Source organism: Rhizobium cerradonense (assembly GCF_030182455.1).
Taxonomy (GTDB): domain Bacteria; phylum Pseudomonadota; class Alphaproteobacteria; order Rhizobiales; family Rhizobiaceae; genus Rhizobium.
The window spans coordinates 398,424-454,696 of sequence record NZ_JAQJCK010000004.1 but is presented as its reverse complement, the minus strand read 5'-3'; the positions used below and the strand labels follow the sequence as shown (position 1 = coordinate 454,696).

General features: G+C 61.3%; 59 protein-coding genes (2 of these 59 cut by a window edge). 15 read left to right on the top strand and 44 right to left on the bottom strand.

Annotated features, from left to right (window positions below):
* On the top strand, positions 1-859 hold the 3' portion of the coding sequence (gene glpD / locus PH547_RS12845) for a glycerol-3-phosphate dehydrogenase (protein WP_104824579.1). It extends 653 nt beyond the left edge of the window; only the last 859 of its 1,512 coding nucleotides appear in the window; its start codon lies off the left edge, out of view; it ends in the stop codon at positions 857-859.
* A gap of 113 nt (positions 860-972) precedes the next feature.
* Here glpD and soxR read toward each other — a convergent pair whose 3' ends face one another.
* The gene (soxR, locus tag PH547_RS12840; RefSeq protein ID WP_104825240.1) at positions 973-1,431 is read right to left on the bottom strand and encodes a redox-sensitive transcriptional activator SoxR; all 459 of its coding nucleotides are present in this window, start codon (positions 1,429-1,431) and stop codon (positions 973-975) included.
* Positions 1,432-1,505: 74 nt separating this feature from the next.
* Here soxR and PH547_RS12835 point away from each other — a divergent pair, with 74 nt between their 5' ends.
* Together PH547_RS12835 and PH547_RS12830 are read left to right on the top strand one after the other, a co-directional pair.
* On the top strand, positions 1,506-2,081 hold the full coding sequence (locus PH547_RS12835) for an NADPH-dependent FMN reductase (RefSeq protein WP_104824580.1): 576 nt from the start codon (positions 1,506-1,508) through the stop codon (positions 2,079-2,081).
* Between the two features lie 192 nt (positions 2,082-2,273).
* Positions 2,274-3,524: an acyltransferase family protein gene (locus PH547_RS12830; protein WP_285168375.1), complete on the top strand. Its 1,251-nt coding sequence runs from the start codon at positions 2,274-2,276 to the stop codon at positions 3,522-3,524.
* Positions 3,525-3,564: 40 nt separating this feature from the next.
* On the opposite strand, the gene PH547_RS12825 is transcribed toward PH547_RS12830, so the two are convergent.
* From PH547_RS12825 to PH547_RS12815, 3 genes are read right to left on the bottom strand one after another with little or no spacing between them, the layout of a single operon-like run.
* Positions 3,565-4,686 (bottom strand): mandelate racemase/muconate lactonizing enzyme family protein, encoded by a 1,122-nt coding sequence (locus PH547_RS12825; RefSeq protein ID WP_283047766.1) that lies wholly within the window; start codon positions 4,684-4,686, stop codon positions 3,565-3,567.
* Between the two features lie 20 nt (positions 4,687-4,706).
* Positions 4,707-6,206, bottom strand: coding sequence for an aldehyde dehydrogenase (locus PH547_RS12820; RefSeq protein WP_285168374.1), 1,500 nt, complete (start codon positions 6,204-6,206; stop codon positions 4,707-4,709).
* A gap of 1 nt (position 6,207) precedes the next feature.
* On the bottom strand, positions 6,208-7,401 hold the full coding sequence (locus PH547_RS12815; protein ID WP_285168455.1) for an iron-containing alcohol dehydrogenase: 1,194 nt from the start codon (positions 7,399-7,401) through the stop codon (positions 6,208-6,210).
* 68 nt (positions 7,402-7,469) lie between these two features.
* On the opposite strand from PH547_RS12815, the gene PH547_RS12810 reads away from it, so the two are divergent.
* Entirely contained in the window at positions 7,470-8,375 is a 906-nt protein-coding gene (locus PH547_RS12810) for a LysR substrate-binding domain-containing protein (RefSeq protein ID WP_285168372.1), read from the top strand.
* Between the two features lie 75 nt (positions 8,376-8,450).
* Here the strand turns inward: PH547_RS12810 and PH547_RS12805 are convergent, their stop codons facing one another.
* The 8 genes from PH547_RS12805 to PH547_RS12770 form a co-directional block, all read right to left on the bottom strand.
* Complete coding sequence (locus PH547_RS12805; protein ID WP_104824584.1) at positions 8,451-8,858, bottom strand: F0F1 ATP synthase subunit epsilon; 408 nt, start codon at positions 8,856-8,858, stop codon at positions 8,451-8,453.
* A gap of 75 nt (positions 8,859-8,933) precedes the next feature.
* On the bottom strand, positions 8,934-10,364 hold the full coding sequence (gene atpD / locus PH547_RS12800; protein WP_283047771.1) for a F0F1 ATP synthase subunit beta: 1,431 nt from the start codon (positions 10,362-10,364) through the stop codon (positions 8,934-8,936).
* A 23-nt stretch (positions 10,365-10,387) separates the two neighbouring features.
* Positions 10,388-11,272: a F0F1 ATP synthase subunit gamma gene (locus PH547_RS12795; RefSeq protein WP_285168370.1), complete on the bottom strand. Its 885-nt coding sequence runs from the start codon at positions 11,270-11,272 to the stop codon at positions 10,388-10,390.
* 29 nt (positions 11,273-11,301) lie between these two features.
* Positions 11,302-12,831 carry a F0F1 ATP synthase subunit alpha gene (gene atpA, locus PH547_RS12790; RefSeq protein ID WP_104824587.1) on the bottom strand — a complete coding sequence of 510 codons (1,530 nt, stop codon included), beginning with the start codon at positions 12,829-12,831 and terminating at the stop codon, positions 11,302-11,304.
* On the bottom strand, positions 12,831-13,397 hold the full coding sequence (locus tag PH547_RS12785) for a F0F1 ATP synthase subunit delta (protein ID WP_104825243.1): 567 nt from the start codon (positions 13,395-13,397) through the stop codon (positions 12,831-12,833). The genes atpA and PH547_RS12785 overlap by 1 nt, the downstream gene beginning before the upstream one ends.
* 262 nt (positions 13,398-13,659) lie before the next feature.
* A complete protein-coding gene (locus PH547_RS12780) occupies positions 13,660-14,043 on the bottom strand; it encodes an AGROH133_08824 family phage infection protein (RefSeq protein WP_104824588.1) in 384 nt (127 codons plus the stop codon).
* Positions 14,044-14,151: 108 nt separating this feature from the next.
* Positions 14,152-16,383 (bottom strand): primosomal protein N', encoded by a 2,232-nt coding sequence (locus tag PH547_RS12775; protein WP_285168369.1) that lies wholly within the window; start codon positions 16,381-16,383, stop codon positions 14,152-14,154.
* Between the two features lie 137 nt (positions 16,384-16,520).
* On the bottom strand, positions 16,521-17,477 hold the full coding sequence (locus tag PH547_RS12770) for a GNAT family N-acetyltransferase (RefSeq protein WP_104824590.1): 957 nt from the start codon (positions 17,475-17,477) through the stop codon (positions 16,521-16,523).
* Positions 17,478-17,722: 245 nt separating this feature from the next.
* Between PH547_RS12770 and PH547_RS12765 the strand changes: the two genes are divergently transcribed.
* Together PH547_RS12765 and PH547_RS12760 are read left to right on the top strand one after the other, a co-directional pair.
* Positions 17,723-18,658 carry a tyrosine recombinase XerC gene (locus tag PH547_RS12765; RefSeq protein ID WP_104824591.1) on the top strand — a complete coding sequence of 312 codons (936 nt, stop codon included), beginning with the start codon at positions 17,723-17,725 and terminating at the stop codon, positions 18,656-18,658.
* Positions 18,659-18,775: 117 nt separating this feature from the next.
* Positions 18,776-19,867, top strand: a complete 1,092-nt coding sequence (locus PH547_RS12760; RefSeq protein WP_104825244.1) for a TraB/GumN family protein — start codon at positions 18,776-18,778, stop codon at positions 19,865-19,867.
* On the opposite strand, the gene PH547_RS12755 is transcribed toward PH547_RS12760, so the two are convergent.
* The 19 genes from PH547_RS12755 to sdhC form a co-directional block, all read right to left on the bottom strand.
* Positions 19,845-20,492 (bottom strand): DUF2867 domain-containing protein, encoded by a 648-nt coding sequence (locus PH547_RS12755; RefSeq protein WP_311319434.1) that lies wholly within the window; start codon positions 20,490-20,492, stop codon positions 19,845-19,847. The genes PH547_RS12760 and PH547_RS12755 overlap by 23 nt on opposite strands.
* Before the next feature lie 23 nt (positions 20,493-20,515).
* The gene (lpdA, locus tag PH547_RS12750; RefSeq protein WP_104824593.1) at positions 20,516-21,922 is read right to left on the bottom strand and encodes a dihydrolipoyl dehydrogenase; all 1,407 of its coding nucleotides are present in this window, start codon (positions 21,920-21,922) and stop codon (positions 20,516-20,518) included.
* A gap of 29 nt (positions 21,923-21,951) precedes the next feature.
* Positions 21,952-22,590, bottom strand: a complete 639-nt coding sequence (locus PH547_RS12745; RefSeq protein ID WP_104824594.1) for a LysE family translocator — start codon at positions 22,588-22,590, stop codon at positions 21,952-21,954.
* A gap of 18 nt (positions 22,591-22,608) precedes the next feature.
* Positions 22,609-23,364, bottom strand: coding sequence for an SDR family oxidoreductase (locus tag PH547_RS12740; RefSeq protein ID WP_104824595.1), 756 nt, complete (start codon positions 23,362-23,364; stop codon positions 22,609-22,611).
* Complete coding sequence (locus PH547_RS12735; protein WP_104825245.1) at positions 23,361-23,867, bottom strand: hypothetical protein; 507 nt, start codon at positions 23,865-23,867, stop codon at positions 23,361-23,363. Before PH547_RS12735 ends, PH547_RS12740 begins: the two co-directional genes overlap by 4 nt.
* Positions 23,868-23,887: 20 nt before the next feature.
* On the bottom strand, positions 23,888-24,637 hold the full coding sequence (locus tag PH547_RS12730; protein ID WP_104824596.1) for a DUF4241 domain-containing protein: 750 nt from the start codon (positions 24,635-24,637) through the stop codon (positions 23,888-23,890).
* A 14-nt stretch (positions 24,638-24,651) separates the two neighbouring features.
* Positions 24,652-25,881 (bottom strand): 2-oxoglutarate dehydrogenase complex dihydrolipoyllysine-residue succinyltransferase, encoded by a 1,230-nt coding sequence (gene odhB, locus PH547_RS12725; protein WP_104824597.1) that lies wholly within the window; start codon positions 25,879-25,881, stop codon positions 24,652-24,654.
* Positions 25,882-25,912: 31 nt separating this feature from the next.
* A complete protein-coding gene (locus PH547_RS12720; protein ID WP_104824598.1) occupies positions 25,913-26,233 on the bottom strand; it encodes a YciI family protein in 321 nt (106 codons plus the stop codon).
* Between the two features lie 26 nt (positions 26,234-26,259).
* Entirely contained in the window at positions 26,260-29,244 is a 2,985-nt protein-coding gene (locus tag PH547_RS12715) for a 2-oxoglutarate dehydrogenase E1 component (RefSeq protein WP_104824599.1), read from the bottom strand.
* 176 nt (positions 29,245-29,420) lie between these two features.
* Positions 29,421-30,323 (bottom strand): succinate--CoA ligase subunit alpha, encoded by a 903-nt coding sequence (sucD, locus tag PH547_RS12710; RefSeq protein WP_104824600.1) that lies wholly within the window; start codon positions 30,321-30,323, stop codon positions 29,421-29,423.
* A 12-nt stretch (positions 30,324-30,335) separates the two neighbouring features.
* Complete coding sequence (locus PH547_RS12705; RefSeq protein ID WP_104824601.1) at positions 30,336-30,827, bottom strand: DUF1579 family protein; 492 nt, start codon at positions 30,825-30,827, stop codon at positions 30,336-30,338.
* A gap of 5 nt (positions 30,828-30,832) precedes the next feature.
* Positions 30,833-32,026 carry an ADP-forming succinate--CoA ligase subunit beta gene (gene sucC, locus PH547_RS12700; protein ID WP_104824602.1) on the bottom strand — a complete coding sequence of 398 codons (1,194 nt, stop codon included), beginning with the start codon at positions 32,024-32,026 and terminating at the stop codon, positions 30,833-30,835.
* A 27-nt stretch (positions 32,027-32,053) separates the two neighbouring features.
* Entirely contained in the window at positions 32,054-33,016 is a 963-nt protein-coding gene (gene mdh / locus PH547_RS12695) for a malate dehydrogenase (RefSeq protein ID WP_104824603.1), read from the bottom strand.
* Between the two features lie 180 nt (positions 33,017-33,196).
* Entirely contained in the window at positions 33,197-34,360 is a 1,164-nt protein-coding gene (gene zapE, locus PH547_RS12690) for a cell division protein ZapE (protein WP_104824604.1), read from the bottom strand.
* A 61-nt stretch (positions 34,361-34,421) separates the two neighbouring features.
* Positions 34,422-34,940 carry a protease inhibitor Inh/omp19 family protein gene (locus PH547_RS12685; RefSeq protein WP_104824605.1) on the bottom strand — a complete coding sequence of 173 codons (519 nt, stop codon included), beginning with the start codon at positions 34,938-34,940 and terminating at the stop codon, positions 34,422-34,424.
* Positions 34,941-35,328: 388 nt separating this feature from the next.
* A complete protein-coding gene (locus PH547_RS12680) occupies positions 35,329-36,108 on the bottom strand; it encodes a succinate dehydrogenase iron-sulfur subunit (protein WP_107109594.1) in 780 nt (259 codons plus the stop codon).
* Positions 36,109-36,125: 17 nt separating this feature from the next.
* Entirely contained in the window at positions 36,126-37,982 is a 1,857-nt protein-coding gene (gene sdhA / locus PH547_RS12675) for a succinate dehydrogenase flavoprotein subunit (RefSeq protein ID WP_285168365.1), read from the bottom strand.
* Positions 37,983-37,988: 6 nt separating this feature from the next.
* On the bottom strand, positions 37,989-38,369 hold the full coding sequence (sdhD, locus tag PH547_RS12670; RefSeq protein ID WP_283047794.1) for a succinate dehydrogenase, hydrophobic membrane anchor protein: 381 nt from the start codon (positions 38,367-38,369) through the stop codon (positions 37,989-37,991).
* A 65-nt stretch (positions 38,370-38,434) separates the two neighbouring features.
* Positions 38,435-38,833, bottom strand: a complete 399-nt coding sequence (gene sdhC / locus PH547_RS12665) for a succinate dehydrogenase, cytochrome b556 subunit (protein WP_104824610.1) — start codon at positions 38,831-38,833, stop codon at positions 38,435-38,437.
* A 312-nt stretch (positions 38,834-39,145) separates the two neighbouring features.
* On the opposite strand from sdhC, the gene PH547_RS12660 reads away from it, so the two are divergent.
* Positions 39,146-39,649, top strand: coding sequence for a hypothetical protein (locus tag PH547_RS12660; protein WP_285168364.1), 504 nt, complete (start codon positions 39,146-39,148; stop codon positions 39,647-39,649).
* Between the two features lie 6 nt (positions 39,650-39,655).
* Here the strand turns inward: PH547_RS12660 and PH547_RS12655 are convergent, their stop codons facing one another.
* The 7 genes from PH547_RS12655 to tsaD all read right to left on the bottom strand — a co-directional run bounded on the left by PH547_RS12655 (position 39,656) and on the right by tsaD (position 43,991).
* A complete protein-coding gene (locus tag PH547_RS12655; RefSeq protein ID WP_285168363.1) occupies positions 39,656-40,306 on the bottom strand; it encodes a class I SAM-dependent methyltransferase in 651 nt (216 codons plus the stop codon).
* A 15-nt stretch (positions 40,307-40,321) separates the two neighbouring features.
* Positions 40,322-40,753: an EVE domain-containing protein gene (locus PH547_RS12650; RefSeq protein ID WP_104824612.1), complete on the bottom strand. Its 432-nt coding sequence runs from the start codon at positions 40,751-40,753 to the stop codon at positions 40,322-40,324.
* Positions 40,754-40,755: 2 nt separating this feature from the next.
* Positions 40,756-41,049 carry a YciI-like protein gene (locus PH547_RS12645; protein WP_283047798.1) on the bottom strand — a complete coding sequence of 98 codons (294 nt, stop codon included), beginning with the start codon at positions 41,047-41,049 and terminating at the stop codon, positions 40,756-40,758.
* Between the two features lie 67 nt (positions 41,050-41,116).
* Positions 41,117-41,551, bottom strand: a complete 435-nt coding sequence (locus tag PH547_RS12640; protein ID WP_285168362.1) for a PIN domain-containing protein — start codon at positions 41,549-41,551, stop codon at positions 41,117-41,119.
* Positions 41,548-41,847, bottom strand: coding sequence for a hypothetical protein (locus PH547_RS12635; protein ID WP_104824615.1), 300 nt, complete (start codon positions 41,845-41,847; stop codon positions 41,548-41,550). The genes PH547_RS12640 and PH547_RS12635 overlap by 4 nt, the downstream gene beginning before the upstream one ends.
* 60 nt (positions 41,848-41,907) lie before the next feature.
* Positions 41,908-42,897, bottom strand: a complete 990-nt coding sequence (locus PH547_RS12630) for an NAD(P)H-dependent glycerol-3-phosphate dehydrogenase (RefSeq protein ID WP_285168361.1) — start codon at positions 42,895-42,897, stop codon at positions 41,908-41,910.
* Positions 42,894-43,991, bottom strand: a complete 1,098-nt coding sequence (gene tsaD / locus PH547_RS12625) for a tRNA (adenosine(37)-N6)-threonylcarbamoyltransferase complex transferase subunit TsaD (protein ID WP_285168360.1) — start codon at positions 43,989-43,991, stop codon at positions 42,894-42,896. The genes PH547_RS12630 and tsaD overlap by 4 nt, the downstream gene beginning before the upstream one ends.
* Before the next feature lie 84 nt (positions 43,992-44,075).
* Here tsaD and hemC point away from each other — a divergent pair, with 84 nt between their 5' ends.
* The 6 genes from hemC to PH547_RS12595 all read left to right on the top strand — a co-directional run bounded on the left by hemC (position 44,076) and on the right by PH547_RS12595 (position 49,934).
* Positions 44,076-45,005, top strand: coding sequence for a hydroxymethylbilane synthase (gene hemC / locus PH547_RS12620; protein WP_285168359.1), 930 nt, complete (start codon positions 44,076-44,078; stop codon positions 45,003-45,005).
* A gap of 6 nt (positions 45,006-45,011) precedes the next feature.
* Positions 45,012-45,743: a uroporphyrinogen-III synthase gene (locus tag PH547_RS12615; protein ID WP_104824619.1), complete on the top strand. Its 732-nt coding sequence runs from the start codon at positions 45,012-45,014 to the stop codon at positions 45,741-45,743.
* A 79-nt stretch (positions 45,744-45,822) separates the two neighbouring features.
* Positions 45,823-47,094: a COG4223 family protein gene (locus PH547_RS12610; protein ID WP_104824620.1), complete on the top strand. Its 1,272-nt coding sequence runs from the start codon at positions 45,823-45,825 to the stop codon at positions 47,092-47,094.
* A 13-nt stretch (positions 47,095-47,107) separates the two neighbouring features.
* Entirely contained in the window at positions 47,108-48,712 is a 1,605-nt protein-coding gene (locus PH547_RS12605; protein WP_260303187.1) for a heme biosynthesis protein HemY, read from the top strand.
* 12 nt (positions 48,713-48,724) lie between these two features.
* Positions 48,725-49,210, top strand: a complete 486-nt coding sequence (locus tag PH547_RS12600; RefSeq protein WP_104824622.1) for a tellurite resistance TerB family protein — start codon at positions 48,725-48,727, stop codon at positions 49,208-49,210.
* Entirely contained in the window at positions 49,203-49,934 is a 732-nt protein-coding gene (locus PH547_RS12595) for a glutamine amidotransferase (RefSeq protein ID WP_104825246.1), read from the top strand. Before PH547_RS12600 ends, PH547_RS12595 begins: the two co-directional genes overlap by 8 nt.
* A gap of 27 nt (positions 49,935-49,961) precedes the next feature.
* Here PH547_RS12595 and PH547_RS12590 read toward each other — a convergent pair whose 3' ends face one another.
* The 3 genes from PH547_RS12590 to PH547_RS12580 are packed head-to-tail and all read right to left on the bottom strand — an operon-like array spanning position 49,962 to position 53,374.
* Positions 49,962-51,062, bottom strand: coding sequence for an FUSC family protein (locus tag PH547_RS12590; RefSeq protein ID WP_285168357.1), 1,101 nt, complete (start codon positions 51,060-51,062; stop codon positions 49,962-49,964).
* A complete protein-coding gene (locus PH547_RS12585; protein ID WP_104824624.1) occupies positions 51,059-52,069 on the bottom strand; it encodes an HlyD family secretion protein in 1,011 nt (336 codons plus the stop codon). Before PH547_RS12585 ends, PH547_RS12590 begins: the two co-directional genes overlap by 4 nt.
* Before the next feature lie 48 nt (positions 52,070-52,117).
* Positions 52,118-53,374, bottom strand: a complete 1,257-nt coding sequence (locus tag PH547_RS12580; protein WP_104824625.1) for an MFS transporter — start codon at positions 53,372-53,374, stop codon at positions 52,118-52,120.
* A 136-nt stretch (positions 53,375-53,510) separates the two neighbouring features.
* Here PH547_RS12580 and PH547_RS12575 point away from each other — a divergent pair, with 136 nt between their 5' ends.
* Positions 53,511-53,804 carry a YggT family protein gene (locus PH547_RS12575; protein ID WP_028751312.1) on the top strand — a complete coding sequence of 98 codons (294 nt, stop codon included), beginning with the start codon at positions 53,511-53,513 and terminating at the stop codon, positions 53,802-53,804.
* Positions 53,801-54,115: a DUF167 domain-containing protein gene (locus PH547_RS12570; protein ID WP_104824626.1), complete on the top strand. Its 315-nt coding sequence runs from the start codon at positions 53,801-53,803 to the stop codon at positions 54,113-54,115. Before PH547_RS12575 ends, PH547_RS12570 begins: the two co-directional genes overlap by 4 nt.
* Here the strand turns inward: PH547_RS12570 and ppa are convergent, their stop codons facing one another.
* The 3 genes from ppa to typA form a co-directional block, all read right to left on the bottom strand.
* Entirely contained in the window at positions 54,116-54,649 is a 534-nt protein-coding gene (gene ppa / locus PH547_RS12565) for an inorganic diphosphatase (RefSeq protein ID WP_028751314.1), read from the bottom strand.
* A 111-nt stretch (positions 54,650-54,760) separates the two neighbouring features.
* Positions 54,761-55,267, bottom strand: coding sequence for a GNAT family N-acetyltransferase (locus PH547_RS12560; RefSeq protein WP_104824627.1), 507 nt, complete (start codon positions 55,265-55,267; stop codon positions 54,761-54,763).
* A 207-nt stretch (positions 55,268-55,474) separates the two neighbouring features.
* Positions 55,475-56,273 carry the final stretch of a translational GTPase TypA gene (gene typA / locus PH547_RS12555; protein WP_285168354.1) on the bottom strand. It continues 1,019 nt past the right edge of the window, so the window shows 799 of its 1,818 coding nt (coding positions 1,020-1,818); its start codon lies off the right edge, out of view; the stop codon is at positions 55,475-55,477.

The following is a 56,273-nucleotide window of genomic DNA, read 5'->3' as shown; positions in this document are numbered from 1 at the left end:
TGTCCTGTCCGACGCCTTCGGCAAGAACCAGGTGCACAATGTCCGCCTGGTGCAGGGCAGCCATATCATCGTCCGCAAAAAGTTCGACGATCCTCGCGCCTATTTCTTCCAAAATCCAGATAACCGCATCATCTTCGCCATCCCCTATGAACAGGATTTCACCCTGATCGGCACGACGGATCGCGACTACAAGGATGATCCGAAGGATGTGAAGATTTCCGACGAGGAAACCACCTATCTCTGCAGCGCCGCCAGCGAATATTTCAAGGAGCCGGTCCGGCGCGAGGACATCGTCTGGTCCTATTCCGCCGTACGTCCGCTCTATGACGACGGCGCTTCCAAGGCGCAGGAAGCGACGCGCGATTATGTGCTGAAGGTCGAAGGCGCCGAGGGACAGGCGCCGTTGCTCAACGTTTTCGGGGGCAAGCTCACCACCTATCGCCGCCTTAGCGAACATGCGCTGGAAAAGATCGGAGAGGTCATCGGCCTCAAGGGAACGCCATGGACGGCCAAGAGCTCCCTTCCGGGCGGCGATTTTCCGGTTCGCGGCTACGAGGCCGAGGTCGCCAAGCTGAAGGCACGTTATCCCTTCCTCGCCGACCCGCATGCCCGCCGGCTGGTGCGCCGATATGGCACCCGCGCCGCTATGCTCCTTGGAGAGGCGAAGACCGCGGCCGATCTCGGCCGCAGCTTCGGCAGCGATCTCTATGAAGCGGAAGTCCGCTATCTCATGGCGCATGAATGGGCCTATACCGCCGCCGACGTCCTTTGGCGTCGCTCGAAGAAAGGCCTCTATCTCTCGAAGGATGAAGCCGCCGCGCTGGATGATTATATGGCCGGCACGCGCGTTCATGCTTAGGCAGGCACGGCGCTCCAGAGCAATTCCAGCAAAAGTGCGAAACGGTGTTGCATCCGGAATTGCTTGAAAACAAGAGATAGAGTACTTCCGTGGTTCGAAGAAACACGGATACTCTAGGGATCCAGCAGACGCGGCCCAGGCCCCTCTTCTGACAGCACATCCCAGGGATTGCGCAAGGGGCAGGTCTGCATCGAGAGACAGCCGCAGCCGATGCAGCCGTCGAGTTGATCCCGCAGGCCCTGCAGCCGCTTGATCCTTTTGTCGAGATCATCCTTCCAGTGTGCCGAGAGCGCCCGCCAATCGGCGCCTGTCGGCGTCCGGCTTTGCGGCAGCGTGTCGAGTGCCGCTTGAATCTCGGCAAGCGGAATGCCGACACGCTGCGCCACCTTGATGACCGCCACCCGGCGCAGGACCTCGCGGGCGTAACGCCGCTGATTGCCGCGGCTGCGATGGCTCTCGATCAGCCCTTTTGCCTCGTAGAAATGCAGCGTCGAGACCGCGACGCCGCTGCGCGCCGCCACCTCGCCGACCGTCAGCAATTTGGAAAATTGATCGGATTCGATTTTTTCCATCATACGTCCTTGACCTCAACTTTACTTGAGGTTCTATAGCTCCTGCTCCGAAGCGCGTAAAGCAGGAGCAACACATGACTGGACCTACCAAGCTGGCAATTCTCTACGGCAGCACCCGCAAGGGCCGACTATGTGACCGCGTGGTCAATTGGGTCGTCCGTGAGCTGGAAAACTATCCGCTGATCGACATCGACATTATCGATCCCCTTGAATTCGACCTGCCGGCGCAGCACGACCGCGAGCATCCGGCCGTCGCGGCCCTCGCCGAGCGGCTCTCCAAGGCCGATGCCTTCATCGTCGTCACGCCGGAATACAATCACAGCTTCACCGCCTCGCTGAAATTCGTGCTCGATCTCGTTTATGAGCCATGGCAGGGCAAGCCGGTCGCCTTCGTTTCCTATGGCGGCATTTCCGGCGGGCTTCGTGCCGTCGAACAATTGCGGCTGGTCTTTGCCGAGCTGCATGCCGTAACCGTGCGCGACACCGTCAGCTTCGCCAATCCCTGGGGCCGGTTCGCCGAAGATGGCTCCCTTGAAAACCCGATCGAGGCACGTCAATCGCTGGTGCGGATGATGGCGAAGCTGCATTGGTGGAGCGCGGCCTTGAAACCGGCTCACGCAACGCGCCCCTATCGCTCCGTCGCCGCCTGAGCGCCTTCTGCAATATCCGAACACGGTCTTTCGTTTCTGGCAGGTGCGAAAGACCGGTTTGACGTCCGGACCTGGTACCCCAGGTCCGGACGTCTGTTATACACCCAGAAGTTTACCTTGCCGCAAAGCTGCGCTTGCCGAAGTCGCCTCGATGACCTAACCCAATAGGAAGACAGTTTCGGCGGTATTGCGATGGAGAACGAGAAACGTCTTGGAGGAGCGGATTTCATGCGCGCCGTCGCATGTCTGATGGTGCTCGCCCACCATCTCGCGCTCCGGATGGATTTCAACAAGATCCCCCCGACCTTGGACTTGACCTTCATGTTGGCGCGCTTCGGCAATCACGGCGTCTCGGTCTTCTTCGTTCTCAGCGGCTTTCTTCTTTCGCGTCCCTTCTGGCTGGCGCTGGATAGAGCCCAGCCGCTACCGTCATTGAAGATCTACACCATGCGCCGCGCTGCACGCATCCTGCCGGGCTTCTGGGTCGCGCTCACGGTCGGCTTCGTGCTAAGTTTCACCATCTATGGATTTCCACTCGATGGAGAGTTGATCGGCCGCTATGTCGCCGGCTTCTTCCTGATGAGCCAATGGCATTGGCGCACCTTTTTTCCGGTGCAGGGTGACGGCCCCCTATGGTCGATCCCCTTCGAGACAACCTGCTATGTCCTTTTGCCGATCGGCTTCCTGCTGCTGTTCCATGCAACGCCGAGATCACGCTCCGTTCTCGTCAGCCGGTTGCTCTGGATCGGCATTATCGCGGCCGCGCTGGTCGGCCATTGGCTGGTGGTGAGCTATCTCCCGACAGACAGCGTCGGAAAGGGATGGCAATATGGCTTCGAGGGCGGCGCCAAGGAATGGATGCCGCGCTACAACCCCGTCGGCTTCTTCGCGATATTCGCGATCGGCGCGCTGGCTGCCGGAATACAGACCATCCTTCCTGCCCGCCGCTCGGCAATCTACGACATCATCGGAGCGCTCGCGATCGTCATGGGCGCATGGCAGTTGCCGCAGTCCATCGGCGGCCCGGCGGAAGGCTATGCGTGGCTTGGCATTCCCTATCAATTCCCGCTGCTTCCCCTGGCGGCGGCTACCGCGCTCTGCGTTCTGCCGCAGTCGGTCTTTCTGGGAAGAGTTGTCGACTTCAGTCTCATCCGCTATGTCGCCACCGTCTCCTTCGGCGTCTACATCTGGCAGGATATCGTGCTGACGCTGATGAAGACGCTCTTCCCCTGGACCTTCGGCACCGGCTCCGACAATGTGCTTGGCGGATGGATCACATCGAGCCTCGTCGCAATCCTCATCATTTTCGCGATCGGCACCTTCAGCTATTTCTGCCTGGAACGCCCAATCATCCGCTGGGCGCGCACCCGCGAGCAGGCGACACGGACGATGCCCACATCCGACAAAAAAGCCGCCCAAGGGAACCCATTGGGCGGCAGATAAGGTGGGAAACGAAACTCGACCGGCAAGGCCGAGCATCATGTCAGATGCGGGTGGCTTTCAGTCGCTCCTCATCGAGAACAACACCGAGGCCGGGAGATAGCCCCAAATCCAGCCAGCCCTCATCGTGCTTGAGCGGCATCGCCATCGGATAGTCACGACGGGCCTCGCTCCATTCCGGATTGTCATACGGATATTCGAGCCAAGGCGCATCCCCGACACCCGCGGTCAAATGCGCGTTCGCCAGCACACCAATACCATTCGTCCATGAGTGCGGCGTAAATTGGACACCCGCCTCGCGCGCCTGGTAGACCAGCCGCCGGCAGCCGGTGATGCCGCCGACCAGCGCCACATCCGGCTGAATGACATCGAAGGCGCGTTCCTCGATGATGTCACGGAACTCATACAGCTCCCGCGTCATCTCGCCGCCGGCAATGCGCACGGAGGTCGCCTGCTTCAGCTCCTGCATGCCCTTGCGGTCAGAACGATGCAACGGCTCCTCCATCCAATAGATGCCGAGCCGCTCCAGCTCTTTTGCAACCGCCAGCGCATCCTTGAAAGTCCATGGTAATGTCGTATCCCACGGCATGCGCCAACCCTGGTTGCAGTCGACCATCAACTCCAGCCTGGTGCCCACACGCGCACGGATCGCCTCCAGGGCCTTCACATCGTCCCGCCAACTGCCGCGCCCGCCCGCAGACGAAGAGAAACGCACCTTCATCGCCGGAAAGCCTTCTTCGAGATAACGTTCCGCCTGCTCCGCCATTGCAGCCGGCTCTCGCAACACGCCGGAGGAAGCGTAGAGGCGCACACGGCTGGCCCGGCCGCCAAGCATCCGCCAAACCGGCTCGCCAGTGATCTTGCCGGAGAGATCCCAGAGCGCCAGATCCATCGGCCAGCAGCGGCCGTAGTGAAAATTAATATGCGACAGGACCTCGTAATGGCGCTCCAGATGCCGCGGGTCCTGACCGATGAACAGATCCTCGTGCCCCTCGAACCCTTTCATTAGGTCACCGGAGCCGATGCCCTCGCGGCCCTCGTCATCCCGAACGCGGACGATCGTCGCATCGAAATGCCAGCGCGGCCGCCCATCCCAGCTCGCCTTGAACGGCGGATCGAGCGGCAGCCGGTGATGGGTGATTTCGATGGAAACAATCTTGCTCATGGTCATGCCCCCCCCAAACCTTAGCCGAACTGCTGCCAGATGGTCTTGTAGTCGCAATATTTATCGATCGCATGCACCGAGCGATCACGCCCGAAGCCGGACTGCTTGAACCCGCCGAAGGGCGTGGCGAAATTCGACATGTCATAGGTGTTGATCCATACGGTGCCCGCATGGATCGCCTCGGAAAAGCGCTGAGCACGATCCATGTCCTTGGTGAAGACGGCACCGGCGAGGCCGTAGATGGTGTCATTTGCGATCTTTAGGGCCTCCTCCTCGGTATCGAAGGGAATAGCGGCGAGCACAGGCCCGAAAATCTCCTGCCGCGCCAGGCTCATGTCGTTGCTCATGTCGACGAAGACGCCGGGCGAGACGTAGTAACCGCCGGTTTCGCTGAGCACGCGCTCGGCGCCGAAGGCGCGGCGCGCGCCTTCCTTCTCGCCGGCGGCAATCATCGACAGCACCTTGTTCATATGCTCCTCCTCGATCAGCGCGCCGATCTGCGCCGTGGGGTCCAGCGGATGCTTGAGCGCGATATCGGAGCGAGTCACCGCCTCGATCTTCGCAATCAGCTTCTCTTGCACCGAGCGCTGCACGATCAGCCGCGTCGAGGCATGGCAGGTCTCGCCGGAATTGTAGAAGCAGCCCCAGGCGGCCGCACTCGCCGCTGCGTCGAGATTGGCGTCTTCGAAGACGACCAGCGGTGACTTGCCGCCGAGTTCCAGCGCCACGCGCTTGACGTTCGACTGCGCCGCATAGCCCATGATCAGCTTGCCGACCTCGGTCGAACCGGTGAAGGCGATCATGTCGACATCCATATGCAGCGCCAGCGGCTTGCCGGTCTCTTCGCCATAGCCGGTGACGACGTTGAAGACGCCGGCGGGCAGCCCTGCTTCGAACGCAAGTTCGGCCAGGCGGATAGCTGAGAGCGAGGATTGTTCCGCCGGCTTCAGCACCACGGAATTGCCGGCCGCGATGGCCGGGCCGAGTTTCCAGGCATCGATGATCATCGGATAGTTCCACGGCGTAATCGCCCCGACGACGCCGAGCGGCACCTTGCGCACCAAAGCGCGGGCATTCAGCCCGGTCGGCGCGATCTCGTCATACATCTTGTCGATCATCTCGCCGTAAAACTGGATGCAGTCGGCGCAGAGGCGCACATCGACGGTGAGCGAGGCCATGACCGGCTTGCCGACATCAAGCGTTTCCAGCATGGCGAGTTCTTCACCATGGACGCGAATGAGTTCGGCCCATTTCAGCATGATCCGCTTCTTTTCCAGCGGCTCCTTCCTGCGCCAGATGCCGCTTTCAAAGGCGGCGCGTGCGGCAGCCACGGCCGCATCGATATCGGCCGCGTTGCCGCGGGCCAGTTCCGCACCCGGTCTGCCATCCATCGGCCGGATGCGGGTGAAGGTCGCGCCGGAAGAAGAAGCGCGATAGGCGCCATCGATGAAATGCCGCCCTTCGAGCTTGAGGTCGGATAGAACGCCTTCCCAATAATCGCGCGTATAATTCTTGGTCATCTCAAATTCCTTTCGGCAGCGCCATGACGGCGGCGGCGAAGCGGTCGATGTCGGCATCCGTGACATCGCGGACAGTCGAACGCCGCATCGGCTGGTTTTCCGGAGCGCGCATCTCGCGTGCGAGGTCGGTCGTATCGAAGGGTATGAACGCCGCCGGCAAAGCGCGGACAATACCGCAACGGTCCATCCAATCGGAGAGGAAGGCGGGCAGCGCCGCCGCACCTTCGAGGCCGCAAGCCCTTGCGGCAGCGTTGAGATCAATCGTATCCGCCTCGACCAGCCAGGGCAGCGTCGCTTCAAAGCCGAGGACGGTTGCAAGCCCATGGTGGACCGGCGCAAGGCCGGCCAGCGCGTGGCTGATATTGTGGGCAATTGCCGTGCCGCAATTGTCGATGGCGATGCCGGCGAAGCAGCAGCCGAGCAGCACGTCGCCTCGGGCCTCGAGTTTGCCTGGCTCCTTCACCACGGTTTCCAGCGCGCCGGTGATCAACCGCAATGCCTGATGGGCGTAGAGCTGCGCACCGCGATGCGTGTTGCGGTTCGTCGCCGCCTCGAAGGCATGGATGAAGGCGTCGAGGCCGCACCAGGCGGTGAGACCCGCCGGCAGCGTGGTCGTCAGAGCCGGATCGAGGATGACGAGATCTGCCTTGGTTTCCGGTCCCCAGATCCAGAGCTTCTTACCCTCAGGGCCAGCGAAAATATTGGTGGCCGAAGTCTCAGAGCCGGTGCCGGCCGTCGTCGGCACCATGATCTTCTTCAGCGGGTTCTTCGGAAGGGGATTGGCGGCCAATGCATAAAACATCGGGTCTTCGCCCGATGCTGCGCAACAGGCGACGATCTTCGCGATATCCAGCGCCGAGCCGCCGCCGACGCCAATCACCAGATCCGCGCCCTTCGCCGCCTCCATCGTCGAGCGGATATGCGCGAGTTTCGGCTCGCCGGAGAAATCCGAGAAGACCTGCGTGGCGATGCCCGCTTCCGTGAGATCGCTTCTGATTTTATCCGCAAGACCCGATTGGGCCAGAAAGGCATCGATCACCAAGAGAGCGGCGGAAACGCCATCGAAGGATTTGACGGCGCTGGCAAGGCCGGACAGCGCGCCGCTGCCAAAGTGGATGTCTGGAATGGCGGAAATGGAAAAGGACACGAGGATCACCAGGAAAAGCGCAGCAGATTCGATGCCGCAATCCTGCATCACAATTTCAGCTCTTCAAATCTGGCCATTTATCGGGAATATTGATGACTTGAAGTTATGGAGAGACAATGCTGGAGAAGATACCGCTGGAATCCTTTCGCGTGTTCGATGCCGCGGCGCGCGCGATGAACTTTTCCCGCGCCGGCCGCGAATTGAACATCACGCAAGCGGCCGTCAGCCGACGTATCAAGGGGCTGGAGGATCATCTGGGCGCCGCGCTCTTTACCCGGCGCGGCCGGAACTTGGCGCTGACGCCGGAAGGCGAACGGCTGTTTCAGCGCGTCCGCGCCACGCTGGAATATCTCGAGGAGAGCCTGGAGCCTTTCCGCGCCGGCACAGGCGAGATCATTTCGATCGCTGCCAGCGGCTCGGTCTCGCATCTCTGGCTCGGGCAGCGGCTCAAGGATTTCGGCAAGGAGAGCCCCGGCATCTCCGTCCGCCTGCTGACGACGGACTCGCCTTCGGAACTTGCATCGGAAACCAACGACCTCGTCATTCTCTATTCCACCGGCGAACATCCGCGCTGGAACCTGACGCTATTGATGAAGGAAGTGCTGGTTCCGATCGCCTCGCCCAATTATCTCGCCAGCCGCGGCCTGGAGCCGCAGGCTTTGACATCGGCTGACATAGCCGGGCTGGATCTCATCGATTACGAGCGCTTCAACGCCCACTGGATCAGCTTCCGCCAATGGTTCGGCCGCATCGGCAACCCATTGAGGAGCAAACTGCCCCGACCGCGGCTATCCTTCTCCACCTACATCATGGCGGTCGAGGCGGCATTGCGCGGCGAGGGTATCGCGCTCGGCAGCCTCGGACTTATCGAGGAACATCTGCGCTCGGGCGCACTGATTACCATCGGCAACGACCGGGTCGAAAGCGGCTTCGGTTATTATCTGGGCGCCCCCCGCTTCCGTGCGCTCTCGCCGGAAGCAAGCCAGTTGCATCGGCATTTGCTCGGCGGCTATCAGGGCTGACGCAAACCGAACCACCCAACAAAAAAGCGGCCCCCAAAGGCCGCTCTCATTCAAAACCTGAGACTAGGTACCGGATCAATCTTGGCCGATTGCGCCGCGCAGCCGCGTCATTTCCATGATGTAGTGCTCAAGGCGCGACTTGTGCTCGTGATGCTCGGCATCTTCGAGTTCTGCCCTGGCGATATCGATACGACGCGTCAGCTCATCCTGGTTGAGATCTTCTACCGGAATTGCGGATTCGGCCAGCAGCGTGCAGCCGGTCGGCAGGATGTCGGCGAAGCCGCCGAACACGACGTAATCCTGCTTCTTGCCCGATGCGGCATGCACCTTGACGACGCCCGGCTTGATCATGGTCATCGTCGGCGCATGATGGGCCATGACGGTCATCTCGCCTTCGCTGGCGGGAATGACGACATCGATAACCTGCTCCGACAGAAGCAGACGCTCCGGAGATACCAGTTCGAAATTGAAATTGTCAGGCATGACCGGTCTCTTCTCGATTGTCTTTATTTCAAGGCAACGGCGCACGAAACCTCGCGCGCCGTTCGATTGGTCTTATCAGGCAGCCAGCTTCTTGGCTTTTTCCATCGCCTCTTCGATCGAGCCGACCATGTAGAAAGCGGCTTCCGGCAGGTGATCGTATTCGCCGTTGACTAGGCCCTTGAAGCCCTTGATCGTGTCTTCGAGAGCGACGAGCTTACCCGGCGAACCGGTGAAGACTTCTGCGACGAAGAACGGCTGCGACAGGAAGCGCTCGATCTTGCGGGCGCGGGCAACGGCCAGCTTGTCTTCTTCCGACAGTTCGTCCATGCCGAGGATGGCGATGATGTCCTGGAGAGCCTTGTAGCGCTGCAGGGTCGACTGAACCTTACGAGCGACTTCATAGTGCTCTTCGCCGACGACCATCGGGTCGAGCATACGCGAGGTGGAGTCGAGCGGGTCGACGGCCGGGTAGATACCCTTTTCAGCGATCGAGCGCGACAGAACCGTCGTTGCGTCCAAGTGGGCGAACGAGGTTGCCGGTGCCGGGTCGGTCAAGTCGTCGGCCGGAACGTAAATGGCCTGAACCGAGGTGATCGAGCCCGTCGTCGTCGTGGTGATGCGTTCCTGCATCTGGCCCATGTCGGTGGCGAGCGTCGGCTGATAGCCCACGGCCGAAGGAATACGGCCGAGCAGAGCCGACACTTCCGAACCAGCCTGGGTGAAGCGGAAGATGTTGTCGACGAAGAACAGAACGTCCTGGCCTTCATCGCGGAAGTTTTCAGCAACGGTCAGACCGGTCAGAGCGACGCGAGCACGAGCGCCCGGCGGTTCGTTCATCTGGCCGTAAACGAGCGCAGCCTTGGAGCCTTCGCCGCCGCCATGCTTATTGACGCCAGATTCGATCATTTCGTGGTAGAGGTCGTTGCCTTCGCGGGTACGTTCACCCACGCCTGCGAACACCGAGTAACCACCGTGCGCCTTGGCGACGTTGTTGATCAGTTCCATGATGAGAACGGTCTTGCCGACGCCTGCGCCGCCGAAGAGGCCGATCTTGCCGCCCTTAGCGTAGGGAGCGAGCAGGTCGACGACCTTGATGCCGGTGACGAGAATCTGCGCTTCCGTGGACTGCTCGACGTAGGACGGAGCATCCTGGTGGATGGCGCGCTTCTTCTGGGTATTCAGCGGACCTGCTTCGTCGACCGGCTCGCCGATAACGTTCATGATACGGCCAAGCGTTTCATGTCCGACCGGAACCGAGATCGGCGCGCCCGTGTCCTTGACGGACTGGCCGCGAACCAGACCTTCGGTCGAGTCCATGGCGATGGTGCGGACGGAATTTTCGCCGAGGTGCTGTGCGACTTCGAGAACCAGACGATTGCCATTGTTGTCGGTTTCAAGCGCGTTCAGGATCGCCGGGAGTTCGCCTTCGAAAGCAACGTCCACAACGGCGCCGATAACCTGCGTAACCTTACCGACAGAACCTGCGGGGGTAGCTGCGTCAGCCATATTCTTACCCTCTTTTCCTAACCTCAGAGCGCTTCCGCGCCCGAAATGATTTCAATCAATTCCTTGGTGATCTGTGCCTGGCGCTGACGGTTGTAATTGAGCGTCAGCTTGTTGATCATCTCACCAGCGTTGCGCGTCGCATTGTCCATCGCGCTCATCTTGGCGCCCATCTCGCCGGCGACGTTCTCGAGGAGCGCGCGGAAGATCTGGACGGAGATGTTGCGCGGGATCAGGTCCGCGAGGATCGAAGCCGCATCCGGCTCGTATTCGTAAACGGCACCCTTATGCTCGGCATCCTCTTCGACAACGGCCGGAGCCGAAGCCGGGACGAGCTGAAACGCGGTCGGCACCTGGCTGATCACCGACTTGAACTCGGAATAGAACAGCGTGCAGACGTCGAACTCGCCGCCTTCGAACATTTCGATGACGCGCTTGCCGATGGCATCGGCATTGTCGAAACCGATACGCTTGACGTCGCGCAGTTCCTTGCGCTCGACGATCAGCGATGCGTATTCACGGCGCAGGATGTCGTAGCCCTTCTTGCCGACCGTGAAGATCTTCACGGTCTTGCCGTCGGCCAACAGCTTGCGGACGTGATCGCGAGCAAAACGTGCGATCTGCGAGTTGAAACCGCCGCAAAGGCCGCGTTCAGCCGTGCAGACGATCAGCAGATGCACATCGCTCTTGCCGGTGCCGGTCATCAGCGGCGGCGCACCGTCCGCGTCGCTGACGGCAGCCGTGATATTGGCAAGAACGGCGCTCATGCGTTCCGAATAGGGCCGTGCGGCCTCGGCCGCCTCCTGGGCGCGCCGAAGCTTCGCCGCGGCGACCATTTTCATCGCCTTGGTGATCTTCTGCGTCGCCTTGACGGAGGCGATCCGGTTTTTCAGATCCTTAAGTGAAGGCATCCGGTATCCGTCCTAGAAGTGAGGTCCGATCAGGCGAAAGACTTGGCGTAGCTGTCGAGAGCAGCGATGAGCTTGCTCTTGGTCGCATCGCTGATGGCCTTTTCGGTGCGGATCGCGTCGAGGATGTCCTTGCCTTCCGACCGCAGGTAGGAAAGCAGACCCTGCTCAAACTTGCCGACCAGGGCAACGCCGATCTTATCGAGATAGCCGTTGACGCCGGAGAAGATCACCGCAACCTGCTCTTCCGTCTTCAGCGGCGAGAACTGCGGCTGCTTCAGGAGCTCGGTCAGGCGGGCGCCGCGGTTCAGCAGGCGCTGCGTTGCGGCATCGAGGTCCGAACCGAACTGAGCGAAGGCGGCCATTTCGCGATACTGGGCGAGTTCGCCCTTGATCGAGCCGGCAACCTGCTTCATCGCCTTGATCTGTGCGGACGAACCGACGCGCGAAACCGACAGACCGACGTTAACGGCCGGGCGGATACCCTGATAGAACAGGTCGGTTTCGAGGAAGATCTGGCCGTCGGTGATCGAGATCACGTTGGTCGGGATGAACGCCGAAACGTCGTTACCTTGCGTTTCGATGACCGGAAGAGCGGTCAGCGAACCGGCGCCCTGTTCGTCGTTCATCTTGGCGGCGCGCTCGAGAAGGCGCGAATGCAGGTAGAAAACGTCGCCCGGATAGGCTTCGCGGCCCGGCGGGCGGCGCAGCAGCAGCGACATCTGACGATAGGAAACAGCCTGCTTCGACAGGTCGTCGTAGCCGATCAGGGCGTGCATGCCGTTGTCACGGAAATATTCGCCCATGGCGCAACCGGCGAACGGCGCCAAGTACTGCATCGGGGCCGGGTCGGAAGCCGTTGCGGCGACGACGATCGAGTACTTCAGCGCACCGCGCTCTTCGAGCACCTTGACGAACTGAGCAACGGTCGAACGCTTCTGCCCGATAGCGACGTAGACGCAGTACAGCTTTTCGCTGTCCGGACCGGCATCGTGGATGGCCTTCTGGTTCAGGATCGTGTCGAGAATGATGGCGGTCTTGCCGGTCTGGCGGTCGCCGATGACAAGCTCGCGCTGGCCGCGGCCAACCGGGATCAGAGCGTCGATGGCCTTCAGGCCGGTCGACATCGGCTCATGAACCGACTTGCGCGGAATGATGCCCGGAGCCTTGACGTCGACGCGAGCGCGGCGGGTCGCATTGATCGGGCCCTTGCCGTCGATCGGGTTACCGAGCGCGTCGACAACGCGGCCGAGAAGCTCCGGACCAACCGGAACGTCAACGATCGCGCCGGTGCGCTTGACAGTGTCGCCTTCCTTGATGTCACGGTCGGAGCCGAAGATAACCACGCCGACGTTGTCGGATTCGAGGTTCAGCGCCATGCCACGGATGCCGCCGGGGAATTCGACCATTTCGCCGGCCTGAACATTGTCCAGACCGTAGACGCGGGCGATACCGTCACCGACGGAGAGAACCTGGCCGACTTCGGAGACTTCAGCTTCCTTGCCGAAGTTTTTGATCTGATCTTTCAGAATTGCGGAAATTTCCGCGGCGCGGATATCCATCAGCCGACCTCTTTCAATGCAAGCTTAAGGGTGGAGAGTTTGGTGCGAAGGGACGTATCGATCTGACGCGAACCGACCTTGACGATCAGGCCACCAAGAATCGACGGATCGACGGTGACGGCAATCGCCACGTCCTTGCCGGTGACGCCCTTCAGCGCCGCCTTCAATTCATCTTCCTGCGCCGGGGTCAGCGCATGCGCCGAGGTGACCTCGGCGGAAACTTCGCCGCGATGCTTCGCGGCGATGATACGGAAAGCCTTGATCATGCCCGGCAGCGCAAAAAGGCGCCGGTTGCCTGCCACGACCTTGAGGAAATTGGTGACGTAATTGCCGAAGCCCGCCTTCGTTGCCAGCGCCTGGACGGCACCGACCTGCTCTTCGGCCGAAAAGACCGGGCTCGAGACGAAACGCTTCAGATCTTCGCTGTCATCCAGCATGGCTTGAAACCGATCGAGATCGGCGGTCACTGCCGGAACAGCACCCTCTTCGAGGGCCAGCTCGAACAATGACGAGGCATATCGCTCTGCGACACCAGAAATATGCTGGGATGTGTCTGCCACGGGCACAAAATTCCCTGATTTCAACCCAAGAATCCGGCTTCCGGGAGACGGAAGCCACATGTTCTTGAATTCGTTTTGATTTCCCCCAGAAATCAGCAGGGGCTTCCCCCTACCTCATCCGAAATTCGGGGTTCGTCTAACATAGGATATTGAGACTCGCAACACGCGTAATAGCCGAATACGCTATTCGGGTGAATTTATGATGGCAAAAAGTTCAAAACCATGGGGATAGCGCGGGCAATTGCAGCCGAAGCGAGATCATTTTCGATCAAATATAGCCCAATCCGTAAAGAAGCGGTAGAGCCGCCAAAATCGCCTGGACAACCAGAAGTAACAAATTCACGAGAACGCTTCCCCGATCCGACATGATCGAGAGGATGCGACCGAATGCGGCAACGGCAAAGGACGCCCCGAGCGCCAGGTAGACCATCGGCTGCGCCAGCAGGATAGCGACCAGCCCGAAGCCCAGATAGAAGCCGCCGGCCGAACGTCCCTCGGCATAGGCTTCCGGCCGCCCTTCGCGCACCTGCAACTTCAGGAAACGATAGGTATAGCCAGGCGCGAACATCGCGAGGAACCCGATGAGCGCCGTAAACGCCGCCGAGCAATAGGCAAGCTGTTCGCCCAGGTCAGTCGGAAAATAAAGCTCCATCGGTCGTCCCCAAATCAACCTAAACCAAATCAATCATATCAAGAGGCTGACTTATGGCATGAACAGGCGAAACAGGGGAAGACGCCGGAAAGGCACCGTTTCGCGAAACTACAGGAAACTCTGTGGATCGATGTCAAGCTGCACCTGCACGGAACCGCGCTCCTTCGGCGATTGTGCCAGCAAAGCGCGAAGGAACCCCTGCATATCTGAATTGCGCCGGCCGTGCACAAGCAGGCGGAAACGATGGCGGCCCCGCACCAGGGCGAGCGGCGCTTCAGCCGGCCCGAGCACCGATATGCCCTGGACCTGCGGCGCCGCATTGCGCAGGCCGCGGGCATGAGTTTCCGCATCCTGCCGGGTATCGGCCGAGACGATGATCGAGGCGAGCCGGCCGAAGGGCGGCAATATGGCTCTTTCGCGCTCCGAAATCTCGCGCCCGTAGAAAGCGCCGGCATCGCCGGAGACGATCGCCTGCATGACGGGGTGCTGCGGCTGATAGGTCTGCAACAGGCCGTGACTCTTGAGGCCGGTTCGCCCCGCGCGGCCGGTCACCTGCGACAGAAGCTGGAATGTCCGCTCGGCTGCACGCGGATCGCCATTGGCAAGACCAAGATCGGCGTCGACGATGCCGACCAGCGTCATCAGCGGGAAATTGTGTCCTTTGGCGACGAGCTGCGTGCCGATGACGATATCCGCCTCGCCCTTGGCAATGGCCTCCAGCTCCAGCCGCAGCCGCTTGACGCCGCCCATGATGTCGGAGGAGAGCACGATGGTCCGCGCTTCGGGAAAATGCCGCTCGACCTCCTCGGCAATGCGCTCGACGCCCGGACCGCAGGCGACGAGATGGTCGAGCGTGCCGCATTCCGGGCAGGCTTCAGGCGTCCGTTCGGCATAGCCGCATTGATGGCACTGGATCTGTCCACGGAAACGGTGTTCCACCAGCCAGCTCGAACATTGCGGACATTGGAAGCGATGCCCGCAGACGCGGCAGAGCGTCAACGGTGCATAGCCGCGCCTGTTGAGGAACAGCAGCGACTGTTCGCCCTTTTCCACCGTTTTGCCGATCGCCCGAATTAGCAGCGGCGAGAGGAACCCGCCGCGCTCCGGCGCATGCCAGCGCATGTCGATCAGATGCAGGTCCGGAAGAGCCGCATCCCCGTAGCGGGTCGGCAGATGAATGGTGCTGTAACGCCCGCTCTGGCCGTTGACCTGGCTCTCGACCGAAGGGGTCGCCGACACCAGCACCACCGGAAAATCGCCGATCCGGCCGCGCACGACCGCCATGTCGCGGGCATTGTAATAGACCCGATCCTCCTGCTTGTAGGCGGGATCGTGCTCTTCATCGACGATGATCAGGCCAAGGTCTTCGAAGGGCAGGAACAGCGCCGAGCGCGCGCCGGCAACGACCCGGACCTCGCCGGTCACTGCCTGCCGCCAGACCTTTTCGCGCATGCGCGGCGCCAGGTCCGAGTGCCACTCGGCCGGCTTGGCGCCGAAGCGATCCTGGAAGCGCTCAAGGAAACTCGCCGTCAGCGCAATTTCCGGCAGCAGGATCAAGACCTGCCTGCCGCGCTTCAGCGTCTCGGCGATCGCCTCGAAATAGACCTCGGTCTTGCCCGAACCGGTAACACCGTCGATCAGCGACACGGTGAATTCGCCCTTGCGCACCTCGGCAAGGATTTCATCGGCCGCTTCGCGCTGCGGGCCTTCGAGCCGCGAGGCGGTGAAATCCGGATCGGGCCTGGCGACCACGGGCGGCGGCGGCAGGAATATGGTTTCGAAAATGCCCTGCGCGATCAGCCCGTCGACGACTCCAGTCGAAACGCCGGCAGCGTGCGCCAGCCCGCTGCGCGTCCACGAGAGGCCGTCCTTTGCCGTCTCCATGACTCGGGTGCGGGCGGGTGTCAGCCGTTCCGGTGCGCCGCCGACAAAACGAAGGCCCTCGACCATCGGTTCGGGATCGAAGGCTGCGGGCGCGCGCAGCGCCATGCGCGCCACCAGCCCCGGCGGCGACAGCGTATAGGCGGCCACCCAGTCGATGAAATCGCGCATCTCCTTGGTCAGCGGCGGGCAATCGAAGACATGGCTGATCGGCCGCAGCTTCTTCGGATCGACGCCGCCCTCATCGCCGCCATCCCAGACGACACCGATCACCTGCCTCGGCCCGAGCGGCACCTGCACGACCGAGCCGGGCTCGACCGCCATGTCTTCCGGAACCGCATAGGAATAGGGCTTCGGCGCCGGCATCGGCACCAGAACCGGGACCGTGCGGCTCATGGTCGGGTGTGCGGGCGCAGCTTCAAACAGCGCGCCGAACAGATCGGACGAATCTTTAGTCATCGCGCCAGACCATGCCCCGAGCGGCGACAAAAAGAAACCCGGGGTGGTTCGGCATCATATTGTCCGAAGCCACTTCAAACTTTCACCGCTGTTGTCTTTTGACACAGGATGCCGAAGCAATGAGCTGCCAACAGCCGTCAAACGGAATGCTCCGCGACGGCGGCTGCCATATCCTGGACCGCAGCCGGAGGACCGACCGGCGCAAACGTCGTATTTCCGTCGGCTGCCAGATCGAACACCGTATGCTTCTCCAGCGCCTTCGTCACTTCGTTGACGTCGCCGTCCAGATGCTCGACCGGGATGAGATTGCCGATCAGGAAATCGAAGCGGTCGCCGCGCTTGTTGAGGAGCTCGTGGAACACCGTCATGTCGCGCAGCTCCGTCGACCATTTGGCGAACCAATAGAACAGCCCGGAATTGCGCGCTGTCAGATGCACCGGCAGGATCGGCAGATTATACTTACGCGCCAGCCCCACGGCCGATGTCTTCCAAGGCCGCTCGTTCAGCTTGCCGTTTGCCCAATAGGCGATGCGGCCGGAGGGGAAGAGCACGGTAACCTTGCCCTCGGCAACGGCGCGATTGGTGATCTGCAGCGTTTCGCGCGTCTTCAGTTTGCTCTTATATTCCTCACGCCATTCGACCGGGATGATCATCTCGGCGAATCGCGGATTGACGCGGACGGCATCGCGATTGGCGAAAACCATCATATCGGGCCGGCGCGTCTTCAGGAGATCGAAGACGGCGACGCCGTCGGCAATGCCGGTCGGATGGTTGCTGACGAGAATGAAGCCGCCGGAAGCCGGGATGCGTTCGGCGTGGGTTACCCCGATATCGAGCCGCAGCAGATCGCTCATATATTCGAAGCACTGGAAACCCGGCAGCTTGGCGATGTCGTTGGCAAATTCGATCGCCTTGTTGTAGCGCAGCAGCGTGTAGAGAAAGGGCCGCATCAAGGGCCAGAGTGGGTTGCGAACGATCTTCTGGCCGCGCTCGGCGATCAGCGTATCGACGATATGTCCGGGCTGGCCCTGGGACACCAAAGCAATTGCTTCTGCAAGTTGTCCCAATGCAGTTATCGAACCGCGACGTGCCATGAAATGCCCTGGATGGTTGGGTTGTACTCTATTGCAATCGAATATGATCGAAGCATGACAAGCGCCTCGCGTATAACCGCTTAAATCGATTTTGATTCAAGGCGCAGCCTATACGCAGTTGAAAAGAACTACTGCGATCTTTCCGTACGCAAAGGAGAGACACGGCACAGTAGGAATGTTAGCGATTCCATAACCTTCCCTCCTTCAAAGTGGCAGAAGGAATTTGAATTTCAAGGGGTTTTCCACTGAACGAGTTGCTGATTATCGCCGATCCCGAGCTGATGGCTGAGCGCAGCCGTTGGTTGGATACGCTCGGCCAGGAGCGGCGGCTTTCGGCCCATACGCTGGATGCCTACGAGCGTGACACGCGGCAATTCTTGACGTTTCTGACCGGCCATCTCGGTGGCCCGGCGACAATCAAGGATATCCATGCGCTACGCCCCGCCGACTTCCGCGGTTTTCTGGCTGCGCGCCGCAAGGATGGCGCGGGTGCGCGTTCGCTCGGGCGCAACCTCGCCGGCCTTCGTTCGCTGCTGCGCTATCTTGAAAAGAAAGGCCTGGTGAACGCGGCCGGCGCCGGAGCGGTACGCTCGCCGAAGCAGCCGAAATCACTGCCGAAGCCGCTGTCGGACACCCAGGCGATCACCGTCGTCAGCGACGAGGCGCAGATGCATGACGAGCCTTGGATTGCCGCGCGCGACACGGCAGTGCTGACCCTGCTCTATGGCTGTGGCCTGCGCATCTCCGAAGCGCTGGATCTGACGCCGGAAGACGTGCGCCCCGGCGCGACGGCGCTACGGATCACCGGCAAGGGCAACAAGACCCGGCTGGTGCCGCTGCTGCCCATCGTCGTCGAAGCGGTCGAGAAATACCGTGCGCTCTGCCCCTATCATCTCAACGCAGATGCCCCGCTCTTTCGCGGCGCGCGCGGCGGCAAGCTGCATGCCGGCCTTATCCAGCGCGGCATGCAGAAGCTGCGCTGCGCCTTCGGGCTGCCGGACACGGCGACGCCCCATGCGCTGCGCCATTCTTTCGCCACGCATCTGCTCGCAGGTGGCGGCGACCTGCGTACGATCCAGGAATTGCTCGGCCATGCCAGCCTTTCGACAACACAGGTCTATACTGGGGTCGATTCATCGCGGCTGCTGGAGGTCTATGACCGGGCTCACCCGCGGGCGTAAGAAAGTGTTAACCTCTCGCGTTAAGGGAATATGCGTTTCAGGCGGATAGAGCAGAAGCTAATTCGGCATGATCCCGGCCAAAGTCGCGATCATGTCCCCTGCTTTCGGAAGGTTGAGATAATGTCTGCTCTCGGAATCAAGACAGCGCGGCTGACAGCGTCGAGATTCGGTGACATTCTCCTCTGGCTGGCGACGGCCTTTCCCTGGATGCTGATGACGGCATTGATCGTGGCTCTGTTGTCGCTGGCGCCTGCGCATGCCGAAGAGGCCGCGTCCGATAGCTGCGGCGGCAAAGATCTGATGGCTGAACTGCAAAAGAGCGACCCCGCCAAATATGCCTCGATCCTCGCCGAGGGTGACAAGGTGGCGAATGGCAAGGGCATCTTCTGGAAGATCGAAAAGTCCGGCCTAAAACCCTCCTGGCTGCTCGGCACCATGCATGTCAGCGACGCGCGCGTGGTGACCATGCCGAAGGGCGCAGCCGAAGCAAGTGCCGGGGCGGATACGATCGTCGTCGAATCCGATGAAATCCTCGACGACAAGAAGGCGATGGCAGCTCTCTTCGGCAATCCGTCTTTGATGATGCTGACCGACGGCTCGACCATTAGCCAGCATCTGTCGCCGGAAGAGAATGCCAAGCTGGAAGCGGGCCTGAAACAGCGCGGCGTGTCGCTCGCCACCGTCGCCCACATGCAACCTTGGTTGATTTCGAGCTCTTTCGAAATGACCGGCTGTGAAGTCCGCCGCAAGACGGCCGGCATGAAATTCCTCGATCAGAAGCTTGCGAGCGACGCGATCGCTAGCGGCAAACAGGTGAAGGGGCTGGAAACACTGGCCGAACAGGCCAAGGCCATGAGCGATCTGCCGATCGAACTTCACGTGAAATCGCTGATCCAGACGCTGGAACTCGGCGACAAGATCAACGACGTCAACGAAACCATGACCGATCTCTATCTCGCCGGCAATATCGGCGCGATCGTCCCGATGCTGAAGAACATCGTGCCGGATCAGAACCTGTCCGACGATGATACCGCCGCCTTCGAACAGCGCATCATTTTGGACCGCAACAAGGTAATGGCCGAACGCGCCGCGCCGATCCTCGCCAAGGGCAACGCCTTCATCGCCGTCGGCGCACTGCATCTGGTCGGCGATCAGGGTCTGGTGGAACTGCTGCGCAAGCAGGGTTTTACGGTGACGGCGGCGAACTGAGCGCGCCCATTCGTTTGCCGAAGTCAGTCAGCACTGTCTCGACAATCAACCGATGGAACGGCGTGATCACAGCGATATAGATCTGGCCGAGCAAGATTTTCCGTTTCACGAGCGTCGTTATATCGATGAGTCGACGCCCCCGACCATCATCCCGCACATCGATTACGACACGGAAATCAAGGTGCTTGTCGTCGAAGCCGAGAACAACTTGGTTCTCTGATTTGCTGACGATCGGAAAGAAGCCGATTGTTTCCGACGTATTTAGGGAGTGATGTCCCGTAGATTTCAGGCCGAAGACGCTGACGACCGTATCGCGCAGCTTTAGCAGTGACCGCACCCAAAAAGGAAATTTGCCGAACATTGTGCGCGCGGCAGCGACTGCCGTAAAATCCGATTCCTGTACCTGTAGCTCGTAACAATCAGCCCAGTCCGCGCCCGGCAATGCGGGATGCGGCATATTTGGTTTAACCATTACGGGCTTTGCCGGCATTTTGGCGTCTGCTGTTTCACTCTCTGCAAAGTAGCACAGCCAACGTATAGCCAGACATACAAACGACGGCTGCGGCAATTCGCTCACGACAACCCGCAAAAGGAAACGGCGGCCGTCATCACCGCCGCCGCTCACATCAAAGGATACGTCTCTATAATTTACATATGGATCGGCTTGAAGAAGGTCGCGAGCGCGGCTTCCTTTACGGCTTCCGACATGGTCGGATGCGCATGGCAGGTGCGGCCGAGATCTTCCGACGAGCCGCCGAATTCCATCAGCACGGCAATCTCGTGGATCATCTCGCCAGCGCCGAAGCCGACGATGTGGCCGCCGAGAACGCGGTCAGTCTCTTTGTCCGCCAGGATCTTGACGAAACCGTCCGTCGCCAGCATGGCGCGGGCGCGGCCATTGGCGGTGAAGGGGAATTTGCCGACCTTGTAGGCGATGCCCGCGGCCTTCAGCTCTTCCTCGGTCTTGCCGACGGAGGCGACTTCGGGCTGCGTGTAGACCACGCTCGGAATGACATCGTAATTCACATGGCCAGCCTGACCGGCGAGGATTTCGGCAAGCGCCACGCCCTCGTCTTCCGCCTTGTGCGCCAGCATCGGGCCCTTCACCACGTCGCCGATGGCATAGATGCCAGGAACATTGGTCTTGAAATGGCCATCGATTTCGACGCGGCCCCTGACATCGAGGGCAACGCCTGCCTCTTCCAGGCCGAGACCGGCCGTGTAGGGCTTGCGGCCGGTCGACACCAGCACGACATCGGCATCGAGCACCACCTTGTCGCCGCCCTTGACCGGCTCAAAGGTGACCTTGGCGCCGTCGCCGACCTTTTCGACGCCGGTGACCTTGGCGCTGAGATGGAAGTCGATGCCCTGTTTGGCCAGCATGCGCTGGAACTGCTTGGAGACTTCGCCGTCCATGCCGCCGAGAATGGTGTCGAGATATTCGACGACCGTGACCTTGGCGCCGAGGCGCGACCAGACCGAGCCGAGCTCGAGGCCGATGACACCGCCGCCGACGACGATCATGTTGGCCGGCACCTTGTCGAGCGCGATGCCGCCGGTGGACGAAATGATCACCTTCTCATCGATTTCGAGCGACACGCCCGGAATGCCGGCAACGTCGGAGCCGGTGGCGATAACGATGTTCTTGCCCTCGATCTCGGTCACCTTGCCATCCTCGGCCGTGACGGAAACCTTGCCGGTAGCGACGATCTTGCCGGTGCCCTGGAAGGTATCGATCTTGTTCTTCTTGAAGAGGAAAGCGACGCCGTCGGTGTTCGCCTTCACCGTCGCATCCTTGTGCGCCATCATCTTCGAAAGATTGAGCGTCGGTGCTGCGACTTCGACGCCGAGCGCGTCCATGCCATGGCCGGCATGATGGAACATTTCGGAGGCATGCAGCAGCGCCTTGGACGGGATGCAGCCGATGTTGAGGCAGGTGCCGCCGAACGTGGCGCGCTTTTCGATGACTGCCACCTTGAGGCCGAGCTGCGCCGCCTTGATAGCGCAGACATAGCCGCCGGGGCCGGTTCCGATAATGATCACATCGTAGGACATGGTTTTAATTTCCTTGTTTTGTATCTCTGTTAGTCGGTCGCCCGCGCCAATGCGAGGCGGATACCGAAGCCGACAAGTGCCGCTCCAGTGATGCGGTTGAACCATTTGCCGCCGGCGATGAAGCGATCGCGGACCGGCTTGACGGTGAAGAAGACGGAGACGCCGGCAAACCAGGCGACAAGCGCCGTCGCCATGCCTATGCCATAGGAAAACTGAATGAGCGCCGGCGTGTCGTGATGCACGAGCGTCGAAAACAGCGACAGGAAAAACAGCACCGGCTTCGGATTGAGCGCATTGGTGATGAAACCCGTTGCCAGGCAGCGCCAGATGGAAACCGGCTTGCGATCCTCCTCGCCGATCTCGATCTCCTTCACCTTGAAGCCGGGCTCCCGGAAAGACTTGATGCCGAGATAGACGAGATAAAGGACGCCGGCCCATTTGATCAGGCTGAAGAGCATCAGCGATTGCGAGACGATGAGACCGAGGCCGAGAATGGTATAGCTGACGTGGAAAAGCAGAGAGAAGCCCATGCCGAGGCCGGTCATGACGGCCGCGCGGCGGCCATGCACGATGCTCTGGCGCAGGATGACGGCGAAGTCAGCGCCCGGTGCGACGATGAAAATCGAAAACACCGCCATCAGGCCGAGGAATTCCAAGACATATTGCATGATTTCTGCCCTTTCCGATCAGCGGCCGCCGCTCACATCGAGGACGGCGCCCGTTATATAGGATGCCTGGGCTCCCAACAGGTAGAGGATGGCGTCCGCCACCTCTTCCGCGGTCCCCGCCCTCTTCATCGGCAGTTGCGGAGCGATCTCGCGCGCACGGTCTGGCAGGCCTGCCGCCGCGTGGATTTCCGTATCGATAATGCCCGGCCGCACCGCATTGACCCTTATGCCCTCGGCCGCCACCTCGCGCGCCAGGCCGAGCGTGAACGTATCGATCGCGCCCTTGGAAGCCGCATAATCGACATATTGCCCACCGCCACCAAGGGTGGCTGCCACGGAGGAGAGGTTGACGATCGCGCCGCCCTTGCCGCCATGGCGAGTGGACATGCGGCGAACGGCTTCCGCGGCGGCCAGCATCGAGCCGGTGATGTTGATGCGAAACATCCGGTCGAGGCGCTCCGGCGTCATCTCGTCCAGACGCTGCACGCGATCGACGATGCCGGCATTGTTGACGAGACCGTCCAACCGACCGAAATGCTGGTCGACGGTGGAGAAAATGGACCTGATATCCTCGGGCGAGCCGACATCGCCGGCGACCGCAATCGCCTCGCCGCCGGCATCCCTAATCGCGGTGACGACCGCCTCAGCAGCCGCCTTGTTCGAAGCGTAATTGACGGCCACGGCCCAGCCTTGCCGGGCAGCCGCAATCGACACTGCCGCCCCGATGCCGCGGCTGCCGCCGGTGACGAGAAGAACAGGGGATTTGCCAGTCATTCGCCGCATCCTTTCAAGGTCAGGACATCCCAGGGGGCGACGGTCGCTTTGCCTTTGCCCCAGATGGAGGATTCACGGATCGAAGGTCCGAGCGCCGGCAGGAACAGCCGCGCCGCGGCGCCTGCGCCCTCCGCCGGCAAGACACCGATATTGCCCTTCAGGTCAGAGGCGTAGATCATGCCCTGCCAAACAGTGCAGGCGCGGAGATCGGCGCCGGTCACATCGCCTTCCGGGCAGTTGAACATGATCAGGCCGTTGGCGCGCAGTTGATCATCCGAGCGCATCACCACGCCATCCGCCACGATCGGCGTGTTCCGCACAGAGAATTTGAATTTGTTGCTGGTGGCTGCCGCGTCGGAATCGACCGGTTCGAAACGCAGCTCGTAGGCATCGTCCATGTCGCCATAAACAGCCTTTTCCTGTACGCATTCATCCGCAAGCGCCGGCACCGGAATGGCCGCAAACGCCATCATTGCCCAGTGCACGGGGCCTAGTCGTGCCATCCCTCGGTTCGCCAGCATGATCACCCTCCCCCTGGTTCGTGCCGACCGTCTGCATTTTCTGTCACCCCGAAATCCGTAAAGAGGACAAGCGGGCGATCCTTCGCATCGAGGCCCCAGAACACCGGGTAGAAACCATCGCCCCATCCGCTCCAGAACACCGCGACATTGCCGCGCTTGCCGGTCACCGGCCGATGCATGACATATTTGTCGTCATTCGCCTCGATCTCGGGAGCGAGCACATCATCGTAGTAATTGATGTCGGTGGCGGACTTCTGGGTGCGGACCTGCTGCTCCCGTTCCTGGATCAGGGCGTATGTTTCCGCATCCATATAGCAGCCAAGACCGGCATCGACCGGATAGCCGAAGAACTCGTCGTTCTTCAGCGACTTGATATCCTGGCCGGGAATGAGCGCCAGCTCCCAGCGCGCCGGCTTGCCATCGGCAAAGCGCAGGCCGGCCGCGGCAACGCGGCCGAAGGCCTTGTAGATGGACACGGGATAGTTGCCCGGCGCAACGATCCTGACGAAGGCGGGACGATCCGGCCCGACCAGAGGATCGCTGGCGACGATGCGGCCGGACGTCAATTCGACATCGCCCATGTGAAAGACAGTGATCGACCGGGCGGCGAGATCGGCGTCGCTCAGCGACGCCAGATCGAGATTGCTGCTGAGCTTGGCAACGTCGAAATCATCCGCGGCGGCGGAAAATGGCATCCACGCGGCGACGGCGCACAAGAGTCCGCGCATCGTCCGCATGGGCCATTTCGACATGAGCCAGCGCTCCCTTAGAGATCGAGAACCAGACGTTCCGGATCTTCCAGGCTTTCCTTGACGCGCACGAGGAAGGTAACCGCTTCCTTGCCGTCGACGATGCGGTGATCGTAGGAGAGCGCCAGATACATCATCGGGCGGATGACGACCTGGCCGCCGATGGCGACCGGACGCTCCTGGATCTTGTGCATGCCGAGAATGCCCGACTGCGGCGCATTCAGGATCGGCGAGGACATCAGCGAGCCGTAGACGCCGCCGTTGGAGATGGTGAAGGTACCGCCCTGCATGTCGGCCATGGAGAGCTGGCCGTCACGGGCTGCCTTGCCGAGGCGGCCGATTTCCTTCTCGATGCCGGCGATCGACATCTGGTCGGCATCACGCACGATCGGAACCACGAGGCCCTTGTCCGTGCCGACGGCAACGCCGATGTGGCAGTAGTTCTTGTAGATGATGTCGGTGCCGTCGATCTCGGCGTTGACGGCCGGGAGTTCCTTCAGCGCATGCGTGACTGCCTTGGTGAAGAAGCCCATGAAGCCGAGCTTCACGCCATGCTTCTTCTCGAAGATGTCCTTGTACCTGTTGCGCAGGTCCATGACGGCCTTCATGTCCACCTCGTTATAGGTGGTGAGCATGGCGGCGGTGTTCTGCGCATCCTTAAGGCGCTTGGCGATCGTCTGGCGCAGGCGCGTCATCTTCACGCGCTCTTCGCGGCCGGCATCTTCGACGGTGGTCGGGGCTCGGGCGGCAACCGGAGCAGCCGGTGCGGCGGCAGGCGCCGAGGCAGCCTTGGCGACGGCGGCGATGACATCACCCTTCAGGACCTGGCCGCGCTTGCCGCTGCCATCGACCTGATCGGCGGAAAGATTGTTTTCGGCGAGCAGCTTGGCGGCGGCCGGAGCCGCCGGCATGGCGGAAGCCGGTGCGGCGACTGGAGCAGCGGCGACCGGAGCGGGCGCGGCAGCAGCGGTCGGTGCGGCAGCCTGGGCCGGAGCAACCGCAGCACCGTTGCCGGCGGAGATCTGGCCGAGCAGCGCGCCGAGGCCTACGGTTTCGCCGGCCTGGGCAACGATTTCGGAAAGCGTGCCGGCCGAAGGCGCAGGGACTTCGATCGTCACCTTGTCGGTTTCGAGTTCGAGAAGCGGCTCATCAGCCTTGATGGCATCGCCGACCTTCTTGAACCAAGTACCGACGGTCGCTTCGCTGACGGATTCGCCGAGGGTAGGAACGCGGATTTCAGTGGCCATTGTTCAGATCCTGATTTTTCGTCGTTATGACTTAGATAGAATTACCGGCGACGGACGGCCGGAGAATGATCGAGGGCATCGGCGAGATTTCGATGCGGAAACCGAGCCCGGCGAGAAGGACGGGATCGGCATCGCCAAGCGCCTTGGCGGCATCGGCGTCTTCCACGTCGAGGACAGCCATGCCGAAAGCACCATCGGCCGCGAAAACCGGACCGACGATAACAGCCGTTCCGGCACTTGCATGATCGCGCCAATAAGCGGCGTGTTTCTGCATGGCGGCCATCTCCTCCCCTGTGGCGTCATGCGGGAAGCTGGGGCGCGGCGGCACAAGTTTCAGATGAAAATAGGCCATCGCGCACCCCCTTTCCGGCTCATGCCTTAACCGCCGAGCGCATCCTCAAGGAATGCAGCGAGCTGCGCCAGATGCTTGGACATCAGGCCCGTCGCCGGCGAGGCGGCGGCCGGACGGCCGGTGTAGCGAACCCGCTGGTACTTGGCGTCGATATGGGCAAGCACCCATTCCAGATACGGATCGATGAAGGACCATGCGCCCATGTTCTTCGGCTCTTCCTGGCACCAGACCATCTCCGCATTGCGGAAGCGGCTGAGCTCGTTGATGAGCGCCTTGGCCGGGAACGGATAGAGCTGTTCGATACGCAGCAGGTAGATATCGTCGATGCCGCGCTTCTCGCGCTCTTCCAGCAGGTCGTAATAGACCTTGCCCGAGCAGATGACGACGCGACGAATCTTGGCGTCCTTCTGCAGCTTGATCGGGCCGTCCTTGATCACTTCCGCATCGTCCCAGAGCAGGCGATGGAAGGAGGTTTCCCCCGCCATCTCCGCTAGGCCCGATACCGCACGCTTATGGCGCAGCAGCGACTTTGGCGTCATCAGGATCAGCGGCTTGCGGAAGTCACGCTTCAACTGGCGACGCAGGATATGGAAGTAGTTCGCCGGCGTCGTGACGTTGGCGACCTGCATGTTGTCTTCGGCACAGAGCTGCAGATAGCGTTCCAGGCGGGCCGAAGAGTGTTCCGGACCCTGACCTTCATAGCCATGCGGCAGCAGGCAGACGAGGCCGGACATGCGCAGCCACTTGCGTTCGCCCGACGAGATGAACTGGTCGAACACGACCTGCGCACCGTTGGCGAAGTCGCCGAACTGCGCTTCCCACAGCGTCAGCGCATTCGGACGGGCCAGCGAATAGCCGTATTCGAAGCCGAGAACCGCCTCTTCCGACAGCATCGAGTTGATGACTTCGTAGCGGGCCTGGGTCGGCGACAGGTTGGCGAGCGGGATGTAGCGATCTTCGGTTTCCTGATCGTAGAGAACCGAATGACGCTGCGAGAACGTGCCGCGCTCGCAATCCTGACCGGACAGACGGATCTTGTGGCCTTCGACCACGAGCGAGCCGAAAGCGAGCGCTTCCGCCATTGCCCAGTCGATGCCTTCGCCTGTCTGGACCATGCCAGCACGGTTTTCCATGAAGCGCTGGATGGTTCGGTGCGCATGAAAGCCGGCCGGAATTTCCGACAGCTTGCGGCCGATATCCTTCAGCGTCTTCATCGGCACCGCAGTCTTGCCGCGACGCTGCTCGTCTGCATTGTCGGCCGTATGCAGGCCCGACCATTCGCCGTCCAGCCAGTCGGCCTTGTTCGGCTTGTAGGACTGGCCGGCCTCGAACTCCTGTTCGAGATGGGCGCGCCAGTCGGCCTTCATCTTCTCGACTTCGCCTTCGCTCAGCACGCCTTCGGCAACCAGCCGCTCGGAATAGAGCTGCAGCACCGTCTTGTGGGCGCGAATGACCTTGTACATCTTCGGCTGCGTGAAGGACGGCTCGTCGCCTTCATTGTGGCCGTAGCGGCGATAGCAGAACAGGTCGACCACAACAGGCTTGTGGAACTTCATGCGGAATTCGGTCGCGATCTTCGCCGCATAGACCACCGCTTCCGGATCATCGCCGTTGACGTGGAAGATCGGCGCTTCGATCATCTTGGCAACGTCGGACGGATAGGGCGACGAACGCGAGAAGGCCGGATTGGTGGTGAAGCCGATCTGGTTGTTGATGATGACGTGCATCGTGCCGGCGACGCGGTGGCCGCGCAGACCGGAAAGCCCGAGGATTTCAGCCACGACGCCCTGACCGGCGAAAGCCGCGTCGCCGTGGATCAGCAACGGCACGACCTTGGCGCGTTCGGAGAGCGGAATGATATCGCCGTCCCAGAGAGTGGCGCTCATATCCTGCTTGGCGCGGACCTTGCCCATGACGACCGGATTGACGATTTCCAGATGCGACGGGTTGGCTGTCAGCGAAACGTGCACCTTGGTGCCGTCGAAATCGCGGTCCGAAGAGGCGCCGAGATGGTACTTGACGTCGCCCGAGCCTTCGACCTCGTCCGGCGCGTAGGAGCCGCCCTTGAACTCATGGAAGATGGCGCGGTGCGGCTTGCCCATGACCTGGGAAAGCACGTTGAGACGGCCGCGATGGGCCATGCCGAACACGGCTTCCTTGAGGCCGAGCTGGCTGCCGCTCTTCAGAATCTGCTCCAGTGCCGGGATGAGCGATTCGCCGCCATCGAGGCCGAAACGCTTCGTGCCCTTGAACTTGACGTCAAGGAACTGCTCGTAGCCCTCGGATTCGATCACTTTCTGCAGGATCGCCTTCTTGCGCTCCGCGCTGAAGGCGATGCCCTTGTCGACGCCCTCGATGCGTTCCTGAATCCAGGCCTTCTCCTCCGGATTGGAGATATGCATGAATTCGACGCCGAGCGTCGAGCAGTAGGTGCGCTCGAGGATTTCCATCATCTCGCGCACGCTCGCATATTCGAGGCCGAGCACGTTATCGATGAAGATCTTGCGGTCGAGGTCGGCCTCGGTGAAGCCATAGGCTTCCGGCGACAGCTCCTTGTAGTCTTCGACCGCAGCGGCGATACCCAGCGGGTCGAGCTTGGCGTGCAGGTGGCCGCGCATGCGATAGGCGCGGATCATCATGATGGCGCGGACAGAATCGCGCGTCGCCTGCAGAATGTCGGCGGTGTCCGTCGGCTTACCTGCGGCTTCGGCCTTGGCCTTCACCTTGGTCTCGATCGCCTTCTCGACGATGCCCCAGTTGCCGTCGAGCGCGGAGACGAGCTCGCCGTTTGCCTGGATCGGCCAGTTCTTGCGCTGCCAGGAGGCGCCCTTGGCCGCCTTCTTCACATCGTCAGGACTGTCTTCCAGTGCCTTGAAGAACGACCGCCATTCGTCGGAGACCGACGATGGGTCTTCCTCGAAGCGCGCATAAAGCTGCTCGATATAAGCAGCGTTGGCGCCGTCCAGGAACGAGGTGATCTGAAATTGCTCGTTGGCTTCTTGCCTTGCCATGGTGATATGCGGACGCTCTCGTCCGCCTCCCGACTTGTTTGCTTTGCCGGCTTATGGAAATCCGGCGACCATATTTCGTCCGCGATCCCTTGGGATCACGTATCTGCTTTTACGAATTCGAAGGCCGGACGGGCTGGCGACTGCCGCTTCCCGTCCGGGTCTTGCAATAGGTAGGATCAGCCCTTCAGGACTTCTACCAGCGTCTTGCCGAGACGCGCCGGCGACGGCGACACGCGGATGCCTGCCGATTCCATCGCTGCGATCTTGTCTTCCGCGCCGCCCTTGCCGCCAGAAATTACGGCGCCGGCATGGCCCATCGTGCGGCCGGGAGGTGCCGTGCGGCCGGCGATGAAGCCGACCATCGGCTTCTTGCGGCCCTTCTTGGCTTCGTCCTTGAGGAACTGCGCGGCGTCTTCTTCCGCCGAGCCGCCGATTTCGCCGATCATGATGATCGACTTGGTTTCGTCGTCGGCGAGGAACATTTCCAGGACGTCGATGAATTCGGTGCCCTTGACCGGGTCGCCGCCGATGCCGACAGCCGTCGTCTGGCCGAGGCCTTCATTGGTGGTCTGGAACACGGCTTCGTAGGTCAGCGTGCCGGAACGCGAGAGAACGCCGACCGAGCCCTTCTTGAAGATGGAGCCCGGCATGATGCCGATCTTGCATTCGTTCGGGGTCAGGACGCCGGGGCAGTTCGGCCCGATCAGGCGCGACTTCGACTTGATGAGACGGTCCTTGACCTTGACCATGTCGGCGACCGGAATGCCTTCCGTGATGCAGACGATCAGCGGGATCTCGGCTTCGATCGCTTCGAGGATCGCGGCCGCAGCGCCAGCCGGCGGCACGTAGATGACCGAAGCGTTGGCGCCGGTTGCTTCCTTGCCTTCGGCGACGGACTTGAAGATCGGCAGCTTTTCGCCGTCCTTGCCGGCCCAGGTTTCACCGCCCTTGGAAGGGTGGATACCGCCGACCATCTTCGTGCCGTGATAGGCAAGCGCCTGTTCAGTGTGGAAAGTACCGGTCTTGCCGGTCAGGCCCTGAACCAGGACCTTGGTGTCTTTGTTGATGAGAATAGACATGCGAGGCCTTTGTTACGAGAGGTTGGAAGACGCGGAGGCGACGCGACGATAGATGCCGCTGACGACCTCCTGCCATGTATCGCTGCCGGCGGGCGAGAAAGTGACGCCCATGCGGTAGCAGTCTTCATTTTCGAACTGGAAGAGAGTGCGTTGTTGACCGCGCGGCGAGACCTTGGTCAGGACAAGCTTGTCGTCGATCCACTCGCCGGAAGCCGGCGCGGCGGGCACGAAGCCGACCGTATCGAACTGATAGAGCTTGTAGGCCTGATCCGCAGCGTCGAAGCCGAGAATGTTCCGGGCTTCGAACGATGTGCTGCCGTCCCGTGTCTGCACGTAGCGCTGTTCGACGAAAAATCCGCCGAACAGACACTCGGCCGTGAGCTGCGCGGTTGCCTTTCCTTCCTTCGTCCAGGCCGAGGCCGCGACATGCTCTTCCCCTTCCCAGATGCCGGCGAAGGCACCGAGGCGAAGATGAGCAGCCGTTGGAGCGAAGGAAGCAGCCATCCCGATCAGCCCTTGACTGCCTTCACGATCTTCTGGGCGGCATCGTCCAGGTCATCAGCGGAGATGACGTTGAGACCGGATTCGTTGATGATCTTTTTGCCGAGCTCGACATTCGTGCCTTCGAGGCGAACGACGAGCGGAACCTTCAGACCGACTTCCTTGACGGCTGCGAGCACGCCATCGGCGATGACATCGCACTTCATGATGCCGCCGAAGATGTTGACGAGGATGCCTTCGACAGCCGGGTCGGCGGTGATGATCTTGAAGGCCGCGGTGACCTTTTCCTTGGTAGCGCCGCCGCCGACATCGAGGAAGTTCGCCGGCTCTGCGCCGTAGAGCTTGATGATGTCCATGGTCGCCATGGCAAGGCCGGCGCCGTTGACCATGCAGCCGATGTTGCCGTCGAGGGCGACATAGGCGAGGTCATACTTGTGCGCTTCGATTTCCTTGGCGTCCTCTTCGGTCGTGTCGCGAAGCGCAACGATGTCCTCGTGGCGGAACAGCGCATTGCCGTCGAAGGATACCTTGGCGTCGAGGACGCGCAGATTGCCGTTGGTCATGACGATCAGCGGGTTGACTTCGAGCAGGGCCATGTCCTTTTCGACGAAGGCCTTGTAGAGGATCGGGAAGAGCTTGGCAGCGTCTTCACGGGCAGCGCCTTCGAGCTTCAGCGCGTCGGACAGGGCAGCCGAGTTGGCAGCCGTAACGCCGGTCGACGGGTCGATGGCGACGGTGATGATCTTTTCCGGCGTGTCGTGTGCAACGGTTTCGATGTCCATGCCGCCTTCGGTCGAAACGACGAAGGCAACCTTGCCGACCGAGCGGTCGACCAGGATCGAGAGATACAGTTCGCGGTCGATATCGGCGCCGTCTTCGATGTAGAGGCGGTTGACCTGCTTGCCGGCCGGGCCGGTCTGCTTGGTCACCAGCGTGTGGCCGAGCATTTCCTTGGCATTGGCAACGACGTCCTCGATCGACTTGGCGAGGCGAACACCGCCCTTGGCGTCGGGGCCGAGTTCCTTGAACTTGCCCTTACCGCGACCGCCGGCATGGATCTGGCTCTTGACGACATAAAGCGGGCCCGGAAGCTGCTTTGCGGCGGCTTCGGCTTCATCGGCGGAGAAAATGGCAACGCCGTCCGCGACGGGTGCGCCATAGGTCTTCAGCAGAGCCTTGGCCTGATATTCATGAATGTTCATGGATTTATCCCTATTGGAACGCGGAAATTACTTCAGCGACGGCGCGATGACGGCGCAGGCTTCGCAGAGGCCGGCAACGGCTGCGACAGACTTGTCGAAGGCTTCTTTTTCGGCCTTGTTCAGGTCGATCTCGATCACGCGCTCGATGCCGCCGGCACCGATGACGGTGGGAACGCCGACATACATGTCCTTCACGCCGTACTGGCCGGAGAGGTAGGCAGCGCAAGGCAGGACGCGCTTCTTGTCCTTGAGGTAGGATTCGGCCATCGCGATGGCGGAAGCAGCCGGAGCGTAGTAGGCCGAGCCGGTCTTCAGGAGGCCAACGATCTCGGCGCCGCCGTCACGGGTGCGCTGGATGATTTCTTCGAGGCGTTCCTTGGTGACCCAGCCCATGGTGACGAGGTCGGTCAGCGGAATGCCGGCAACGGTGGAGTAACGGGCGAGCGGCACCATCGAGTCGCCGTGTCCGCCGAGAACGAAAGCGGTGACGTCTTCGACGGAGACGTTGAATTCCTGGGAGAGGAAGAGGCGGAAGCGCGACGAGTCGAGCACGCCAGCCATGCCGACGACCTTGTTGGTCGGCAGGCCCGAGAACTTCTGCAGAGCCCAGACCATGGCGTCAAGCGGATTGGTGATGCAGATCACGAAAGCGTCCGGGGCATATTTCTTGATGCCGGCGCCGACCTGTTCCATGACCTTGAGGTTGATGCCGAGAAGATCGTCGCGGCTCATGCCCGGCTTGCGGGGAACGCCGGCGGTGACGATGCAGACGTCAGCGCCTTCGATCGCGGAATAGTCGCTGGCGCCGGTGAGGTTGGCGTCGAAGCCTTCGACAGGAGAAGACTGGGCGATGTCGAGACCCTTGCCCTGGGGAATGCCGTCCGCGATGTCGAACAGGACGATGTCGCCCAGTTCTTTCAGGCCGGCGAGATGCGCCAGCGTGCCACCAATCATGCCAGAACCAATAAGTGCGATCTTGTTGCGCGCCATTTCGGTGTATCCTTTGCGATCAAAATCCGTGGCGGGACACCTTGCAAGGCATCCACCATTGCCGCCAATCGCATAGACCCAAAGGTCGAAATTGGCAATTGATTATTTTTGGATCAGGTATTTCAATCGGTTAGATCGAAAATGTCTTACGTAAACGTAAGACATTTTGTCACCAAAACGTTACTCGGCGGCGCGTTTTGCCTGAGTCTGGGCAAGATATTCCGTGCTGCGCATTTCGAAAAGCCGCGATGCGGTGCGGTCGAACTCGAAGCCTTCCGTGCCGCGTTTTTCGATCAGAAGCTCCTCCGGCATCGCCTCGGCCGAAACGTAAAGCCGGATGGCATGATCGTAAAGCGTGTCGATGAGAATGATGAAGCGCTTGGTCTGGTTGCGCTTTTCCGGTCCGAGCTTCGGAACGCGGTCGAGAAATATCGTGTCGAACCGATTGGCGATGGCCAGGAAATCGGCTGCGCCCAGCGGCGCTTCACAGAGATCGGCGAACGAGAAGCGCGCCGCGCGATCGACGGCGAGCGGCACATGGATGGAACGCCCCTTCATCGGAATGTCTGACGGCTGTGCCTTGCGTCCGTGCAGCACCTGCACCCACGACGCATCCATTGCCATATCGGTGCGATCGTTGATCGGGGTCAGATAGACCGGCTGGCTATTCAGCTTCTCCATGCGGTAATCCGTTGGCGAGTCCAGCGTGACGACATCGACATGGCGTTTCAAAAGATCGATGAAAGGCAGGAACAGGCCGCGATTGAGGCCATCGCGATAGAGATTGTCCGGCTCGACATTCGATGTGGCAACCAAGACGCAGCCGAGCGAAAACAATTCGGAAAACAGCCGCGACAGGATCATCGCATCGGCAATGTCGGTCACGGTGAATTCATCGAAGCAAAGCAGCTCCGCCTGACCATAAAGGTCGGCTGCGACCGGCGGTACCGGATCGGCCTGCTTCGTCTCGCCATTCTTGAACTTCAGCCGGTGAGCGGCGATGCGGTTGTGCACATCCGCCATGAACTCATGGAAATGCGCCCGGCGTTTCTTGCTGCAGGGCGCCATGTTGAAGAACATGTCCATCAGCATGGTCTTGCCGCGCCCGACACTGCCATGGATGTAGAGGCCGCGGACGATCCCCGTCGGCCTCTTGCGCGCGGCAAACATCCAGCCAAGCGCGCTCGATTTGGTCGCCGGTCGCTTCCGCTTGAGATCGGCAAGCACGCGATCGAGGGATTTTGCGACATCCATCTGCGCCGAATCCACCTGAAGCGATCCGGAAGCCGTCAGCGTCTTTAGATGTTCGACAACGCTGATGGAATAGTCGGGCATGGGCTGCATGGGGAAATACCCGCCTGTGCAAGGAGGAAGCGGCTGGACGGCCCAGCCGCTTCAAAAGAGCTTATCGGCTGAGGCTGAGCGGCTGGCCGGATGCCGTGGAACCGTCGAAGCGCGAAGCGGCCGTCTTGTAGAGCGAGCCGATCTGGCTGCCGTCACGATTCTTGAGGATGACCTGCTTGCCGGACACTTCCCAGGAACCCATCGTCGTCAGCTCGCCCGCGCAACCGCGCGTACCGCCGCGCGAACCGCTGCCGAGATTGGTGAGCGTCAGGAACATGTCGCAGCTCGCGCCGCCATTGCTGACCTTCCAGCTACCGACCATGGATTCCTTGGTCACGTCCTGCGCGGAAGCGGCCATCGCCTGCTGTTGCTGCTGGTTGGCAGCATTCGGCGTATTCGTCGGCGCTGCCGGAAACTGCGAGGCGCCACCGGTGGTCGGCGGAAGCTGGCTGGATTGGACGGAAGGAACGGGTTGAGCCTGCAATGGCGCGGCAGAATATTCGTCGTTGTATGCTGTGCGCTGGCAACCGGCAAGCGACAGACCTATCGCCGCAGCCGTCGCTGCATATCTCAATTGCATCATCATACTCCTAATTGTCCACCATCGAGGTTTGCACTGGCGCTTAGTTAGGTTGGGATTATCTTATTTCACTTTGGTTAATCAAGTCGCTACGGGGCACAAATCGCTGGAGGGCATAGCTCCGCAAGAATCCGGTCATTTCAAGGCTTAACCAGACAAACCTCATCCGACGAGTTCCTGCAGGTCCGCGTCCTGGCGAAGTTTGCTGGAGAAATCGTAACAACATGCAAGCGAGGCCGATAAAAATTCCGTGAGCTGCAGCGGCGGCATCCGCCTCTTCACCGAGAGCGGCCTACAGAATGATCCCGCTCCGATCCGATGTGGTCGAAGCGGTAATCATGGCGGTCAGGCTATTCCCGCCGCAACAGGGACGAACGGTCGGCGGCGGTCAGATCCGCCGCTCGACCATCATCTTCTTGATTTCGGCGATCGCCTTGGCCGGGTTCAGACCCTTGGGGCAGGTCTGGGCGCAGTTCATGATCGTGTGGCAGCGATAGAGGCGGAACGGATCTTCGAGATTATCAAGACGCTCGCCCTTTGCTTCGTCACGGCTGTCGATCAGCCAGCGATAGGCCTGCAGAAGAACGGCCGGGCCGAGATAACGGTCGCCGTTCCACCAATAGCTCGGACAGGAGGTCGAGCAGCAGGCGCAGAGAATGCATTCGTAGAGGCCGTCGAGCTTCAGACGATCCTCGTGGCTCTGCTTCCACTCCTTCGCCGGCGGCGGCGACACCGTCTTCAGCCAGGGCTCGATCGAGCGATGCTGGGCGTAGAAGTTCGTCAGATCCGGCACGAGATCTTTGACGACGGGCATATGCGGCAGCGGATAGATTTTCACCGTGCCCTTGATCTCGTCCAAACCTTTGGTGCAGGCGAGCGTATTGGTGCCATCGATGTTCATCGCGCAGGAGCCGCAAATGCCTTCGCGACAGGAGCGGCGCAGCGTCAGCGTCGGATCGATCTTGTTCTTGATGTAGAGCAGACCGTCGAGCACCATCGGGCCGCAATCGTCGACATCGATGTAATAAGTGTCGATGCTCGGGTTCAGGCCGTCATCCGGGCTCCAGCGATAGACACGGAATTCGCGGGTGTTCGTGGCACCGGCCGGCTTCGGCCAGACCTTGCCTTCACGCATCTGAGAGTTCTTGGGGAGAGCGAGTTCAACCATGGTCAGTTCCTCTCAGATCAGTACACGCGTGCTTTCGGCTCGATCTTGTGCGGATCGATGCCTTCGGCGATCAGGTCGGTGTGAACGGGACGATAGTCGAGCTTCACGTCGCCTGCCTCGTTGACCCAGGCAAGCGTATGCTTGCGCCAGTTTTCGTCGTCGCGGCCGGCAAACTTGCCCTCGGTATAGTCCTCACGGGCATGCGAGCCACGGCTTTCCTTGCGGGCTTCGGCGCCGTAGATCGTCGTGATGGCGTTTGCCATCAGGTTGTGCAGCTCCAGCGTCTCGACAAGGTCGGAATTCCAGATCAGCGAACGGTCGGTGACCTTGATATCGGGCATTTCCTTCCAGATCTCCGAAAGGCGGCGGCAGCCGGATTCCAGCGATTCCTGGGTGCGGAACACGGCGGCGTCTTCCTGCATGGCGCGCTGCATCTTTTCGCGCAGCACCGCCGTCGGCGTCGAGCCGCTGGCGTGGCGCAGGCGGTCGAAACGCTCCATAATCTTGTCGCAGGCGGCAACATTGACCGGCGGAACCGGGCTGTTGCGGTCGATGACCTGGCCGGCGCGGATGGCGGCGGCGCGGCCGAAGACCACAAGGTCGATCAGCGAGTTGGAGCCGAGGCGATTGGCGCCGTGCACCGAGGCGCAACCGGCTTCACCGACGGCCATCAGGCCCGGCAGAACACGCTCCGGATTGTTGCTGTCGGCATTCAGCACTTCACCCCAATAATTCGTGGGAATGCCGCCCATATTGTAGTGAACGGTCGGCAGGACCGGGATCGGCTCGCGGGTGACATCGACGCCGGCGAAGATGCGCGCGCTCTCGGAAATACCCGGCAGGCGCTCATGCAGCACGGCCGGATCGAGATGGTCGAGATGCAGGAAGATGTGGTCCTTGCTCTTGCCGACACCGCGGCCTTCGCGGATTTCCAGCGTCATGCAGCGCGAAACGACGTCGCGCGAGGCAAGGTCCTTGGCCGACGGCGCATAGCGCTCCATGAAACGCTCGCCTTCGGAGTTGACGAGATACCCGCCTTCGCCGCGCGCGCCTTCAGTGATCAGACAGCCGGAACCATAGATGCCGGTCGGATGGAACTGCACGAATTCCATATCCTGCAGCGGCAAGCCGGCGCGGGCAACCATGCCGCCGCCGTCGCCGGTGCAGGTATGGGCCGAAGTCGCCGAGAAATAGGCGCGGCCGTAGCCGCCGGTCGCCAGCACCACCATCTTGGCGGCGAAGCGATGGATCGTTCCGTCATCCAGGCACCAGGCGACGACGCCGGTGCAGCGGCTGCCATCGTCGGACATGATCAGATCGAGCGCGAAATATTCGATGAAGAATTCAGCGTTGTTGCGCAGCGACTGGCCATAAAGCGTGTGCAGGATAGCGTGGCCGGTACGGTCGGCAGCGGCGCAGGTGCGCTGAACCGGCGGGCCTTCGCCGTAGTTCTGCATATGGCCGCCGAACGGACGCTGGTAAATCTTGCCCTCTTCGTTACGCGAGAAGGGCACGCCGTAGTGCTCGAGCTCATAGACCGCCTTCGGCGCTTCCATGGCGAGATACTGCATGGCGTCGACGTCGCCGAGCCAGTCGGAACCCTTGACGGTATCGTAGAGATGCCACTGCCAGCTATCCGGCGTCATGTTCTGCAGCGAGGCGGCGATACCGCCCTGGGCTGCGACCGTGTGCGAGCGTGTCGGGAACACCTTGGTGATGCAGGCGGTGCGGAAACCCTGCTCGGCCATGCCGAGCGTGGCGCGCAGGCCAGCGCCGCCGGCGCCGACGACGATCACGTCATAGGAGTGATCGACATATTTGTAGGCTTTCCCGTTCTGAGCGGGCCCATTCTGAGCGGATGAATTCGGTGCCATCGGTAATTATCCTACGAACGCGATCTTCAGAATGGCGAAGAGACAGAGCCCGGCCACGATGATCGCGAAGAATGTGTTGAGCATAAGAAGGACGATCTTGCTGATCTCGCTATGGACATAGTCCTCGATGATGACCTGCATGCCGATCCGCATGTGAATGACGCCGGAGACCACCATCAGGCCGAAAATAACGGCAACGATCGGGTTCGACAGCGCGTGCACGACTTCCGCGTAGGGCGCGCCGGCATAGATCATCAGAAAGATGACGAAGAATATGATGAGAGGAACGTTGGCGACGGCGGTCAGGCGCTGGCGCCAGAAATGCTCCGTGCCTTCCTTGGCGGAACCAAGACCGCGGACTTTGCCCAGGGGAGTGCGCATATCCATGAGAAATATCCTTTAAAGCATGATCCCGAAGAGCGTCCGAGCGCTTTCGAGAACAATCATGCCAATCAAATCAGCCGGATGATAATGCCGATGATCCAGACCAGCGCGGTAAGACAGAGCGAGCCGACGAGCGTCGCCTTGGCCATCCTGGTCGAGACAGCGGGGTCGTAGCCGTATCCGAGATCCCAGACGAAATGGCGGAAACCGCCGAGCATGTGGTGCAGCAGCGCCCAGGTATAACCGAGCAGGACGAGCCGGCCGATGATCGAGCCCATGATCCAGTTGACCAGATCGAAATAGCCCTGGCCGGTCGCCGCCGCGATCAGCCACCAGGCGACCAGCAGCGTGCCGAAATAAAGCGCGCCGCCGGTGATGCGGTGGACGATCGACATGACCATGGTGGGAATAAGTTTGTAGACTTGCAGATGCGGCGACAGGGGCCGGTTTTGTGTGACGTTCGCCATCAGAACCTCGCGGCGTTACGATACGCTTCTATCCCGGAATATCTCCGGGGCAACACACGCCTGGGGGAAGTCCTGTGTGCGTTGCATCAATTGCGACCATTAATCACGGAAAGGCACGTCGACAAGCACAATTGCTGTCTGCCTTGAATTTAATCGATTCGGATCAGCCGACACTTTTAGCGAGTGCGCAGAAACGACATTCTCCGATTGGCCATTCCACACGATTTTCCCGCCAACCGAGTAGACTTGGCGTCGCTCTTGCGGCACTCTGTTGTTCATATTTTATTAAGGATTAGAATGCGAGGCGAACCCATGGGACGGCATCTTTTCAAAGCAGCAACGCTCTTTGTGGCGGCAGCCGCCGCCCTGTCGTCCATGTCGGCCTCCGCAGGCGACTATCATGATGGGTACCGCCCGTTCCGGCATCATGGGCCATTTCCGCTGCACCCTGCACGCGTCGGTGCCCATGCCACGGCGGTCGCCTTTTCGACCGGCTATCGCCATGGATATCGGCCGTTCCATCATCGCGGCCCGGTTCGGTTGCAACAAATCTCCTGGCCGCAGCACTACACGCAGCCGCAACCGGCCAGAATCATCCTCATGGATCGGCAATATGCGGCTGACATCGGCACCTATGCCGGCACTGCCGATATGTATCAGGCCGACGATGGGACTTATATTGTCGGCTATGGCGGCGGCTATGATCAATATCAGGGCGAACCGGCTGCATTGAAGCCGAGAGCCAAGATCATCAACGTCAAACGTGCCGGCAATGCCTGCTCCTACGAGGCCGGCGTCTGTGTGATTCGCCCCTGACGGTCGTTAGCCGGCTAGAAATCGCCAGACCGTGGTCTTCTTGACCTCGCTATCCTCCAGCGCCCGCGTCACCGGCACCTGATAGGTCGCCTGAAGCTCCAGACGATCCTTGGGCAGGTAGGCCCTCCCCGGATCGCCGACCAGCACAAGGCGATCCTCTCCCGCGAGCTGCCGGAACCAGGGAATCAGCCGATCGGCGAAATCGCGATCATAAAAGACATCGCCGGCGAGAATGACGTCGGCATCCGTAGCTTGGTCAATGAGATTGTCGCCTGTAAAATCGAGCGCAACGCCGTTTTCCGCAGCATTCAGCCTTACCGCGGTTTCCGCCCAGGGATCGATATCGGCGGCGAGCACATGGCTTGCGCCCGCGAGCTTTGCCGCAATCGCGACGAGGCCGGAGCCGCTGGCGAAATCCAGTACCCGTTTTCCGGCGACCATGTCGGGATGATCGAGCACATAGCGCGCAAGCCCCTGCCCGCCCGCCCAGGCAAAAGCCCAGAAGGGAGGCGGCAGGCCGATCTCTTCAAGTTCTTCCTCCGTCTTCAGCCAGAGATCATGGGCTTCGCTTGCCAGATGCAGCCGGATTTCCGGCGCATGCGGCGGCGCCATGAGACTGGTATTCGCACGGATGAAACTCTCCGGATCGGTCTTCAAAGCGTCCTCGAATTATCAGACGGGCGGATTGTCGAGTTCGCCCATACGGCAGACTTCGAGATATTCCTCATCGGTCACGGGCTGCACCGAAAGCCGCATCGAGGTGACGAGCGACATCTGCGAGAGCTTCGGATTGGCTTTGATATCCTTCAGCGACACCGGTTTCGGCATGTCGCACACGGCGCGGATATCCACGCAATCCCAGCGCGGATCGTCCTTGGCGGTCGAATCGGGATGCGACAGCGCGCAGACCTCGACAATGCCGACGATCTCCAGCCCTTCATTGGAATGATAGAAGAAGCCCTTGTCGCCGATCTGCATCGCCCGCATGTTGTTGCGGGCGAGATAGTTGCGCACTCCGGTCCATTCCGTGCCCTTCTCGCCAGCCTTCTTCTGTGCCTCCCAGGACCAGGAGGACGGCTCGGATTTATACAGCCAGTGCGCCATGTTCATGCCTCCGGATTGTTGAAGACCCAGTTGAACGGCTTGATCTCGACGCTCTCGAACAGGCCAGCCTTGGTGTAGGGATCGGCATCGGCGATCGCCTTCGCCGCCTCGATCGTTTCGGCACTGACGACAACCAGGCTCCCATTCGGCTTGCCTTCGGCATCGAGGAAGGGACCCGCCATCTTCAGCGTACCCTCGGCATTGAGCTTGTTCAAATGCTCGAGATGCGCAGGGCGCGTGTCCATGCGGACATTCAAATGACCGGGCTTGTCCTTGCAGACAAAGGCAAACAGCATTGTTTCATTCTCCTATGGAAATCAGCAGATCATCAGGGGTGATGGATAAAGTCTCATCCACCGAAGGTCATCTTGTTTCTGCGCGAAGCGGATTGATAATATCGAGGCCCCAGAAATCGGCCTCATTGTGCGTGACGATGATGCATTCATTCGCGATTGCGACGGAAGCGATCAACATATCCATCGGGTCACGCTGCCGCCCCGCTGCTCGCCCCTCCGCCATGAGTTGCGCCCATACCAAGGCCGCGTTCTCATCGAAGGAAAGAATACGTCCGGCGAAATACGCCAGTGGTCCTTGTGCACCGAGAAACCAGGTTTCGAGGTCATCGCGCATACGCCCCGCCGGCATGATCAGGATGCCGCGTTGAATCTCGGCGATCGTGGAGGCTGCGATGAAGAGATCATCGTCTATTTGGGCTTGAAGCCATCTGGCAAGATCAGGTGACGGCTCTGGTTTGATCGTGTTGCTGATAATATTGGTATCGAGCAAATAACGGGTCAAAGATCGATCTCGCGCACTTTGCCACGAACTCGTTCAAGATCGATATCCGCGCCGACGAGGGGCGAACTACGCAACCAGGCATAAACGCCACCTTTTTTCGGCGGCTCGCCGGAGAGCGTCTGGTTCAGGACATTACGGATATATGCCGCTTCGGTCCCTCCTTCCGCCAGACGCCGCGCCACAGAACGAATGAGCGCCCGATCACTATCAAGGCCCAGCACTTCGAAACGAGCCAGGCCGCGCTCCTCGATACGTGAGCGGTAATTTTGAATTGCACGCTTCTGTGAACTGCCCATTCTGGCCTCCGCGATATTACCGGTAATATATCCAGTAATCGCGGTGCATTCAAGTTCAAGTCATTCCGTCGTAATCGGTCGGGTCATCAATTGCCCAATGGCGGTCGCTATGTCGAGCTTGCCATCGATGATGGCCGAGACCGCTTCGGTGATCGGCATGTCGACGCCCAGCCCAAGCGCCAGACGCGCCGCGATCGAGGCGGCATAAGCGCCTTCGACGAGGTCGCCATGCGATGGATCCGCCGCCTCGCCGCGGCCGAGCGCGATGCCGAAACGCAGATTGCGGGATTGGTGGCTGGTAGCGGTCAGCACGAGGTCGCCGAGGCCGGAGAGACCGCGCACCGTTTCCGCCTTGCCGCCCTTGGCGACGACGAAGCGCGACATTTCCGCAAGGCCGCGGCTGATCAGTGCCGCGCGCGCAGAATCGCCGATGCCGCGCCCTTCGACAATGCCGCAGGCAATCGCCAGGACATTCTTCAGCGCGCCGCCAAGCTGCACACCGACGCGATCGTCAGAGGCATAGAGACGGAATGTCGGCCCTGAAATCGCCTGCGCCAGCCGTTCGGCCACCGCCATATCGCCGGCGGCGATCGCCATAGCCGTCGGCAGGCCCTTGGCAATGTCGGTCGCAAAGCCCGGACCGGAGAGAACCGCAATGGTGTGATGCGGCAATTCCCGCTCCAGCATGTCGGTCAAGAGATCGCCGGAGACCTTGTCGATGCCCTTGGCGCAGGTGACGACGACGGCATCTTCCGCCAGGTAAGGCCCGTAATGGCGCGCCGCATCCGCCTGTGCCTGCGACGGCATGGCGAAAAGCACGATGCCGGCGTCCGAAATCGCGTCCGGCTCGGCCGAAAATTGCAGCGAATCCGGCAATTCTATGCCCGGCAGAGCCGTATCATGCAGACGATCATCTCTGAGATCGGCCATCAGAGACGCCTTGCGCCCGACCAGCGTCACCTGGCTCTTGCCGGTCAAGGCGATGACGGCGGCGAGCGCCGTGCCGAAGGCGCCGGCGCCAACCACTGCGATGCGTTCACTATCGCTCATGCCTTCGCTCCTCGTTTGCCATGCCCCAAGAGAGTTTCCGCCTTCTGATCGAGCGGCCAGCGCGAGCGCGGCTGCACATCGAGGCCGTCGGGTACCGCACCTGTCGCCATGCGCTCCAGCCCCGCCCAGGCGATCATCACCGCATTGTCGGTGCAGAGGTGCAGTGGCGGCGCGATGAAGCGGAAACCGTTGAGATCGCAAAGCTCCTGCAGCGTGCGGCGCAGCTCGAGATTGGCGGCGACACCGCCGGCGACGACCAGCGCCGGCTTGTCCGCCCTCTTTGGAAACTCCTTTTTGAAGCGCTGCAGGCCACGCCCGATCCGGTCCTTCAAGGTGCGCGAAATCGCCTTCTGGAAGGAGGCGCAGATGTCGGCGATATCCTGCTCGCTCACCGGCGCGATCGCCGTCGCCGCCTGTCGCACTGCAGTCTTGAGGCCGGAAAAGGAAAAGTCCAGCCGCGTCTCGCCGACCAGCGGCCGAGGGAAGTCGAATCGGTCCGCATTGCCGTTCTGCGCCGCCGCTTCGACCGCCGGGCCGCCGGGATAGGGCAGACCGAGCAGCTTCGCCGTCTTATCGAAGGCTTCGCCCAGCGCATCGTCGATGGTCGTACCCCAGCGCTCATATTCGCCGACGCCGCGCACCAAAATCAGTTGCGTGTGGCCGCCGGAGACGAGCAGCATGAGATAGGGAAAGGTGAGACCATCCGTCAGCCTTGCCGTCAATGCATGGCCCTCTAAATGATTGATGGCGTAGAGCGGCTTGCCGGTCGCCCTCGAAATCGCCTTGCCGGTCATCAGCCCGACCAACAGGCCGCCGATCAGACCGGGGCCGGATGTGGCCGCGATGGCGTCGACATCGGACAGCGACACATTGGCGCGCTTCAGGGCCTCGTCGATCAACGTATCCAGCGCCTCGACATGGGCCCGCGCGGCAATTTCCGGCACGACGCCGCCATAGGCGCTATGCTCGTCCAACTGGCTCAAAACCACGTCGGAGGCAATCGCGGCCGTGCCGTCTTCCCGGCGCTCGACAATGGCCGCGGCGGTTTCGTCGCAGCTTGTTTCGATGCCGAGAATGCGAAGAAAGGACGCCATGGAAGCTGTTCGTTGCCTGTTGGTCGATTGCGATGAAGCGGAAATATGGTTACGGGAACTGTCGGTAACAACGGATCAAAGCGGATGCAAACAAAACCTTTCCGGATTGGCACGCGCGGCAGCCCGCTGGCGCTGGCGCAGGCACACGAGGCCCGCCACCGCCTGATGGCGGCGCATGGCTTGCCGGAGGAGATGTTCGAGATCGTCGTTCTGAGCACCAAGGGCGACCGCATTACCGACCGTTCGCTGGCGCTGATCGGCGGCAAAGGCCTGTTCACGGAAGAGCTGGAACAGAAACTGACCAAAGGCGAGCTCGACTTTGCCGTACACTCGGCAAAGGACATGGCGACAAAGCTGCCGGAAGGGCTGGCGCTATCGGCCTATCTGCCGCGCGAGGATATCCGCGATTCCTTTATCGGCCGCACCGCGCCGAAGCTGATCGACCTGCCGCATGGCGCAACCGTCGGCTCCGCCTCGCTGCGCCGCCAGGCGCTGATCCGGCGCCTGCGCCCAGATATCAACGTCATAACCTTTCGCGGCGCCGTCGAAACGCGTCTGCGCAAGCTGGAGGAAGGCCAAGCGGACGCGACATTGTTGGCTCTCGCCGGCCTGAAACGGCTCGGCAAGGTGAATGTGATCACTGACATTCTCGACCCAGATGAATTCCCGCCGGCGCCAGCGCAAGGTGCGATCTGCATCGAAAGCCGCGTCAGCGACGACAGGACGAACGACCTGCTCGCCGCCATCAACGACGCACCGACCTTTGACACCGTTTCCTGCGAACGCGGCTTCCTGGCGGCACTGGACGGCTCCTGCCGCACGCCGATCGCCGGCTATGCCGTCTGCGAGGGCGACCATATCAGGTTCTTCGGCATGATCCTGACGCCCGATGGCCAGCAAGTGCACACCACCACCATCGAAGGTCATCGCCGGGACGCCGAGGCGCTCGGCACCAATGCCGGCCAGGCGATCCGCACTGAAGCCGGCAGCACCTTCTTCGAAGACTGGACCTGATATCCGATGCGTGTCGTCGTCACCCGTCCGGAGCATTCGGGTGAACGCACCGCCCGACGGCTTGCGGAGATGGGGCATGAGGCGATCCTCTTGCCGCTGACAAAGCCCGTGCATGATGCCGAGGCGGCTCTAAAGGGGCTTGAGGAAACAAGCGGTGCCATCGCCGTCACCAGCACCGAAATCATACGTGTCTTGGAACATGTGAAGCCGTCATTGCGGTCGATTATCCATCGGCCGCTTTTTGCGGTCGGCAACGCGACCGCGCAGGCTGCCCGGGAGATCGGCTTCAAGAGTGCCGTGGGCGTGGGCGGCGGCAACGGAGCCCAGCTAGCGGAGCTGATCAGCCAGCAAAGCGCCGAATTCGGAGATTTGCCACTGCTCTATCTGGCAGGCTCCCCGCGCGCAGCCGGCTTCGAAGCGCGGTTGGCGCAGCTCGGGATCGCGTTCCGAACGGTCGAATGCTACCGCATGGAGGACGTCATGCCCGACATCGGCACGCTGGCCCGCGTCCTTGTCGATACTCCCGCGGATGCGATCCTCTTCTATTCCCGCGAGACCGCCCGCCGCTTTTTCGCCCTGCCTTTTCTGCGCGTGCACTCTGACACCCTCGCTCAAACGCGAATGCTCTGTCTCAGCGGAGCAGTTGCCGAGGTGGTGCCGGCGGCGCTGCAATCACTTGTGGAAATCGCCGCCGTGCCGGACGAAGACAGCCTTCTGGCGCTTCTGGCAGCGAAGTGAGGTCGCAATTTTGATCTAACCTCTTTCCATAATCGATCTGTCTGTCTACTTTCGCTGCAGCGCATGAAAAGAGGACCTCATGGTATCGGGAAATCCGCCAAACCATTCGAAGCCCAACGACGAGCCGATCACGATCGATCTGGAAGCTGAGGAAACCGCTCGAACCGCGGTTTCCGAGGAGATGACGGAGCGCAATCACAGCGACCCCGGCAGTTCGTCCGCCAATGAGGTGGAAATACCGCCGGAAATGGAAAAGGAACCGGTGGCGGAAGAGGCCGACGAACCGGTCGCGGAGCCTGCGGCAGAAGATCCTAAAGCCGCAACCGCGGGGGAACCGGAACCTCCCCGCTCCGATGCCGAGCAACCTTCTGCGCCCCAGCGGCAGCAAGGGGCAACGTCTGGCCTGATCGCCGCGGGCATCGTCGGCGGGCTGATCTCCCTCATCTGCGTCGGCGCCATCCAATATGCCGGCCTCCTGCCCGGCGGCCGGCCGGCAAAAGACCATTCCGCCGATATTGCCGCGCTCACAGACGAAATCGACGGGCTGAAGCAGACCGTGTCCAATCTCGCTGCCAACTCCGCCGCAACATCGGACACCACCCTTGCAGCCCGCGTCGCAGCCCTTGAGACAGCGGCCGCCAATAACACGGGCGCAAGCGGATCATCCGGTACAAGCAGCGGCGATGCGGACCAGAAGATCGCAGCGCTCAGCGCCGAAGTGGATCAATTGAAGGCGAGCCTTGCTCAGGCGACGCAAAGTCAGGCCTCATCCGACGCCGATGTCAGCAAACGCCTTGATGACGCTGAAAAGAAGCTGAACGCGCCGAGCCAGGAAAGCGCTGTCGCCCGCGCCATTGCGGCTGCGGCCCTGAAGGCGGCGATCGATCGCGGCGGTCCCTTTCAGCCTGAACTCGATACCTACGCCAATGTCGCACCTGATGACCCTGCGGTTGCCGATCTGAAGGCGTTCGCCCAGACGGGCATTCCCTCGCGCGCCGATCTCATTCGCCGTGTCTCCGATGTTGCGACGGCGATCGTCAGTTCGACGCAGCAGGACGATCCGAACCAGAGCTGGAGCGACCGGCTGCTGAGCAGCGCCAAATCCCTGGTGCAGGTGCGCCCGGTCGGCAACGTCACCGGCGATAGCGTCGAGGCCATTACCGCCCGCTTCGAGGACAAGGTGAAGAACGGCGATCTGCCCGGAGCGATCACCGAATGGAACAGCCTGCCGGACGCCGCCAAATCGGCCTCCGCCGCCTTCAAGCAATCATTGGAAGCTCGCATCCGGGTCGAAGACCTAGTCAGCGACGCGCTGTCGAAGGCGATCGCCGACACCGGAAAACAAAGCTGAGGCGGGGAAGAGAATGATCAGACTGCTTATTTTCGCCGTTCTCGTCCTGCTGCTTGGCTATGGCTTTTCCTGGCTTGCGGATCGCCCTGGCGATCTTTCCCTGGTCTGGGGTGGCGAACTCTATCAGACCAAGCTCATCGTCGCTGCCGGCATCCTGATTGCGCTGATCGCCGTCGTCATGGTGGTCTGGTGGTTTATCCGCCTCATCTGGACCTCGCCGCATTCCGTCACCCGCTATTTTCGCGCCCGCAAGCGCGACCGCGGCTATCAGGCCTTGTCCACGGGGCTGATCGCCGCCGGTGCCGGCAACGCGCTGCTTGCCCGCAAGATGGCGGCGCGCACCCGCGGTCTGATCCGCGCCGACCAGGAGCCGCTGATCAACCTGCTGGAAGCACAGGCCGCGCTAATCGAAGGCAAGCATGACGAGGCCCGCCAAAAATTCGAGCTGATGGCCAACGACCCGGAAACCCGCGAACTGGGTCTGCGCGGCCTTTATCTCGAAGCCAAACGGCTTGGCGCGCACGAGGCGGCGCGGCACTATGCCGAAAAGGCTGCCGACCAGGCGCCCTATCTGCCATGGGCAGCGCAGGCGACGCTGGAATACCGCAGCCAGGCCGGCCATTGGGACGACGCCATCAAGCTTCTCGACCAGCAGAAGATCGCCCGCGTCATCGATAAGGATACCGCCAACCGCCAGCGCGCCGTATTGCTGACCGCGCGCGCCAATGAAAAGCTCGAAGGCGATCCGTCCGGCGCCCGGGACGATGCGCTGGCTGCATTGAAGCTGTCCCCCGATTTCGTGCCGGCCGCGCTGACAGCCGCCAAGGCGTTGTTTCGCGAAGACAAGGTGCGCAAGGCCGCTTCCATTCTCGAACAGGTCTGGAAGGTGGAGCCGCATCCGGAGATCGGCAGGGCCTATGTCCGCGCCCGCAGCGGCGATTCCGTCTCCGATCGCCTGAAGCGTGCCGAACGGCTGGAAGCGACGCGCCCGAACAATGTCGAAGCGCTGCTGATCACGGCAAAGGCGGCACTCGACGCCCGCGACTTCGCCAAAGCCCGCTCCAAGGCGGAAGCCGCGGCTCGCATCGATGCCCGCGAAGGCGCCTTCCTGCTGCTGGCCGATATAGAAGAGGCCGAGACCGGAGACCAGGGGCGCATCCGCCATTGGATGGCGCAGGCATTGCGCGCGCCGCGCGATCCGGCCTGGCTCGCCGATGGTTTCGTCTCCGACAAATGGCTGCCGCTGTCGCCGATCACCGGCCGCCTCGACGCCTTCGAATGGAAGGCACCCTTCGGCCAACTCGAAGGGCCGGTGGAAGAGGGCACGACCGTCTCGGTCGATGCCGCGCTGAGGTCGCTGCCGCCGGTGCGCGAGACCGCTCCGCCCGCAACTGCTGCGACAAAACCCGCTTCACCAACAGTTGCTTCGCCGGCTGCCGGCACCTCTGTTATAGAATTGGAGCCGATCGCCAAAAAGCCGGCGCCCGTACCCGCCGCCAAAACCGAGCCGGCGAAGGAGCCGGAACCAAAGCCCTTCTTCGGCGGCGCGCCGGACGATCCGGGCGTAAAAGATCTCAAGCTTGAACCGGAACCCAAGACACGGCTGAAGCTCTTCTAAGAATGGAATCGAATGTTCGAACGCTTTCAGGAATTCTTTCAGAATCTGACCAAGGAACACCCTAAATCCGGCTTTGCTCCCGACGATCCGCGTATCGCGGTTGCGGCGCTCTGTTTCCAGGTGATGGAAGCGGACGGCAAGATCGAGGAAAGCGAGAAGAAGCGGCTTCGCAAGCTGCTGAAGAGCCAATACGGTCTCGATGGCCGTCAGCTCGACGCTCTGATCGCCGCCGGCCAGGAGGCCGAGAGCGAGGCGGTCGATTATTATCGCTTCACCTCCGATCTGAAGCGCCATCTCAACAGCGAACAGCGCCTCGAGCTTCTCGGCATCCTCTGGGACATCGTCTATGCCGATGGCGAACGCAGCGAGATGGAGGATCATGCGATCTGGCGCATTGCCGACCTCATGGGCATCTCCGACCGTGACCGCGTTGTCAAACGCCAAGAGGCAGCCGCCCGCGCCCCGGGTCACAGAAGGGAAAGTGCGGATGATGATTGAGGCGCCGCAGGGCGGTGGACATCGCCCTGTATTGATCATCCTGCACCAGGAACGCTCCAGCTCCGGCCGTGTCGGCCAGATGCTCTTGGACAAGGGTTACGATCTCGACATCCGCCGGCCGGTACTCGGTGACCGATTGCCGCCAACACTGGAGGGGCATGCCGGCGCAGTGGTCTTCGGCGGGCCGATGAGCGCCAATGATCCCGACGATTTCGTCAAGACTGAGATCAACTGGCTCGACGTGCCGCTGAAGGAAAATCGCCCCTATCTCGGCATCTGCCTCGGCGCACAGATGCTCGCCCGCCACCTCGGCGCCAAGGTGAAGGCCCGCGACGACGGCAAGACCGAAATCGGCTGGTATCCGCTGCAGCCGACGGAAAAGGGCCGGCTTTTGATGCGCCACTGGCCGCAAATGGTCTATCACTTTCACCGTGAAGGTTTCGACTTGCCGCATGGCGCCGATCTTCTGGCGACCGGCGAGACCTACCCTAACCAGGCCTATCGCTATGGCGCCAATGCCTGGGGCCTGCAATTCCACGCGGAACTCACCCGCGCCATGATGCAGCGCTGGGTCGTGCATGGCGAGCATCGCTTTTGCATGCCGAACGCCCAACAGGGTCGCGAGCATCTGGAGGGTCGCATGATCTTTGACCCCCCGCTCAGAGCCTGGCTGTCCGATTTCCTCGATCTCATTTTCGAGGGCAAGCAGGCGATGGCGGCTTGATCGGCTCACGATCATATCCCCCAAGCGTCACCCCTGCTTTTCTTCCCTCACGGATTGGGCGCCTATCGGCGGACCGAGCAACAGGTTGATAAGCACCAACAGTCCCATGGCTCCCATCATGCCGGCGATGCGATTCATGGCCGGCAGCAGACTGTCCGCGGGGCCGGTATCCTGCACGAGCGTCAGGATCAAAGCGATGGCCGCCTGCGAACCGACGCCGGCGATGCCGTACGGCCCGTTCTGAATCTGCATGGCGAGCCAGGTGCCTGCCATCAGCAGCAGAAGCCAGGGCACGAAGGACTGGCTGATCGGCAAGAATAGCACCATCGTGCCAAAACAGCCGCCCAGGATGCATCCGGCCACCCGTTGCAACATGCGCTGAGCAATCGCCGACTGGTCCTTCTCCGAGACCCCGGTGAGCGTGGGGACAGCCATGACCGCACCGATCGAAATCGCCATCTGGCTGAGGTTGGGCAATTCCAACTGCCGCCAGACCAGCGGCACGGCGGCAACCGCCATGCCTGTCCGCATGGCATGTGACAATACATGCCAGTTTCCACCCAGCAGACTATGCCAGCCGGGCGGTGGCGCCACGACCTCGCCTTCCGCAGGTGCCAGCAGCCATGTCACCAGCAAGGCCGTGGCGGTGCCGAGCACGATCTCGACGGCACGATAGAAGGCAATGGAAAGCGCCAGCGTCGGATCGTCCAACGAGCCGAGCGTGACTATCATCGCCGTGATCCCGCCAAGGAGCCAGGCATAGCCATGGGGGCTCAGCAACGCACCAAGGATGGCAAGCGTGCCGGTGGCGAAAAGAAGCAGCACCGTCGCCACGGGGTCATAGACGGCCCAAGGCACAAGGGCGAAGCTCAACACCGCGCCGACCAGCGTTCCCACGATCCTCAGCCCGCCCCTCTGCCACGATTGCGGATGGCTCGCCTGCACGCATATGAAGGCGCTGATGGCGGCCCACCAGGGATTGTTGAGCCTCAGGAGCAGAGCGAAAACGAGCGCGAGCCCGACCGCCAGCGCGGCGATATTGGCTTGCAGCAAGCGTGGACCGGAAAGGCTCAGCTCCGCCAGCTCGCCGCGGATCGCATGGACGAGCTCTGCAAGAGCCCGCCTCATGGGAAGATCAGCGTGCTGGCATCCGATCCCATATAAAGGGTCAGGTCGGATGGAGGATCGACCAGCTTGAATGTTACCGGGAAGCGGCGCCTCAGCCTGATCCAATCGGTGGTGGGAGCGACATAAGGCAATATCCCATCCTCATCGGGACCTCTGCTGATGCCGCGCGAGACACCCTCGATGCGAGCGCGATAGAGGCGCCACGGGTGCGTGTCGAGCCACACCCATGCTGCTTTGCCGGGCTCAAGCTTCCTGATGTAGTTCTCCTTGTAGTTCGCGACGATGCGCCAGCCCGCCGCATCGACAATCCCGACCAGCGCCTTTCCGGCCGAGGCCGTATCGCCCACACTCAGGGAGAGATTGTTGACCGTGCCATCGACGGGCGCGCGGATCTCGGTCTGGCTGAGCTGCCATTCCGCCAAGGCCAGCGCGGCCTGCGCCTGCGCGGCAACGGCATCCTGGCTGGCGACAGACCGGGATGCCTTGTCGACCGCCTCGCGCGCCGCCGCCTGTTCCGTGGCCGCCCGCTGTTGAGCGGAAACCCCGTCGGCGGCAGTCAAGGCCACCTGCTTCTGATCAATGCCGGCCTGTTGTAATGCAGTCGTCGCCGCCGTCAGCCGATCCTGAGCCGCCTTCCGCTCATCGTCGGCAAGCTTGTGGTTCGCAGCCGCTTCCTGAACCGCTGCCTTGCGTTGATCGACGACGAGTTGGAACGGCAGCTTGTCGATGACAGCCAAAAGATCGCCGCGCCGTACCTCCCGGTCGTTGGCGATATCGACGCTCACGATGACGCCCGTCACCTGCGGCGCAACCGTCACGAAATTCGTGGTGACATAGGCATCGTCGGTATAGGCAACGAACGATGTCAAAACCTGCCAAACCGCCAAAAGCGCCAGCAGACTGGCTATGCCCACGACAAGCCGAAACGCACGCCGGCGCTCGGTTGGCACATCCGGCGGCGCAGATGGGTCTGGCTCGATCGGTTCGTTGCTCGTCGTGTTGCTCATGGCGACAACATGCGCGCGGAGTTACCAGCATGACAAGAAAATTGTGGCTCACGCCACCTGCGGCTCGCCCTCTCGGTCCGGCGCGTTCAGACTGTCGATCTTGCGTAGTTGCGGAAAGCCGGTTGCCCAGATGATCGCGACGGCCAGCGTACCGATGCCGCCGATGACGACGGCAGGGACGGCGCCGAAATAGCGCGCCATGGTGCCGGCTCGGAATTCGCCGAGCTCGTTCGACGCGCCGACAAAGACCATGTTCACGGCATTGACGCGGCCGCGCACATGATCCGGCGTCCAGAGCGTGATCAGAGTTTCGCGGACATAGACCGAGATCAGATCGGAGGCCCCCATGACGGCAAGGGCTGCGATCGATAGCCACGGCGTATGCGAAACGCCGAAAACCAGCGTTCCCACTCCAAACATTGCGACACCGATGAACATGCAAATCCCGGCCCGATGCCGGATGGGATAGGTCGCCAGAAACAGGCCCATGGCAATCGCGCCGAAGCTTGGAGCAGCGCGCAGCAGGCCGAGGCCCCAGGGACCGAGCGTTAGGATATCGCGCGCATAGACAGGCATCAGCGCCACGGCGCCGCCGAGCAGCACCGCAAAGAGATCGAGCGAGACGGCGCCAAGCACCACCTTTTCCGACCAGATAAAATGGAAACCGGCGAGGATCTCGTTCAAGCTCCTCGATTCATGTGCAACACGTTGCTGCGGTTTCGGAATGAGGAAGGTCAGCAGCGAACCGGCTGCGAAGAACAGGACGGCGACGGTATAGGAAACGCTCGGGCCGATACCGTAGAGCAGGCCGCCCGCGACGGGACCGAGAATGGCGGCCGCATCCCAGGACATAGAATTCCAGGTCACCGCGTTCGACAGATCTTCCGGCGGAATGAGATTGGGCGCCAGCGATTGCGTTGCCGGCGTCATGAAGGCGCGCTCGATACCGAAGACGGTGAGGATCAGGAAAACCGGAAGCGGCGCGAAGGTGCCGGAAACGGTGAGGAACAGCAATGCCGCGGCACAGATCGTGCCGACGAAAATGCAGATGGCCGCCACCATACGCCTGTTGTAGCGGTCGGCAACGGTGCCAGTCACTAGGATCAGAAGTAGGGAGGGAAGAAACTGCACCAGACCGATCAGGCCGAGATAGATCGGATTGCCGGTATGGTCATACATCTGCCAGCCGACGGAGACGCTGACCACCTGCGTGGCAAACGCCGTCAGAAAGCGGGCAAAGAAGAAATAGGTGTAGGCGACATGCCTGAACGCGGCAAACCGGTCTCCGCTGGAAACCAACGACATGAGATGAGGCTTTCCGGCCGGAGCTGCGCAGGAACCCTCGGCCTGTTAAACATGATTCAGCGTGCTTCAAAGCATGGGACTTGCCCGTTAAGTCGCCAATGTCTACATGTCTGTCAACCGCGAAATGGAGACGGACATGCTCGCCTTATTTCAAACCATTGATCTGGCTTTGAATCTTTATACTTGGGTGCTGATCGCCAGCGCTATTTTTTCATGGCTCTATGCATTCAATGTTATCAATTCGAGCAATCAGTTCGTCAACTCGGTCGGAAGTTTCCTCTATGCAGTCACGGAGCCGGCGCTTCGTCCGATCCGGCGCGTGCTGCCCGATCTCGGCGGCATCGACATTTCGCCGATCATCCTGCTGCTGATCATCTTCTTCTTCCGTTCCCTGATGTGGAACACGCTTTACCCGCTCGTCGGCCGGTGAGCGAAGCCTGGCAGATTTTTGCCGATCATGTGAGACTGTCCGTCCGGCTCACGCCCAATGGCGGGCGTGATGCAATCGACGGGTTCGAGACCGGCGCCGACGGCGAGGCCTATCTCAAGGCGAGGGTCTCCGCCGTGCCGGAAAAGGGCAAGGCCAACAAGGCGCTGATCGCGCTTCTCGCCAAGAGCTTCGGCATCCCCAAATCCTCGATCAGCCTCATTTCCGGCGACACCGCCCGTAAAAAAATCCTCCGGATCGATGGCGACCCGGAGGATTTGAGAGGCAAGCTGAACGCTATAGCGAAAAACTGATCACTTCGCCTTCTTGGCGCGCTCGATCGCTTCGAGAATGAGTTCGCCGGCTTCCTTCGAGCCCTTCCAGCCGTAGATCTTCACCCACTTGCCGGGCTCCAGATCCTTGTAGTGCTCGAAGAAATGCTCGATCTGCTTCACGGTAATTTCCGGCAGGTCGGTATATTCCCGGACCTTTTCGTAGCGCAGCGTCAGCTTCGGCGAAGGAACCGCGATGATCTTTTCGTCCTTGCCGGAATTGTCTTCCATCATCAGCACGCCGATCGGGCGCACGTTGATAACGCAGCCCGGAACCAGCGGACGGGTGCTGGCGATCAACACGTCGATCGGATCGCCGTCTTCGGAGAGCGTGTGCGGAACGAAGCCGTAATTGCCCGGATAGGTCATCGGCGTGTAGAGGAAACGGTCGACGACCAGCGTACCGGCGTCCTTGTCCATTTCATACTTGATCGGATGACCGCCGACCGGAACTTCAACGATGACGTTGACGTCTTCGGGCGGGTTCTTGCCAATGGAAATCGCGTCGATGCGCATGCGTCTCCCCTAATAAGGATGGTTGCTGCAGCCAGATAATCGGAATCATGACGCAACGCAACAAGGCATTGGGACGATGCGGGATTTTAATGGACGGTCGCAGCGGGCGCCTTAGGGCCAGACGAAGCCGATCTTCTTGAGCTGCTTGCGATCGAAGGTCTCGATGCCCTCGCAGAAATCGGCACCGCCCTGGCCGCGATAGAAGCGGTCCGCATTCTCGTTTTCCTCGAGGCACCAGACGACCAATCCCTTGCACCCCAGCGACTTCAGGAGCCGGCGTGCTTCGCCGAAGAGAAGCCGGCCAAGACCGATGCCTTGATATTCCGGGCGAAGATAGAGTTCGTAGATCTCGCCTTCCTGAGGCAACGCGCGGGCGCGGTTGAGGCCGAGCGTGGCGTAACCGGCGATCTCGCCGGCGACGTCGAGGACTAGAAGGGTTGCTGGCCCGCTGGTCGCCTTGCGCCACCAGGCTTCGCCGCGGCGCTCGATCATCTGGCTGAGCGCGCGATGCGGAATGATGCCCGTATAGGTGTACTGCCACGACTGGCGGTGCACCTCGGAAATGGCTCGGGCATCATGCGGTTCTGCCCGCCGAACATCAATCGACAACGTCTTCATAACGTCTACTCTGGTCCCGCCAGCGAAAATTAACCATCCACAAATCATGCGGACAGACGATTTGTTCACAGTCTTTACCTGTGGACGACTGCTGAAAATTAACGCATTTTTAACCTTTGCGACAAGGGCTCAAAAATCGAACACACAAAATAAAACCCCGGCACAGGGGCCGGGGTCAATTCGTCCGAAGCGGTACAAGTCGCGCTATTATGCGTAGCGAGCCTTCTCGAAACGCTTACGCTCGTTCGGATCGAGGTACATTTTGCGCAGGCGGATCGACTTCGGCGTGACTTCGACCAGCTCGTCGTCCTGGATCCAGGAGAGCGCGCGGTCGAGCGTCATGCGGATCGGCGGCGTCAGCTTCACGGCTTCATCCTTGCCGGCGGCGCGGATGTTGGTGAGCTTCTTGCCCTTCAGCACGTTGACTTCGAGGTCGTTGTCGCGGCTGTGAATGCCGATGATCATGCCGGCATAGACCTTCTCGCCGGCGTCGATGATCATCGGGCCGCGGTCTTCCAGGTTGAACAGGGCATAGGCCACGGCTTCGCCGGCTTCGTTGGCGAGCAGCACGCCGTTGACGCGGCCGCCGATTTCGCCCTTGTACGGCTGGTAGTCATGGAACAGACGGTTCATGACGGCGGTGCCGCGCGTGTCCGTCAGAAGCTCCGACTGATAGCCAATCAGGCCGCGGGTCGGCGCCCAGAAGACGAGACGCACGCGATTGCCGCCCGAAGGACGCAGCTCGGCCATTTCAGCCTTACGCTCGGACATCTTCTGCACGACGATGCCGGAATGCTCTTCGTCCACGTCGATAACGACTTCTTCGATCGGCTCGAGAAGCTGGCCGTCCTCGTCCTTGTGCATGACGACGCGCGGACGCGACACGGCGAGTTCGAAGCCTTCGCGACGCATGGTTTCGATCAGAACTGCAAGCTGCAATTCACCGCGGCCGGAAACGTAGAACGAATCCTTGCCCTCGGCTTCCTCGATCTTCAGCGCAACGTTG

Coding starts and splice junctions, on each gene's coding strand:
- soxR (WP_104825240.1), bottom strand. CDS start 1,431: ATGGAAAAAATCGAATCCGATCAATTTTCCAAATTGCTGACGGTCGGC.
- PH547_RS12835 (WP_104824580.1), top strand. CDS start 1,506: ATGACTGGACCTACCAAGCTGGCAATTCTCTACGGCAGCACCCGCAAG.
- PH547_RS12830 (WP_285168375.1), top strand. CDS start 2,274: ATGGAGAACGAGAAACGTCTTGGAGGAGCGGATTTCATGCGCGCCGTC.
- PH547_RS12825 (WP_283047766.1), bottom strand. CDS start 4,686: ATGAGCAAGATTGTTTCCATCGAAATCACCCATCACCGGCTGCCGCTC.
- PH547_RS12820 (WP_285168374.1), bottom strand. CDS start 6,206: ATGACCAAGAATTATACGCGCGATTATTGGGAAGGCGTTCTATCCGAC.
- PH547_RS12815 (WP_285168455.1), bottom strand. CDS start 7,401: ATGCAGGATTGCGGCATCGAATCTGCTGCGCTTTTCCTGGTGATCCTC.
- PH547_RS12810 (WP_285168372.1), top strand. CDS start 7,470: ATGCTGGAGAAGATACCGCTGGAATCCTTTCGCGTGTTCGATGCCGCG.
- PH547_RS12805 (WP_104824584.1), bottom strand. CDS start 8,858: ATGCCTGACAATTTCAATTTCGAACTGGTATCTCCGGAGCGTCTGCTT.
- atpD (WP_283047771.1), bottom strand. CDS start 10,364: ATGGCTGACGCAGCTACCCCCGCAGGTTCTGTCGGTAAGGTTACGCAG.
- PH547_RS12795 (WP_285168370.1), bottom strand. CDS start 11,272: ATGCCTTCACTTAAGGATCTGAAAAACCGGATCGCCTCCGTCAAGGCG.
- atpA (WP_104824587.1), bottom strand. CDS start 12,831: ATGGATATCCGCGCCGCGGAAATTTCCGCAATTCTGAAAGATCAGATC.
- PH547_RS12780 (WP_104824588.1), bottom strand. CDS start 14,043: ATGGAGCTTTATTTTCCGACTGACCTGGGCGAACAGCTTGCCTATTGC.
- PH547_RS12775 (WP_285168369.1), bottom strand. CDS start 16,383: ATGACTAAAGATTCGTCCGATCTGTTCGGCGCGCTGTTTGAAGCTGCG.
- PH547_RS12770 (WP_104824590.1), bottom strand. CDS start 17,477: ATGGCACGTCGCGGTTCGATAACTGCATTGGGACAACTTGCAGAAGCA.
- lpdA (WP_104824593.1), bottom strand. CDS start 21,922: ATGTCCTACGATGTGATCATTATCGGAACCGGCCCCGGCGGCTATGTC.
- PH547_RS12745 (WP_104824594.1), bottom strand. CDS start 22,590: ATGCAATATGTCTTGGAATTCCTCGGCCTGATGGCGGTGTTTTCGATT.
- PH547_RS12740 (WP_104824595.1), bottom strand. CDS start 23,364: ATGACTGGCAAATCCCCTGTTCTTCTCGTCACCGGCGGCAGCCGCGGC.
- PH547_RS12735 (WP_104825245.1), bottom strand. CDS start 23,867: ATGGCACGACTAGGCCCCGTGCACTGGGCAATGATGGCGTTTGCGGCC.
- PH547_RS12730 (WP_104824596.1), bottom strand. CDS start 24,637: ATGTCGAAATGGCCCATGCGGACGATGCGCGGACTCTTGTGCGCCGTC.
- odhB (WP_104824597.1), bottom strand. CDS start 25,881: ATGGCCACTGAAATCCGCGTTCCTACCCTCGGCGAATCCGTCAGCGAA.
- PH547_RS12720 (WP_104824598.1), bottom strand. CDS start 26,233: ATGGCCTATTTTCATCTGAAACTTGTGCCGCCGCGCCCCAGCTTCCCG.
- PH547_RS12715 (WP_104824599.1), bottom strand. CDS start 29,244: ATGGCAAGGCAAGAAGCCAACGAGCAATTTCAGATCACCTCGTTCCTG.
- sucD (WP_104824600.1), bottom strand. CDS start 30,323: ATGTCTATTCTCATCAACAAAGACACCAAGGTCCTGGTTCAGGGCCTG.
- PH547_RS12705 (WP_104824601.1), bottom strand. CDS start 30,827: ATGGCTGCTTCCTTCGCTCCAACGGCTGCTCATCTTCGCCTCGGTGCC.
- sucC (WP_104824602.1), bottom strand. CDS start 32,026: ATGAACATTCATGAATATCAGGCCAAGGCTCTGCTGAAGACCTATGGC.
- mdh (WP_104824603.1), bottom strand. CDS start 33,016: ATGGCGCGCAACAAGATCGCACTTATTGGTTCTGGCATGATTGGTGGC.
- zapE (WP_104824604.1), bottom strand. CDS start 34,360: ATGCAGCCCATGCCCGACTATTCCATCAGCGTTGTCGAACATCTAAAG.
- PH547_RS12685 (WP_104824605.1), bottom strand. CDS start 34,940: ATGCAATTGAGATATGCAGCGACGGCTGCGGCGATAGGTCTGTCGCTT.
- PH547_RS12680 (WP_107109594.1), bottom strand. CDS start 36,108: ATGGTTGAACTCGCTCTCCCCAAGAACTCTCAGATGCGTGAAGGCAAG.
- sdhA (WP_285168365.1), bottom strand. CDS start 37,982: ATGGCACCGAATTCATCCGCTCAGAATGGGCCCGCTCAGAACGGGAAA.
- sdhD (WP_283047794.1), bottom strand. CDS start 38,369: ATGGATATGCGCACTCCCCTGGGCAAAGTCCGCGGTCTTGGTTCCGCC.
- sdhC (WP_104824610.1), bottom strand. CDS start 38,833: ATGGCGAACGTCACACAAAACCGGCCCCTGTCGCCGCATCTGCAAGTC.
- PH547_RS12660 (WP_285168364.1), top strand. CDS start 39,146: ATGGGACGGCATCTTTTCAAAGCAGCAACGCTCTTTGTGGCGGCAGCC.
- PH547_RS12650 (WP_104824612.1), bottom strand. CDS start 40,753: ATGGCGCACTGGCTGTATAAATCCGAGCCGTCCTCCTGGTCCTGGGAG.
- PH547_RS12645 (WP_283047798.1), bottom strand. CDS start 41,049: ATGCTGTTTGCCTTTGTCTGCAAGGACAAGCCCGGTCATTTGAATGTC.
- PH547_RS12635 (WP_104824615.1), bottom strand. CDS start 41,847: ATGGGCAGTTCACAGAAGCGTGCAATTCAAAATTACCGCTCACGTATC.
- PH547_RS12630 (WP_285168361.1), bottom strand. CDS start 42,897: ATGAGCGATAGTGAACGCATCGCAGTGGTTGGCGCCGGCGCCTTCGGC.
- tsaD (WP_285168360.1), bottom strand. CDS start 43,991: ATGGCGTCCTTTCTTCGCATTCTCGGCATCGAAACAAGCTGCGACGAA.
- hemC (WP_285168359.1), top strand. CDS start 44,076: ATGCAAACAAAACCTTTCCGGATTGGCACGCGCGGCAGCCCGCTGGCG.
- PH547_RS12615 (WP_104824619.1), top strand. CDS start 45,012: ATGCGTGTCGTCGTCACCCGTCCGGAGCATTCGGGTGAACGCACCGCC.
- PH547_RS12610 (WP_104824620.1), top strand. CDS start 45,823: ATGGTATCGGGAAATCCGCCAAACCATTCGAAGCCCAACGACGAGCCG.
- PH547_RS12605 (WP_260303187.1), top strand. CDS start 47,108: ATGATCAGACTGCTTATTTTCGCCGTTCTCGTCCTGCTGCTTGGCTAT.
- PH547_RS12600 (WP_104824622.1), top strand. CDS start 48,725: ATGTTCGAACGCTTTCAGGAATTCTTTCAGAATCTGACCAAGGAACAC.
- PH547_RS12595 (WP_104825246.1), top strand. CDS start 49,203: ATGATTGAGGCGCCGCAGGGCGGTGGACATCGCCCTGTATTGATCATC.
- PH547_RS12590 (WP_285168357.1), bottom strand. CDS start 51,062: ATGAGGCGGGCTCTTGCAGAGCTCGTCCATGCGATCCGCGGCGAGCTG.
- PH547_RS12585 (WP_104824624.1), bottom strand. CDS start 52,069: ATGAGCAACACGACGAGCAACGAACCGATCGAGCCAGACCCATCTGCG.
- PH547_RS12580 (WP_104824625.1), bottom strand. CDS start 53,374: ATGTCGTTGGTTTCCAGCGGAGACCGGTTTGCCGCGTTCAGGCATGTC.
- PH547_RS12575 (WP_028751312.1), top strand. CDS start 53,511: ATGCTCGCCTTATTTCAAACCATTGATCTGGCTTTGAATCTTTATACT.
- ppa (WP_028751314.1), bottom strand. CDS start 54,649: ATGCGCATCGACGCGATTTCCATTGGCAAGAACCCGCCCGAAGACGTC.
- PH547_RS12560 (WP_104824627.1), bottom strand. CDS start 55,267: ATGAAGACGTTGTCGATTGATGTTCGGCGGGCAGAACCGCATGATGCC.